We start from the raw sequence: 57671 nt of genomic DNA, 5'->3' as shown, positions 1-57671 counted from the left end.
TTGGACCTTTAGCTCAGCTGGTTAGAGCTCTCGGCTCATAACCGAGTGGTCGTAGGTTCAAGTCCTACAAGGTCCATTATATATTTTGGAGGATTACCCAAGTCTGGCTGAAGGGAACGGTCTTGAAAACCGTCAGGCGTGTAAAAGCGTGCGTGGGTTCGAATCCCACATCCTCCTTATTATTATTAACGCGGGATGGAGCAGCTCGGTAGCTCGTCGGGCTCATAACCCGAAGGTCGTAGGTTCAAATCCTGCTCCCGCAATTTGGCTCGGTAGCTCAGTTGGTAGAGCAATGGATTGAAGCTCCATGTGTCGGCGGTTCGATTCCGTCTCGCGCCATTTTATAATAGTTATGCGGGTGTAGTTTAGTGGTAAAACTACAGCCTTCCAAGCTGTTGTCGCGAGTTCGATTCTCGTCACCCGCTTTGAACTTTGTTCAAATTACCAAGTTTTTGACTTGGGCGCGTAGCTCAGGTGGTTAGAGCGCACGCCTGATAAGCGTGAGGTCGGTGGTTCGAGTCCACTCGTGCCCATTAAAGTAGGAGAATTACTCAAGAGGCTGAAGAGGACGGTTTGCTAAATCGTTAGGTCGGGTAACTGGCGCGGGGGTTCGAATCCCCCATTCTCCGTATACAGAGTGCTGTGACGTGAGTGTGGGGAGTTCGTATAAACTTATTAATTAATATTTTGGAGAATTACTCAAGAGGCTGAAGAGGACGGTTTGCTAAATCGTTAGGTCGGGTAACTGGCGCGGGGGTTCGAATCCCCCATTCTCCGTGATATAATTTGAGAATCTTTATCAACTCTAGTGGGTTGGTAAAAAGTCATATTCTGGAGAGAGCCACATTGGCACTCTCCTTTTTTTCGGCTCTTTGTCAACTGTAGTGGGTTGAAGTCAGCTAAGATCGAGAAAGGACGAAATTCGTCCTTTCTTTTTTGATGTTCAGAGCGATAAAAATCCGTTTTTTGAAGTTTTCAAAGTTTCGAAAGCCAAAGGCATTTCTTTTGATGAGTTTGATGAGATTATTAGTCGCTTCCAATTTTGCGTTGGAATAGAGTAATTGAAGGGCGTTGACGATTTTCTCTTTATCCTTGAGGAAGGTTTTTAAGACAATCTGAAAAAGAGGATGAACCTGCTTTAGATTGTCCTCAATGAGTCCGAAAAATTTCTCCGGCTCCTTATTCTGAAAGTAAAAAAGCAAGAGATGGTAGAGCTTATAGTGGTGTTTCAAGTCTTCTGAATAGCTCAAAAGCTTGTCTAGAATTTCTCTATTCGTTAAGTGCATACGAAAAGTAGGGCGATAAAATCTCTTATCGCTGAGTTTACGGCTATCTTGTTGAATGAGCTTCCAGTAACGTTTGATAGCCTTGTATTCATGGGATTTTCTATCGAATTGATTCATCATTTGGACTCGCACACGGCTCATAGCACGGCTAAGATGTTGTACAATGTGAAAGCGATCTAGAACGATTTTAGCACATGGAAAAAGCTGTTTAGCCAAGTCATAGTAGGGACTAAACATATCCATAGTAATGATTTTCACCTGACAACGAACAGCTCTATCGTATCGAAGAAAATGATTTTGGATGACAGCTTGTGTTCTTCCCTCAAGAACAGTGATGATATCGAGTTTTTCAAAGTCCTGAGCAATAAAGCTCATCTTTCCCTTGGTGAAGGCATACTCGTCCCAAGACATAATCTCAGGAAGTCGGTTAAAATCATGTTTAAAGTGAAAGTCATTGAGCTTGCGAATGACAGTTGAAGTTGAAATGGAAAGCTGGTGAGCGATATCGGTCATAGGAGTTTTTTCAACTAGTTTTTGAGCAATGATAGCACTTTAAACGGCGTTTTTTAAGGAGAATTCTAGTAGGCATGTTAGTCGTTTCAGGGTAAGGAATCTTAGACGGTTTTTGAAAGTCATATTTCTTCATTTGACTTGCAATCAGGACAAGATGGAGCCTCATAATCCAGTTTAGCGATAATCTCCTTGTGGGTATCCATATTGATAATATCTACACTCTTGATGTTAGGGTCTTTAATGTCTAGTAGGTTTGTGATAAAATGTAATTGTTCCATATGATTCTTTCTAATGATGGTTTGGTCGCTTTTCATTACAGATCTTATGGGACTTTTTTCTAGGCTACATAATTTCCATAGTGGTTTTACTCACTACAGAATTATAGAGCTCTATTATCTAATGCTGTTTCAGTAACTTTCATACTAGAAAAATCATAAATAGACTAGATTTAGTGATATACTAGGGTTAGGGACTTCAAGTGGCTGGGGGATAATCAATATGAAAAATGGAGTAAAATTTCATAGTATTTTTTATAGATTTATACTATTTATCTTTGTAGTATTTCTAACTGTGATTTCAATGATCTTAGATGCAAAAAAAGCGCAAATTCGCTTTTTTAACCTATCCTTGACTATCGGGCAAAAGGAGTTGAGGATTGTTACAGTTGTGGTTTTGCTCCTTACTTTTCTTTTATCTTTCATGTTCAAATGGAAATGTTCGATTCATAAAGAAGGGATTTATCTAAGAAAAATTGATTTATTTGTAGATTGGAATGCGATTAGAGGTCTTAGCCATATCTGGATCAATGAATATCATCGTGGACCTCATGGTTTCCCGTTCTATAATCGTAAGACGCTGGTTATTTATAGAGAAAATTATCAACCGATTTGCCTTTATAATATTCCAATATTGGCCTTATATGTGGCTAAATGTTATCATCCAAAATTAAAAACCAATATAGTTTCAGCAACGTTAGCAAGTCTCTTCAATATGGCTTTAAATGCATGGTTCTTGTATGAGATGTTTAGTAAAAATTTGGTGAATATAAAAGCTGAAGTCTTTATGTTTTGGCTGCTTTTATATGCTGTTAAAGTTTTTGCGCTGCCATTGATTATGCTTGGATATGAGAATCACTGCTATGGAGCTTCTTTGGCACATAGCACGGCATATAAAAAGAATGCCTCGAAAGCTATTCACCTGTAAAGTGTTGGTAGGAAGCCAGCTATTTATATATCTGTTACTTTCTACATTCAAAAAGCACTATATGCTTGCTAGATGAGGTTCTAGACATCATATAGTGCTGTTTGTTAAGTCCAGCTAGTGAGTGAGATTTCACCACTATTAAGCCAGATTTCTGTCTGGTCATCAAGCTGAATAAGGAGTTGTCCTTTGTCGGAGATGTCTTTGGCAACTCCTTTTTTTTCAGTCTGATCTTGGATAAAACTGACCTCTCTTCCTAGAACAAGAGAGTGTTCTTTATAAAGATAGAGTAGTTCTTCGGGTGCTGTTTGGTAGAAACAACGCCAAATTTCTGAGATTAGTTCGTTTCGTGTGATAGGAGCTGGTGGTGTAAAGATACTTCCAGCTTTTTCTTTTATCTCTTTGGGAAAATCCCTGATGGCAAAGTTGATTCCAACGCCGATAATGACGTCTGTTACTAGGCCTGTTTCCACGGATGTCATGGCTTCGGTGAGGATACCTGCTATTTTTTTATTTTTAAAGTAGATATCATTTACCCATTTGATACCCACGTCAATCAAGGTGAGGTTTTTAATAGCTTTGTAAATGGCACCTGCTGTAAGTAATGTGTAGGCAGGAAGCTGGTCATAGGCGAGATTTGGCTGAATATGTAATGACATATAAATACCTCCCTGAGCAGGAGAGTAGTAAGGGCGTTGAAAGCGACCACGACCTGCTGTTTGACATGTAGAAAGATAGAGACTATTTCCCTGGCTTCCACCTTCAATACCTTCTTTTGCATCTGTTTGAGTAGATTTTGTTTCAGGTTTGTAGAGAATGATTAAGTTGGTTTTATCTTGAATCAAATCAGGTAGGATCAAATCGCCTTGAATAAGTTTGTAACCTTTATTTTTAATACTGTCAATCACGAGCCCTTCTTGTTGGAGGCGTTGGATTGCTTTCCAGATGGATGTACGACTTAACGACAGTTCTTCTGCAATTTTTTCTCCGCTAACATAGTCGTTTTCTCTAGCTAATATTTGGTAGACTAGTTGGTGTGATTTCATTGATTTTCCTTTCTAGCTAAGAGGGAGTGAGAGAGTTCTTTTCGAGTTTGACTCGGTGTTTTATGAAAAAACTGTTTGTAGGCTTTTGAGAAATGTAATGGATCTGAAAAACCCACGGAGTATGCAATGACTTTGATCGTTTCGTTGGTATGTTCTAGTAACTGTTGCGCACGGTTCATTCGAACGAAAAGCAAATATTCTTTTGGAGAGAGTTGGTGAAATTCTTTAAACACACTAGTTAAGTAACTTCTATGAACTGATAGCTCTTTAGCTAAATCTTGAATGGTGAGCAATTGTGGATAGTGACTATCTATCAATCGTTTGCAGTCAAGATAGAGTTGGTGGGTTGATGAAATATTCTTTTTTTTCTGATTGGGAGCAATAGTTCCTAAATGAAACATTAATTCATGGAGTTGCCCCATGATATGGAGTTGAGCCAATTCATTTGATTTTGTTATCTGAGCGAAACGGACAATACTATCGATGAGGTTTGCAGTTGTCTGTGTATGACAGTTTTTTGATTGGATGAGGTAGGATTGATTAGAAATTTGAGACAGAGCAAAATAGTCAGGTGCTCTCCCTCCAGTAATCCCCAACCAGTAATAAGCCCAAGGATCCTGGCTATTTGCTTGATAGAAGGTTAATTCATCTGGTTTTAGTAAAAAGAAATCTCCTGCCTTTAAATCAACAATTTTACCCTTATAATGAAATTGACCTTTTCCTTTAGTAATGTAATGTAGTACATAGGTATCTCGAATAGCTGGGCCAAAAGAGTAGTTAGGCGTACATTCTTCATAACCGTAAAAGCTAAGAGAAAGATCAATTGTTCCAGTCTGGTATTCTGAAAAAACGAGCATGTGCCACCTCCTACCTAACATTTTACCATACTTTGTAGACATTTCTCTATTTTAGAAAGCGCTTTTATGTGATAAAATTTTATCAAGAAATCGAAGAGGTGAAATATATGGGAGTTCGAATAGAGAATAATCTATTTTACGTTGAGAGTAAAGGTCTAAGTTTGATTATTGAAAATAGGGATGGGTTCTTATTATTAAAACATTTAGGAAAGACCATTAAGAACTATAGAGGTGTCAATAGTGTTTATGAACGCGATCATGCTTTTTCAGCTAATCCTATAGCTACTAATCGAGCCTTTAGTTTGGATACGCAACGTCAGATTTTTGGACAACATGGTTTGGGTGACTTTAGAAAACCAACCTTACAGGTTCAGCATGATGCAACTGAAGTAACAGACTTTCGATTTGTAGAAGCAAAGATTTTAAAAGGTCAGAATGGTCCACAGGGATTACCTTCTCCACATAGCATGGACGATACAGAGACTCTTGCCTTGATTTTAAAAGATTCTAAGGCTCAACTTAGTCTTACTTTGTATTATACTGCTTTTGATAATGATGCGACAATTGCTAGCTACAGCAAATTGGAAAATAATAGTAATCAAGAAGTTGTCATCCACAAGGACTTTTCTTTTATGGCTGATTTTCCTGCCGCAGCTTACAAAATAGTGACTTTACAGGGAGCTTATGCTCGTGAAAAGACTGTCCGACGTCAACAGGTAGAACAAGGAATCTTTTCAATTAGTTCGAACCGTGGTGCTTCTGGGCATGCTCAAACACCAGCTCTTCTATTATGTGATCAAGGAGTCACAGAGGATGCTGGAAATGTGTTTGCCCTGCAACTACTGTATAGTGGAAACTTTGAAGCTTTTGTCCAAAAAAATCAACTGGATGAAGTTCGGGTGGCTATTGGCATTAACCCGGAAAACTTTTCTTGGAAGTTAAATCCTGAGGAAAATTTTGAAACACCGGTAGCTTTAGTGACCTTTTCAGATAAGGGATTAACTGGTATCAGTCATGAAAGTCAGAATTTTGTACTTAAGCACATTATGCCAAGTCAGTTTTCTAAAAAAGAACGTCCAATTCTAATCAATAACTGGGAAGCAACTTACTTTGACTTTCAGAGAGAAAAACTGTTAGAGTTGGCAGATGAGGCTAAGAAAGTTGGAATTGAACTTTTTGTATTAGATGATGGGTGGTTTGGCAATCGCTTTGATGATAATCGTGCTTTAGGTGATTGGGTTGTTAATGAGAAAAAACTGGGTGGAAGCCTAGAAAGTCTGATTTCAGCTATCCATGAAAGAGGTTTACAGTTTGGGCTCTGGTTAGAACCTGAAATGATTTCTGTTGATAGTGATTTGTATCGTAAACATCCTGACTGGGCTATTCAGGTTCCAGGATATGAGCATACCTATTCTAGAAATCAATTAGTACTTAATCTTGCCAATCCTCAGGTAGTAGAATATTTGAAAAATGTCTTAGATGAACTCCTCTCTCATCATAAGATTGACTACATCAAATGGGATATGAACCGCAATATCACTAACTTAGGGAATGGTTCAGCTTATCTGGAAACTCAGATGCAATCTCATCAGTACATGCTGGGACTTTATGAACTTGTTTCTTATCTAACAGAGAAGCACAGCCATATTCTCTTTGAGTCCTGCTCTGGTGGTGGTGGACGAAATGATCTTGGCATGATGCGCTATTTCCCACAAGTCTGGGCTAGTGATAATACTGATGCCATTGCACGTTTACCAATTCAATACGGCTCATCCTATCTCTATCCAACTATTTCCATGGGAGCTCATGTGTCAGCAGTACCAAATCATCAGATGGGACGAATGACACCATTGGAAACTCGTGGTCATGTGGCAATGATGGGAAATCTGGGCTATGAGCTTGATTTGACAAGTTTATCAGATGAAGAGAAGGCTGAGATTGCTAATCAGGTGAACTTGTATAAAGAATTGCGGCCAGTAATCCAGTTGGGAAACCAGTATAGGTTAATCAATCCCGATGCTGAATCCAATGAAGTAGCTGTACAATTTAACTATGGAAATCAAACGATTGTAACCTACGTCCGAGTCTTATCAGTTGTGGAAACAATAGAAACAACTTTAAAGTTAAAAGATTTGGATGAAGAGGGACGGTATGAATTACAGGAAAATGGTGTAGTTTACTCAGGTGCAGAACTCATGTATGCGGGTATTACTATGGAGCTTCCGCAGGGAGATTATCTCAGCAGGCAGTTACATTTCATTAGAAGATAAGGAGATAAAATCATGAGATGGTATAAAAAGATGAGCTTAATTGCTACTACAGGACTCTGCCTTTTGGGACTGTCAGCTTGCAGTAGCCAAGAGGAGTCAACTGATGGCAAGGTAACGATTGAGTTTTTTAACCAGAAGACCGAGATGGCGGATACCTTGCAAAGGATAGTGGATGATTTTGAGAAGGAACACCCTACTATTGATGTAAAACTGACGACTGTTCCCGCAGCTGGAATTGTTCTGAAGACTCGGATTTTATCAGGAGATGTTCCAGATATTATTAATATCTATCCTCAAAATATGGATTTTCAGGAGTGGGCGAAGGCAGGCTATTTTGCAGATATGACAGGGAAATCTTATCTTGAGAACATCAAGAACGACTATGCCGAAAAGTATGCAATCAATAACAAGGTTTATAGTGTGCCTTTAACGGCCAATCTTTATGGAATCTATTACAATAAAACAAAGTTTAAAGAATTAGGACTTGAGGAACCGAAGACTTTTAAAGAGTTTCAAGAGATTGTTAAAAAGATAAAAGATAGTGGGAATTCTCCATTTGCAGTTGCAGGCAATGAAGGCTGGACATTAAATGGTTACCACCAACTTTCTCTCATTACTATTACAGGTAGTGGAGATGCGGCTAATAACTACCTTCGCTTTTCAAAACCAAACGCTATCTCTGCAGATGATGCTATTTTAAAAGCCGATGCAGAACGACTAGATTTATTGGCAGATAATGCTCAAGATGGTTGGCGTGGTGCTTCTTATAATGATGCGGTGGTGGCTTTTTCAAGTGGAAATGCTCTCATGATGCCTCAAGGATCATGGGCATTAGCAGCAATTAATCAACAGGATCCTAAATTTGAGGTAGGCATGTTTGCATTCCCAGGAGAAGAAGTAGGAAAAGAAGTTACTGTTGGTGCAGGGGACATGGCATTATCAACTTCGGCTACTACTAAACATCCGAAAGAAATCGAAGAATTTATCAGCTATATGACTAGTCCAAAAGCTATGCAATCATATTATAATGTAGATGGTTCACCAGTTGCTGTAAAAGGTATACAGGAAAAAGAAGACTCAGCGCTTACAGAGATTTCTAAACTGGCATTTACGGATAAACATTATGTTTGGTTGGGCCAACACTGGAATTCTGAAGAAGATTTTTTTAATCTAAGCGCAGGTTATCTGATGGATAAAAATCTGAAAAATATGGCAAACAATCTCAATGCTTTCTTTAATCCAATGAAGGCAGATTTGGACTAGAATAGGAGTTAAGATGATATGGCTATTCGAAAATTTTTAAATAAATACTGGGGTTGGACTTTTTTGCTCATCCCGCTTGCTTTACAAGCGATCTTCTTTTACTTTCCGATGGTGCAAGGTGCTTTCTATAGTTTGACTAACTGGACTGGATTGACCTATAATTACAAATTTGTTGGTTTGAATAACTACAAATTGCTTATGATTGATGGGAAATTCTTCACAGCGATTGCTTTTACTTTGATTTTAACTCTGGCATTGATTATTGGAGAGATTACGATTGGGATGGTTGTGGCACGAGCCTTAAATTCTAAGATGAAGGGACAGACCTTCTTTAGAGCTTGGTTCTTTTTCCCGGCTGTTTTGTCTGGTTTGACAGTTTCCTTGATTTTTAAACAATTCTTCAACTATGGTCTTCCAACGATTGGAAGAATTTTAGGGATTGGTTTTTTACAAGAGAGTCTATTAGGAACACCTGTAGGAGCGGTAGTGGCAACTATTTTTGTTCTTCTGTGGCAAGGAGTAGCAATGCCAATTATTCTCTTTCTTGCTGGTCTTCAGAGTATTCCAACCGATATTTTAGAAGCAGCATCAATCGATGGTGCAACAAGCAAACAAACTTTTTGGAAGATTGAATTACCCTATTTGCTACCAACGATTTCTATGGTTTTTATTCTGGCTCTTAAGTCCGGTTTGACAGCCTTTGACCAAATTTTTGCCTTGACGAGTGGTGGTCCAAATAATGCTACAACGTCTCTTGGACTTTTAGTCTACAACTATGCTTTCAAGAGTAATCAATATGGATATGCGAATGCAATTGCCTTGATTTTATTCTTAATTATTGGAATTGTTTCTCTTATCCAAATCAAGCTATCAAAGAAATTTGAAATCTAATAGAGGAGTCCTACACATGAAAAAAGAAGAAAAATTGAATCAGTTTTGGAAATATGTCCTCTTGATAGTCGGTGGTATTCTTATACTTGTTCCTTTGTTGGTAACGGTTTTCAGTTCCTTCAAGACAACCAAGGATATCATGAATCATTTCTTTAGTTTGCCCAATCCTTTTACATTAAGTAACTATGAACGCTTGATTTCGGATGGGATTGGAGGCTATTTCTGGAATTCAGCTGTTATTACGGTGTTATCATTGATTGTAGTAGCTTTCTTTATACCAGCTGCAGCTTATTCCATTGCTCGAAATATGTCCAAGAAAAAAGCCTTTGCAATTATGTATTCGCTCTTGATTTTAGGTATATTTGTTCCATTTCAGGTGATTATGATTCCTATCACAGTTATGATGAGTAAACTCGGTCTAGCAAATATGTGGGGGCTAGTAATACTCTACCTAACTTATGCTATTCCACAGACTCTCTTCTTGTATGTTGGTTATATAAAAATCAGTGTACCAGATAGTTTGGATGAAGCTGCGGAAATCGATGGGGCTGATCGTTTTACAATTTATCGTCGAATCATTTTTCCAATGCTGAAGCCCATGCATGCGACAACTTTGATTATCAATGCACTATGGTTCTGGAATGACTTTATGTTGCCACTGTTGATTCTGAATAAGGATTCCAAGATGTGGACTTTGCCTCTCTTCCAATACAACTACCAAGGTCAGTACTTCAATGACTATGGCCCAAGTTTTGCATCTTATATTGTGGGAATTGTAACGATAACCATTGTCTACCTCATCTTCCAAAAACATATCATTTCAGGAATGAGTAACGGAGCAGTGAAGTAAGAAGTGCTTAGGGAATCTATAATTCCATACACAGATGAACGGTTTAGCTTATTGACAATTCTATGTAGAAAACAAGAAAGTTGTACTTAGTTGCTTGCGGTTTAGTACGAGTTCAATGTGAACAAAAATCTAAAAATATCTTTCATTTACGAAGCCAGGTCATATAAGACTTGGCTTTCATCAGAAAAAGGAGAACATCTATGACCATTCAAAATAAAACTATGTTGATTACTTACTCAGATAGTCTTGGAAATAACCTTAAAGACTTGTATGAGAATTTGGAAGAACATTTTGGCGATGCTATTGGGGGAGTTCACCTTCTACCATTTTTCCCGTCAACAGGAGATCGTGGATTTGCACCAGTTGACTATGATGAAGTGGATCCAGCGTTTGGTGATTGGGAGGATGTTAAGCGTTTAGGTGAGAAATATTATCTTATGTTTGACTTTATGATTAACCATATTTCTCGTCAATCTAAGTATTATAAGGACTATCAAGAAAAACATGAAGCTAGTGAATTTAAAGAGCTCTTTCTAAACTGGGACAAGTTTTGGCCGGAAAATCGTCCGACACAAGCTGACGTAGATTTAATCTACAAGCGTAAGGATCGTGCACCAAAGCAAGAGATTGTATTTGCAGATGGTTCAGTGGAACATTTGTGGAATACCTTTGGTGAGGAGCAGATTGATCTTGATGTGACCAAAGAAGTAACGATGAGATTCATCCGTAAGACGATTCAACATCTAGCAAGTAACGGGTGTGATTTGATTCGTCTAGATGCCTTTGCTTATGCAGTGAAGAAATTGGATACCAATGATTTCTTTGTGGAACCAGATATTTGGAATTTATTGGACAAAGTTCGAGATATCGCTGCTGAGTATGGGGCAGAGCTCTTACCTGAGATTCATGAACACTATTCGATTCAGTTTAAAATAGCGGACCATGATTACTATGTTTACGATTTTGCCCTTCCAATGGTAACCCTTTATACTCTTTACAGTTCCAGAACAGAGCGCTTGGCTAAGTGGTTAAAGATGAGCCCGATGAAGCAATTTACGACACTAGATACCCATGATGGGATTGGAGTGGTGGATGTCAAGGATATCCTGACCGATGAGGAAATTGACTATGCTTCAAATGAGCTCTATAAGGTTGGAGCGAATGTCAAACGTAAGTACTCTAGTGCAGAGTATAACAATCTAGATATCTACCAAATCAATTCAACCTATTATTCTGCGCTTGGAGATGATGATGTCAAGTACTTCCTCGCTCGTCTGATTCAAGCTTTTGCTCCAGGCATTCCTCAGGTTTACTATGTGGGTCTATTAGCAGGAAAAAATGACTTGAAATTATTAGAAGAAACTAAGGAAGGTCGAAATATTAATCGTCATTACTATAGCAATGAGGAAATAGCAGAAGAAGTTCAACGTCCTGTGGTGAAGGCTCTTCTCAATCTATTTTCTTTCCGTAATCGATCAGAGGCCTTTGATATAGAAGGAACTATAGAGGTGGAAACACCAACGGAATACAGCATTGTGATTAAACGTCAAAATAAAGACAAGTCCGTAACAGCAGTAGCAGAAATTGATTTGCAAAGTCAGACCTATCAAGTATTGGAAAACGGCAGAAAAATTCAGTTCTAGTGCCATATTAATGAAAGAGTTTTTTGTGGCGAAAACGTGTTCATTGTTCCCAAATGACGGAAAAAATGGTAGAATATAAAGATAGTTTAGCATTTATCTTCTGGAGAAATCCAGAACAGAAAGGATCCGTTTTGAAATCAATTGGATTACTGGATAAGATAAGAGGGCTTTCGAAAAAAGATTTCTTTTTGTATTTGATGATCATAAGTATCTTTTTACCTTTTTATTTATTCTTAGCGCTCTTTGCTTTATATTTGATAGGTTTACTTGTTACTGGGGAGATGAAGGGAATTATCAAAGGATTAGCCAAACATCCTGTACTTCTCTTTTTTATTGCCTACAGTAGTATCATCTCCATCGTCGCCAAGAACTGGCTTGGATTGGTTGCATCTTTACTGATGTTTCTCTTCCTCATTTTCTTTAGTTTTTATCAGAAACGTCTGACGCATGCTTTCTTTCGACTGATTCTGCAGACAATCTTGTTTGGTAGTGTGCTCTCTGCTGTTTTTGCTACTTTGGAGCATTTCCAAATTGTAAAGAAATTTAACTACGCCTTTCTTTCGCCCAATATGCAAGTATGGCACCAAAACCGTGCAGAGGTGACCTTCTTTAATCCTAACTACTATGGGATCATTTGTTGCTTCTGTATCATGATTGCCTTTTACCTCTTTACAACGACGAAGCTAAGATGGTTGAAAGTCTTTTGTGTGCTAGCAGGTTTTGTGAATCTATTTGGTTTGAATTTTACGCAAAATAGAACAGCCTTTCCTGCCATCATCGCTGGTGCCATCATTTATCTCTTTACAACCATTAAAAACTGGCGTGCCTTCTGGCTCAGTATTGGAGTTTTCGGGATTGGCCTTTGTTTCCTCTTCTCAAGCGATTTGGGTGTCCGTATGGGAACCCTAGATTCTTCAATGGAGGAACGTGTTTCAATCTGGAATGCGGGTATGACTTTGTTTAAGCAAAATCCGATCTGGGGTGAGGGTCCGCTGACCTATATGAATTCTTTCCCGAGAATCCATGCACCTTATCACGAACACGCGCATAGTCTTTACATCGATACTATTTTAAGTTATGGTTTGATTGGAACCATTCTCTTATCCATTTCTTCGGTTATCCCGGTTCACATGATGATGGATATGAGTCAGGAGTCTGGGAAACGACCAATTATCGGTCTTTATCTCTCCTTCCTTACAGTAGTCGCTGTACATGGAATTTTTGACTTGGCTCTCTTCTGGGTACAGTCAGGATTCATCTTCTTGCTGGTTATGTGCAGTTTACCACTGGAACACCGAACACTTGTGTCCGAAATGACAGATTAAGTTAATAAACAGTGAAGATCTTCTACTCTAGGCAGGAGGTCTTTTTTGTTGGTGGAAATTATTTCTAAATCGAAATAGTTGACAGATGGAATGAGAGGTGTTACAATGAAAACAATTCGATATAGAAACAAATTGGAGAGGTCGTGAAAGATAGTCATTTGGTAGCCCATCATATTCGTTTATTGAATGGGCGGATTTTTCAAAAGTTATTGAGTCAGGATCCTGAGGCTCTTTATCGGAGTGAACAGGGAAAGATTTTAGCGGTTTTATGGAATAGTGAGACAGGTTGTGCAACTGCGACAGATATTGCGCTGGCGACTGGTCTTGCTAACAATACGCTCACAACCATGATAAAGAATCTTGAGGAGCAAAACCTGGTCATCATTAGCCCATGTGGAATAGATAAGAGAAAGAAATATGTTAAGCTAACGGAGCAAGGTTGGTCCCAAAAAGAAGTTGGCCATCGCATCAGTCAAAAGTTGGATGCTATTTTTTATAAAGGATTCTCTGAGGAAGAAATTCGCCAGTTTGAAAGTTATCAGGAACGCATTTTGGACAATCTGAAAGAGAAAGCAAATGAGGAATAAAATAGATTAAATTAGTTAATAAGAGGTTGGTAACTTGACCAACCGAGGGAAGTTTTAAATTGAGGACAAAGAATGATTGAATATAAAAATGTAGCGCTACGCTATACAGAAAAAGATGTCTTGAGAGATGTCAATTTACGGATTGAGAATGGGGAGTTCATGGTTTTAGTTGGACCTTCTGGGTCCGGTAAGACGACCATGATTAAGATCATTAACCGTCTTTTGGAACCAACTGATGGAAATATTTATATGGATGGCAAGCGCATCAAAGACTATGATGAGCGTGAACTTCGTCTTTCTACTGGTTATGTTTTACAGGCCATTGCTCTGTTTCCCAATCTAACGGTTGCAGAAAATATTGCCCTCATTCCTGAGATGAAGGGCTGGAGTAAGGAAGAAATAGCGACGAAAACAGAAGAGCTTTTAGCTAAGGTTGGTTTACCGGTAGCTGACTATGGGAATCGACTTCCGAGTGAATTATCTGGTGGAGAACAGCAACGGGTTGGTATTGTCCGTGCTATGATTGGTCAGCCTAAGATTCTCCTCATGGATGAACCTTTTTCAGCCTTGGATGCTATTTCGAGAAAACAGCTACAGGTTCTGACGAAAGAATTGCATAAAGAGTTTGGAATGACAACGATTTTTGTGACCCATGATACGGATGAAGCTTTGAAATTGGCGGACCGTATTGCTGTTTTGCAGGACGGAGAGATTCGTCAGGTGGCGAATCCCGAGACCATTTTAAAAGCTCCTGCAACGGACTTTGTAGCAGACTTGTTTGGAGGTAGTGTTCATGACTAATTTGATATCAACTTTTCAGGAGCGTTTTGGTGATTGGGTAACAGCTCTATCTCAACATTTGCAGTTGTCGCTTTTGACTTTGTTACTAGCTATTTTTATTGCTATTCCCTTGGCTGTTTATCTTCGATATCATGAGAAGTTGGCGGACTGGGTCTTGCAGATTGCAGGGATTTTCCAGACCATCCCGTCTCTAGCCTTGTTGGGGCTCTTTATCCCTTTGATGGGAATTGGGACCTTGCCTGCTTTGACGGCTCTAGTGATCTATGCGATTTTCCCAATTTTGCAAAATACCATCACTGGGCTAAAGGGAATTGATCCAAGTCTACAAGAGGCTGGGATTGCCTTTGGTATGACCAGGTGGGAGCGTCTCAAGAAGTTTGAAATTCCACTTGCCATGCCTGTCATTATGTCTGGGATTCGGACGGCAGCGGTCTTGATTATCGGTACGGCAACCTTGGCTGCCTTGATTGGTGCAGGGGGACTGGGTTCCTTTATCCTTTTGGGAATTGACCGCAATAATACCAGTCTGATTTTGATTGGGGCCCTTTCTTCTGCAGTGCTGGCCATTGCCTTTAACTTCCTACTAAAAGTGATGGAAAAAGCAAAATTGAGAACGATTTTCTCTGGTTTTGCCTTGGTGACCTTATTGCTCGGTCTGTCTTATAGTCCAGCCCTCTTAGCTCAAAAAGAGAAAGAAAACTTGGTGATTGCTGGAAAATTGGGACCGGAACCAGAAATTTTGGCCAATATGTATAAGTTGCTGATTGAAGAGAATACCAGTATGACTGCGACTGTTAAACCAAATTTTGGGAAAACAAGCTTCCTCTATGAAGCTCTGAAAAAAGGCGATATTGACATCTATCCTGAATTTACTGGTACTGTGACTGAAAGTCTACTTCAACCATCACCGAAAGTAGGTCATGAGCCAGATCAGGTTTATCAAGTGGCGCGTGATGGCATTGCCAAACAGGATCATCTGGCCTATCTCAAACCTATGTCTTATCAAAATACCTACGCTGTAGCTGTTCCGAAAAAGATTGCTCAAGAATATGGCTTGAAGACCATTTCGGACTTGAAAAAAGTTGAAGGGCAGCTGAAGGCCGGTTTTACACTCGAATTTAATGATCGTGAGGATGGCAATAAGGGTTTGCAATCAATGTATGGTCTCAAGCTTAATGTAGCAACCATGGAGCCAGCTCTTCGCTATCAGGCGATTCAGTCAGGTGATATTCAAATCACGGATGCCTATTCGACCGATGCGGAATTGGCGCGTTATGATTTACAGGTCTTGGAAGATGACAAGCAACTCTTCCCACCTTATCAAGGGGCTCCTCTGATGAAAGAAGCTCTTCTTAAGAAACACCCAGAGTTGGAAACGGTGCTTAATAAACTGGCTGGTAAAATTTCTGAAAGCCAGATGAGCCAGCTCAACTATCAAGTCGGTGTTGAAGGCAAACCAGCAGAACAAGTAGCCAAAGAATTTCTACAAGAACAAGGTTTGTTGAAGAAATAAAAAGAGAGGAAAGTCAGTGGTAGCTACTAGCCACTTTCCTCAGCAGACAAAATCCCATCTCGTCTATAATTCGAGATGGGATTTTTAGTGTTAGAGTAAGATAAGCAAGAGCGTGATCAAAGCTGCTAGTGTGCCCCTTATAATGTGGTGCGATATATGTTGACTTTCTTGCTGTTGCCCATTCCAGTAAGCACCGTAGCAGATGATGCTAGAGCCCACTATCCATAAGACGACAGTTGCAAGCGGGACAAAGAAAAAGACAGCAAGAGCTAGTGAGGTGAGACAGCTCCCTACCAAGATACACATATTTCCCCGACAGTAATTTTTTTCTTTCATAGCTGCAAAAGCTGCCGCGAGATGAAGGAGGGAGAAAATAAGAGCCAATACAATCGTCAGTATTCCTAGGATAATAGAATTTAACATGGTTGATTCCTTTCTTCGTGACAGGATTAAATTTCGAGTGATTTTGTAGAAGTCATCTCAATCACATCTAAGTAAAATCTCACTACTTGGTCTTCTGTATAGGATTTTCCTTTTTTTAGCCACCAGGTCAGTGTTTCGATAAAGTTGGTTACTACAAAATGTTTGAGGTAGGAAGCCGGAATGTTTGGATAGGCCTCTTGCAAGTCATCCGCCACCATGGGATAGACGTGGTGTTCGAGTTCCTTGTGTAGTTGGCGGAGGAAGTAGTCGTTTTTGGAAAAAAGGAGACTGGTGACATGATCCTGGTTTTTCTGAAAATGTAAAAAGATATGAGCGAGGTAGTCCTCGGTAGTAAGGTGTTCTTCCCTTTCAAAGAGATGATGAAAGAGGTAGCGACAGAGCTCATCTAAAAGGAGTTCCTTACTTTCGTAATGACAGTAAAAAGTTGAACGTCCAACATCTGCTAGGTCAATGATATCCTGAACAGTAGTGGCATCATAGCCTTTGTCGTTCAAAAGTTGTAAAAAAGCTTGATAGATAGCTTTTTTAGTCTTGCTGACTCGACGGTCTCTTTTTGGCATATAGACACTTGAGACAAACTGTTCAGAACTGAACATGGCTGACAGTTTGTTTCTATCCTTTCTTTGAATTTTATTAGATAATACAAATGAAAGAAGTATGTATATACCCATTATACCAAAGGAGGGAGAGAAATGAGTTCTAAAACATCTATCTGGCTAGCCTTTTTCTTGAATCTATCATTTTCTGTTGTCGAATTTATTTTTGGGGGCATCTTCAATTCAAGTGCTGTATTAGCGGATGCGGTTCATGATTTGGGCGATGCTCTTGCCATAGGTTTATCAGCTTGTTTGGAAACTATTTCCAATCGTCAGGAAGACAAACGTTATACTCTTGGTTATAAACGCTTCAGTCTGCTAGGCGCCATGCTGACTGCCTTGATCCTTTTGACAGGATCTGTTATGATGCTCTTGGAGAATATTCCTCGCCTCCTATCGCCACAGCCTGTCAACTACCAAGGGATGCTGTGGTTGGGAGTTATTGCGATTCTTATCAATCTCTTGGCTAGTCTGATTGTTCGTAAGGGTCAGACCAAGAACGAAGCTATCCTGACCTTGCATTTTTTAGAAGATATTCTGGGTTGGCTAGCGGTTATTCTGGTTGCTGGTATTTTGTATGTGACAGACTGGTACTTTCTTGATCCGCTCTTATCACTCTTGATTTCTAGTTTTATCCTCTGGAAAGCCATTCCTCGCTTTTGGTCAACACTTAAGATTTTCTTAGATGCTGTGCCTGAAGGGGTCGAGACTGCCGAGCTAGAGAAAGAGTTAGCAGCGCTAGCTAATGTTAAAAGTGTTAATCAACTCAGTATTTGGTCTATGGATGGTTTAGAAAAAAATGCCATTGTTCATGTTTGTCTAGAAGAGATTGAACATATAGAGTATTGTAAAGAATCCATTCGTAATTTACTCAAAGATTATGGCTTTCAAAATGTTACCATTGAAATTGATGCAAACCTAGCAAGTCACCGAGCCCATAAGCGAAAAATTGAGGAGTTGGAAGTAGGTCAAAGTCATGGACATCATCATTCATAAGAAGTCGATTTTCCATTTGTTGATTATTTTTGATGAATTGTAAATGTAACATATTTACTCCAGTATGAAATTGTGATAGACTACATATATCACTGAAAGGGGATAGGCGATGTTACAGCTACAGCACATTTCAAAAGTCTATCATACGGGCGATCAAGAGTTCCACGCGCTAAAGGATATCTCGATTTGCTTCCGTGAGAGTGAGTTTGTCTCCATTCTCGGGCAATCGGGTTCTGGGAAAACCACCCTATTAAATATCATCGGGGGACTCGACCAATACACATCTGGTGATTTACTCATCCAAGGAAAATCAACAAAGCAATTTAAAGACCGCGATTGGGATAGCTACAGAAACCACACCATCGGTTTCGTCTTTCAGTCTTATAATCTCATCGGGCACCAAACTGCACTCTCTAACGTAGAAATTGCAATGACTCTTTCGGGCGTTTCAAAAACAGAACGTAAGAAACGTGCTATCGAAGTGCTCGAACGCGTAGGCCTAAAAGACCATTTATACAAGAAACCAAGTCAAATGTCTGGGGGACAAATGCAACGAATCGCGATTGCGCGTGCTCTTGTTAATGATCCAAAAGTCGTTTTAGCCGACGAACCGACAGGAGCGCTCGATTCTGAGACTTCTGTTCAAATCATGGATTTATTAAAAGACATCGCCAAGGAACGTTTGGTTATCATGGTGACGCATAACCCAGAGCTGGCACAGAAGTACTCCACACGTATCGTACAAGTATTAGATGGAAACATCTTGAGCGACTCAAACCCATGCAAACCAACAGAGGAGACAAAGCAAGTCGACATCCAGTTCACGAAGACGAAGATGAGCTTTATAACCGCTCTTGTACTTTCCTTTAATAACCTATTGACGAAGAAAGGTCGTACCTTACTAACAGCTTTTGCGGGTTCCATCGGGATTATCGGGATTGCCCTTATCTTAGCCCTTTCAAATGGTGTGAGTGACTACGTTAAAAAGGTGCAGGAAGATACTCTCGTCTCTCTCCCACTGACGATTAGCGAGCAGAACCAGAGCAACTTGTTGGCGACCTCTCCAGATTTGAGCGAGAAGCCTTACAAGGATAATCATGAGCTGGGTATCAATACGATTTTAACGAATTTATTGAAAAAACAAATCGGAAAGAACGACTTAGCTTCCTTCAAGACTTACTTGGAGGAACACGCTTCGAAGGTCGAATCTCTCACAAAAGACATTCGTTACCGATACAATTTACAACCGTTTATCTATGCAAGTGATACTTCCAACGGACCCAAAAGTATTCTGCCTTCAACCTTAGCTGATGAAGTAGAAACAGCGAATCAAACGATGAAGGGATACTTACAAAACCTCAACTACTGGAGTGAACTTTCTAGTGATTCTTCAATGCTAGAAAGCAAGTACGACGTGTTGGGAGGACGTTTCCCACAAGATAAGTCCGAGCTCGTCCTTATCGTAGATGAAAACAATCAAATTAGCGATTTGTTGCTCTATAGTTTACGTATCAAAGAACCTAGTGAATTGAACGATACGAAGAAGCTCGACGAACTCTCTTCTCAAACGTATCAATATAGTGATTTTATCGGAAAAACTTTCAAAGCAGTTGTCAATACAAAGCGCTTTGTGAAAGAAAATAACTTATGGGTCAATAAGATTGATAATGCTTCTTATATGAAAACTCAAATCGAGAATGGGCTCCAACTTAAAATTGTGGGTGTCCTTCGCCAAAAAGAAGGCACAAGTTCAGGCGTGAATGCTCCTTCAGGAGGAATCGCCTACACAAGCGCCCTTATTGATTACACTTCCGAACACATTCAAAATAGTGATATCGTTAAGGAACAGGAAGCCAATCAAAATCTAAATGTATTTACGGGTAAAGACTTTTCCAAAGATCCTAAACCATTCAGCTCGGAGAATTTAACCGAAGAAGAAAAAATTCAGTTGGCTAAAATGACGCCTGAAGAACAGGCGCAGTATATCCAACAATATAACGACAATTCAGCTTCAACTTATGAGGAAAACCTCGCAAAAATGGGCGTCATCAACAAATCCAAACCAGCTGCCATTGAGCTCTACACCTCTTCGTTCCAACAAAAACAAGACTTAAAAGAGTTCATAAACGCCTATAACACAGCGAAAAAAGAAGCTGGAGAAGACGATAAGGTACTCGCTTATTCAGATGATATCCAAACTATCATGTCTTCTATTACGACATTGGTTGGCGTAGTGACAACTGTGCTCGTTGGCTTTGTGGCCATCTCACTCATTGTATCTTCTATAATGATTTCGATTATCACGTATATTTCAGTTCTCGAACGTACAAAAGAAATCGGAATCCTACGTGCAATGGGGGCTTCGAAGAAAGATATTCGTCGTATCTTCACTGCTGAAACAGCCATCGAAGGATTGATCTCTGGGGCGCTCGGTATCGCGATTACCTTTCTTGCGACATTTCCAATCAATGCGATTGTTGCGAAAATGACAAATGTGGGAAATGTAGCGCAATTACCAATAGAAGTAGCTCTAATCCTTATCGGTATTTCGATTGTCCTTACCATGTTAGCCGGTCTAATCCCTTCACGCATCGCTGCTAAGAAAGACCCAGTCGAATCGCTTCGTAGCGAATAACAACTAAACCACAAAAAGGTGGATAAAGGAATATTTCTTTATTCACTTTTTCTATTCGTTCCTTGTACTTTCTCTCAAAGTCAGTCTAGTTCCCAGCATGGTCAGGCTAGGAATTTTCCGACCATGGAGAACTTCCTTATTAAGAATATCCATACCTGCTCGGCCCATTTCTTCGGTATAGACCGTGATGCTCGATAGGGGAGGATAGACCTGCTTGGTCAGGCTGGTGTCGTTAAAAGAAATGAGACTGACACGGTCTGGTAGGCTAATTCCAGCTTCTTGGAGGGCACGGAGGGCGCCGATGGCTAAACTATCGCTGGCGGCGAAAAAGGCTGGTGGGAGTTGTTCTCCCAACTTGTGAATGGCCTCCTTCATCAAGTCATAGCCAGACTGGGCAGTAAAGCTCCCCTGAAAGACCAGTTCTTCATGGTAGATACCTTTTGCTTGGGAAATGTCTTTGAAATTTTCAAGTCGCTTATCCTGAATGATCTCTTCTTGGTCGGTTGTTTCCTCAAGGCCTGTTAGAATGCCAATCCGATCCAGTCCCTGACTGAGGAAATGGTCTACAACTTGTTTCACAGCAGTGTAAAAGTCCGTGATAATGCAGGTGTGTCCCAACGAGAGGGTGTCACTGTCTATAAAGACTAAAGGCTTTTGGTATTCTTCAAAGGCAGAAATCTGTGATCGGCTGAACTTTCCAATACAGAGTATCCCGATCACTTCCTCGCTCAGAGTAAAAGGATGGTCGTTAAAATAGCGCAAGATATCATAGTCCAACTCTTGGGCTCTTTTTTCAATACCGAGACGAATTTGATAGTAGTAGAGATCGTCCAACTCCCCTTGTTCGCTGACCCATTGGATAATGGCAATCTTTTGCTTGGGTTTGTGGGATTCGCCTGTCTTGAGATGCTTAGTATAGCCCAGCTCTTCAGCGACAGTTAAAATACGGTGTCTGGTTTCTTCTGTAACAGATAGACTCTGGTCGCGATTGAGGACACGAGATACGGTCGCGATAGAGACAGAGGCTAGCTGTGCAATGTCTTTTAATGTAGCCATAAATCCTCCTTCTTTTAAGTTAGTATATCATATTTTTCTGCTTTTTACTGATAGTTTAGTAAAAGTTTAGTAAAAAGGATTGACCTTGGCAAATCCCTTGGATACAATAGAAGAAAACGATTACACGTTAAGGTGACTTAACGGACAGTCAAAGGAGAATTCATATGACACAACATCTTACTGCTGAAGCGCTTCGCAAAGACTTTCTTGCCGTTTTTGGTCAAGAAGCAGACCAAACTTTCTTTTCACCAGGCCGTATCAACTTGATTGGTGAACACACAGACTATAACGGTGGACACGTTTTTCCGGCTGCTATTTCCTTGGGGACATACGGGGCAGCACGCAAGCGTGATGACCAAGTTTTGCGTTTCTACTCAGCCAACTTTGAGGACAAGGGTATCATCGAAGTGTCTCTTGCTGACCTCAAGTTTGAAAAAGAGCACAGCTGGACCAACTATCCAAAAGGGGTTCTTCATTTCTTGCAAGAAGCTGGGCACGTGATTGACAAAGGGTTTGATTTTTATGTTTATGGGAATATCCCAAATGGTTCTGGCTTGTCTTCATCAGCATCCTTGGAACTCTTGACAGGGGTCGTGGCAGAGCATCTCTTTGACCTAAAACTAGACCGTTTGGATTTGGTTAAAATCGGAAAACAAACAGAAAATAACTTTATCGGAGTCAACTCTGGTATCATGGACCAGTTTGCTATCGGTATGGGGGCTGACCAACGTGCCATTTACCTAGATACCAATACCTTGGAGTATGACTTGGTGCCACTTGATTTGAAAGACAATGTTGTGGTCATCATGAACACCAACAAACGTCGTGAATTGGCAGATTCTAAATACAATGAGCGCCGTGCTGAGTGTGAAAAAGCAGTGGAAGAATTGCAAGCTGCCTTGGATATTCAGACCTTGGGTGAATTGGATGAATGGGCATTTGACCAATACAGCTACCTGATCAAAGACGAAAATCGTTTGAAACGTGCTCGTCATGCTGTGCTTGAAAACCAACGTACCCTTAAAGCTCAAGCAGCTCTTCAAGCAGGTGATTTGGAAACATTTGGTCGCTTGATGAATGCTTCTCACGTTTCTCTGGAGCATGATTATGAAGTAACTGGCTTGGAATTGGATACCCTCGTTCACACAGCTTGGGATCAAAAAGGTGTTCTGGGTGCTCGTATGACAGGGGCAGGTTTTGGTGGCTGTGCCATTGCCTTGGTGCAAAAAGACTCTGTTGAGGCCTTTAAGGCAGCTGTTGGCAAGCACTATGAGGAAGTAGTTGGATATGCTCCAAGCTTCTATATTGCTGAAGTTGCAGGTGGCACTCGCATCCTTGACTAGTCAAAAGGAGGCTCTATAGTGACCTTAGTAGATAAATTTGTAACACATGTTATTGCTGAAAGTTCATTTGAGGAAATGGATCGAATCTACCTGACCAATCGTGTTTTGGTTCGAGTGGGCGAAGGTGTTTTGGAAGTTGAGACTGATCTGGATAAATTGATTGACCTCAAGGACCAGCTAGTCGAGGAAGCGGTTCGATTAGAGACGATTGAGGATAGTCAGACTGCGCGTGAAATCCTTGGTGCTGAACTGATGAACTTGGTGACTCCTTGTCCGAGTCAGGTTAATCGTGACTTTTGGACAACCTATGCCCACTCTCCTGAGCAGGCGATAGGGGATTTTTACCAGCTCAGTCAGAAAAATGACTACATCAAACTCAAGGCCATTGCTAAAAATATTGCTTATCGTGTACCATCTGACTACGGAGAACTTGAGATCACCATCAACCTTTCTAAGCCTGAAAAGGATCCAAAGGAGATTGCTGCGGCCAAGTTGGTGCAAGCTAGCAATTATCCCCAGTGTCAGCTTTGTATAGAGAACGAAGGCTACCATGGTCGAGTTAACCATCCAGCTCGTAGCAACCACCGTATTATTCGTTTTGAAATGGCGGGTCAGGAATGGGGCTTCCAGTATTCGCCCTATGCTTACTTTAATGAGCACTGTATTTTCTTAGATGGACAGCATCGTCCCATGGCCATTAGTCGGCAGAGCTTTGAGCGTTTGTTGGCTATCGTAGAGCAGTTTCCTGATTACTTTGCAGGCTCAAATGCGGATCTGCCGATAGTGGGTGGTTCTATCCTGACCCATGACCACTATCAGGGGGGCCGTCACGTATTTCCTATGGAAATGGCTCCTTTGCAAAAGGTTTTCTGCTTTGCTGGATTTGAGCAGGTCAAGGCTGGGATTGTCAAGTGGCCTATGTCAGTGCTACGTTTGACTTCGGATTCCAAAGAGGATTTGATCAACTTGGCTGACAAGATTTTACAGGAATGGCGCCAGTATTCAGATCCTGCAGTACAGATTTTGGCAGAGACAGACGGGACACCGCATCACACCATCACACCGATTGCTCGTAAACGCGACGGTCAGTTTGAGTTGGACTTGGTCTTGCGGGACAATCAGACATCGCCAGAGCATCCTGACGGCATCTATCATCCCCACAAGGATGTCCAACATATCAAGAAGGAAAATATCGGCTTGATCGAGGTCATGGGCTTGGCTATCTTACCACCTCGCTTGAAAGCAGAAGTGGAGCAAGTTGCCAGCTATCTTGTAGGAGATGATGAAGCAGTTTCCGCTTATCATCAGGAATGGGCCGACCAACTCAAAGCCCAACATCCAGACCTAAAAGATAAAGAAAAAGCCCTTGAGACCGTCAAGGACTCTGTGGGTGCTATCTTTGCGCGTGTACTTGAGGATGCCGGAGTCTACAAGCAAACGGAGCAGGGACAGGCAGCCTTTATGCGCTTTGTTGAGCAGGTTGGAATTTTACCAGACTAGGAGCTTTCTCCTTGCACAGTCCTATAAAAAGTAGTATCATAGGGTCGTTTGAACTATCAGGAGGAAACGATGAAAGATTTTCATTTTGACGCTATATCTGCCTTTGAAAATTACGAAATTGAACAAATGAGAGATGGTCACGTTGAGGTGACGACGAAAGTAGTGGACTCGTCGCTCAACTACTATGGCAATGCCCATGGTGGCTATCTCTTTACCCTTTGTGATCAGATTAGTGGTTTGGTGGTCATTTCACTAGGGCTAGATGGAGTGACGCTTCAGTCCTCTATCAACTACCTCAAGGCAGGAAAACTCGACGATGTGCTGACCATTAAAGGAGAATGTGTCCACCAAGGTCGTACAACCTGTGTCGTGGATGTCGATATCACCAATCAAGAGGGCAGAAATGTCTGCAAAGCAACCTTTACCATGTTTGTCACAGGACAAAGGTCAGAAGAAAGACAGGTAAGGATATAAAGTACTGAGAGTTGACCTGCACTCTAAGGGTTAGATATTTTTTGTCGAACTTTTGGAGTGCAGGTTAGTTTTGATCCTCGCAGATGAACCAACCGCTTCACTAGACCCCAAAAACTCTGAAGAATTACTTTCTATCCTAGAATCTTTAAAAAATCCGAATCGAACTATTATTATTGCGACCCATAATCCTCTTATCTGGGAGCAAGTGGATCAAGTAATTCGAGTTACCGATTTATCTCATCGATGATAAGAGAGCATTAAGTTAGAAGAAAGAGTCACAAATACACTTTGTGGCTTTTTTATTTCCATAAAAATGGTAAAATAGTAGGAGTAGAAATGGAGTTTGAGACATGAAAGTAATCGATCAATTTAAAAATAAGAAAGTCCTTGTTTTAGGTTTGGCTAAGTCTGGTGAATCTGCGGCCCGTTTGCTAGACAAGCTGGGAGCTATTGTGACAGTAAATGACGGCAAGCCTTTCGAGGAAAATCCTGCTGCACAAAGTTTGCTGGAAGAAGGGATCAAGGTTGTCACTGGTGGGCATCCTTTGGAACTCTTGGATGAAGAGTTTGCCCTTATGGTGAAAAATCCAGGTATCCCCTACAGCAATCCCATGATTGAAAAGGCATTGGCAAAGGGAATTCCAGTCTTGACTGAGGTGGAGTTGGCTTACTTGATCTCAGAAGCGCCAATTATCGGTATCACAGGTTCAAATGGGAAAACAACCACAACGACTATGATTGGAGAAGTTTTAACTGCTGCTGGCCAACATGGTCTCTTGTCAGGGAACATCGGCTATCCTGCCAGTCAAGTGGCTCAAACTGCAACAGCCAAGGACACACTTGTCATGGAACTTTCTTCTTTCCAACTGATGGGTGTTCAAGAATTTCATCCCGAGATTGCGGTTATTACCAACCTCATGCCCACTCATATCGACTACCATGGTTCTTTTGAGTCCTATGTAGCAGCTAAGTGGAATATCCAGAACAAGATGACAGCAGCTGATTTCCTTGTCTTGAACTTTAACCAAGATTTGGCAAAAGAATTGGCTAGCAAAACACAAGCCACTGTTGTTCCATTTTCAACAAAGGAAAAGGTTTATGGAGCTTATCTAGAGAACGGTCTGCTCTACTTCCGTGGTGAAGAGGTCATGGCAGCTAGTGAAATCGGTGTTCCAGGTAGCCACAATGTAGAAAATGCCCTTGCAACGATCGCAGTAGCTAAACTTCGTGGAGTGGACAACCAAACCATCAAAGAAACTCTTTCAGCCTTTGGTGGTGTCAAACACCGTCTCCAGTTTGTGGATGAAATCAAGGGTGTGAAATTTTATAACGACAGTAAATCAACCAATATCTTGGCAACTCAAAAAGCCTTGTCAGGATTTGATAATAGTAAGGTTATCTTAATTGCAGGTGGTTTGGACCGCGGCAATGAGTTTGACGAGCTGGTGCCAGATATCACTGGACTCAAGAAAATGGTCATCCTTGGTCAGTCTGCAGAACGTGTCAAACGTGCAGCGGATAAGGCTGGTGTGGCTTATGTGGATGCGACCGATATTGCAGATGCGACTCGCAAGGCTTATGAACTTGCGACAGAAGGAGATGTGGTTCTCCTCAGTCCTGCAAATGCTAGTTGGGATATGTATGCTAACTTTGAAGTACGTGGCGACCTCTTTATCGACACAGTAGCGGAGTTAAAGGAATAATATGAAAAAAATTGTCTTTACAGGTGGGGGGACGGTTGGACATGTCACCCTTAACCTTTTGTTAATGCCCAAGTTTATCGAAGACGGCTGGGAAGTTCACTATATCGGTGATAAGCATGGAATCGAACACCAAGAAATCCTCAAGTCAGGTTTGAATGTGACCTTTCATTCCATTGCGACTGGGAAGTTGCGTCGCTATTTCTCTTGGCAAAATATGCTGGATGTCTTTAAAGTTGGTTGGGGAATTGTCCAATCCCTCTTTATCATGTTACGACTTCGTCCGCAAGCTCTTTTTTCTAAGGGGGGATTTGTCTCTGTACCGCCGGTTATCGCAGCGCGAGTGTCAGGAGTGCCAGTCTTTATTCACGAATCTGACCTGTCTATGGGCTTGGCCAATAAAATTGCCTATAAATTCGCAACCAAGATGTATTCAACATTTGAGCAGGCTGCTGGTCTCGTAAAGGTCGAGCATGTGGGAGCAGTGACCAAGGTTTTAGACCAAAAAACTCCTGAATCAGATGAATTGGTGAATATCCAAACCCACTTTAATCCTAAATTGCCTACAGTATTGTTTGTCGGTGGTTCTGCAGGAGCTCGTGTCTTTAACCAATTGGTGACAGATCATAAGCAAGAACTGACAGAGCGCTACAATATTATCAATCTCACTGGAGATTCAAGCCTCAATGAGTTGAGTCAAAATCTCTTTCGTGTTGACTATGTGACGGATCTCTATCAACCCTTGATGGAGATGGCAGATGTGGTGGTGACGCGTGGCGGTGCCAATACGATATTTGAGCTCTTGGCCATGGTGAAACTCCATCTCATCGTACCATTGGGTCGTGAAGCAAGTCGAGGAGACCAGATTGAAAATGCAGCCTACTTTGTTAAGAAAGGCTATGCAGAAGAACTTCAAGAAAGTGACTTGACCTTGGAAAGCTTGGAGGAGAAACTCAGTCACTTGCTTAGTCACAAGGATCAGTACCAAGCTAGCATGAAAGCTTCAACTGAATTGAAATCTCTTGATGATTTTTATGCCCTACTAAGAAAAGACCTATCATAAGGAAAATCAATGTCAAAGGATAAGAAAAAAGAATCAAACCAGAAGAAAGAATTGTCTGAATGGCAGAAACGGAACCAAGAATATCTGAAAAAGAAGGCTGAGGAGGAAGTTGCTCTAGCTGAAGAGAAGGAAAAGGAAAAACAAGCTCGAAAGGAAGCTAGCTCGAAACTACTGGAGGAATCCAAGAAATCATCGAGTGAGTCAGACGAGGAAGTCTCAAGTACAAGCAAGGAACCATCCGAAAAAGAAGAAAAATCTCAAAAGGATGACCTGAAAGTCAAAGAAGAAAAAGAGAAGAAGAAAAAAGAAAAACCAGAAAAACCTGCCAAGCCTAAAATTGCTCCTGTTCATATTTGGCGAGCTGTGAGTATCTTGGTACCGAGTGTTCTGGTTCTCCTCCTTTCTATCTATCTCTTGACCCCTCTTTCGACTATCAAGCATATCGAGGTAAAGGGCAATGTCCAGACCCAAGCGGATGACATCAAACAGGCTTCTGGAATTCAAGATAGCGACTATACTTTAGCTCTATTGTTGGATAAGGAAAGATACGCTGAGCGAATCAAGTACAACCATTGGATAGAGTCGGCGAAGATTAACTATCAATTTCCGACTAACTTTACGATTGAAGTTAAAGAGTTTGAGATTGTTGGCTACTATGTGACAGGTGAAGACCACTATCCAATCCTATCTAGTGGAACAATTGACTCAAGCCCTGTCAACCTTTTGAACCTGCCTGAGACCTACCTAACAGTCACCTTTAACGATGAGCAGCAGGTGAAAGAGCTGATAACTGGATTATCTACTATCAGTGAGGATATCAAGAGTCAGATCCAGAAGATCGAACTAGCTCCAAGTAAGGCAACTGCCGATCTTCTAAAAATTACTATGCAGGATACAGATGAAATAGTAGTTCCCTTGTCAGAGTTGAGTAAGAAATTACCTTATTACAGCAAAATTAAGCCACAACTAGCAGAACCGAGCTTTATTGATATGGAAGCTGGAATCTATAGTACCAGCCTAGCTGATAAACGTTTAGAAGAAGCTGAGGAAAAGGCTAAACAAGAAGCTAAGGAAGCGGAGAAGAAAAAACAGGAAGAAAAAAAAGCTGAAGAAAAGAAACAAGAATAAGAATCTTCAGTTTTTACTTGACAAGTGTTGTTATAAATAATAGAATAGTAGAAAACTTTTAAAGCAGTCCAGAGAGGCAGCTAAGGTTAGACAGTGAAAGGGTGGAAACTACCCGTTTTTCGTGGAACCTAGCTGCTAGCAGGTTCCTTTTTTTTGCAATGGACTGTTAACAAAGAATAGGAGAAAAGAATGCGTGAGAGTCGCCCAGTCATTGCTCTGGATTTTCCAAGTTTCGAGGAAGCCAAAGAATTTTTAGCCCTTTTTCCAGCAGAGGAAAAACTCTATGTCAAGGTAGGAATGGAAATCTACTATGCAGTAGGTCCCGAAGTTGTGCGTTATTTAAAATCATTGGGACATAGTGTTTTTTTGGATCTCAAGTTGCATGATATTCCAAATACGGTCAAGTCAACCATGAAAATCTTGTCAAGTCTGGGTGTCGATATGACCAATGTTCAGGCTGCAGGTGGACTTGAGATGATGCAGGCCGCGCGTGAAGGCCTCGGTGATCAAGGGATTCTTATCGCGGTGACCCAATTGACCTCAACATCCGAGGAACAGATGCAAGACTGTCAAAATATCCAAACTAGCCTGCAAGAATCAGTGATTCACTATGCTAAGAAAACAGCTGAAGCTGGATTGGATGGAGTGGTTTGCTCAGCCCAAGAAGCCCAACTCATCAAGGAGGCGACAAACGAAGATTTTATCTGCTTGACACCAGGTATTCGACCAGCAGGTGCTGAAGCAGCGGATCAAAAACGCGTAGTGACCCCTGGTCAAGCCTATCAAATCGGTAGTGACTACATTGTAGTAGGCCGTCCTATCACACAGGCAGCAGACCCTGTAGCAGCCTATCACGCTATCAAGGAAGAATGGACACGCGATTGGGTCTAAAGCGTATTTGATTATAGATTTAAGGATAAGAAGGAGTATACCATGACACTTGCTAGAGACATTGCTAGCCATCTATTGAAAATTCAAGCGGTTTATCTCAAACCAGAAGAGCCTTTCACTTGGGCATCTGGTATCAAGTCACCTATCTATACAGATAACCGCGTGACTCTGGCTTACCCAGAAACTAGAACCTTGATTGAAAATGGTTTTGTGAATGCTATCAAAGTAGCCTTTCCAGAGCTTGAAGTGATTGCAGGAACTGCGACAGCAGGGATTCCACACGGAGCTATCATCGCGGACAAGATGAACCTACCATTTGCCTATATCCGTAGCAAACCAAAAGACCATGGAGCCGGAAACCAAATCGAAGGCCGTGTAGCCCAGGGGCAAAAAATGGTAATTGTAGAAGACCTGATCTCAACTGGTGGTTCAGTTCTCGAAGCGGTAGCAGCTGCCAAACGCGAAGGAGCAGATGTTCTCGGTGTAGTAGCTATTTTTAGCTATCAACTAGCAAAAGCAGATAAGAACTTTGCAAACGCAGGCGTGAAACTGGTGACTCTCTCAAACTACAGCGAGCTCATCCACCTAGCTCAGGAGGAAGGCTACATCACACCAGAGGGATTGGATCTCTTAAAACGATTCAAAGAAGACCAAGAAAATTGGCAAAATGCCTAAAATATTGAAAATCAGGTAGTCACTAGGATTACCTGATTTTTTTGAAAGGTCCAAGTAATCAGTTTGAAATTTCCAGACAAAATTTTTGAAAGGATTCTGAAAAAGAGGTAATATAGTTTATGCAAGAAAAAGTAAACGCTTACTTAATAAGGAGGACACTTTATGTCATATAAAACAAGCAATGCAGAAGGACCTGTAGATTTTATTAACACTTATGATTTGGAGCCAATGGCGCAACAAGTTATTCCTAAAACTGCCTTTGGTTATATCGCTAGTGGAGCAGAAGATACTTTCACTTTACGCGAGAATATCCGTGCCTTTAACCACAAACTCATCGTTCCACATACGCTTTGTGACGTTGAAAATCCAAGTACAGAGATTGAATTTGCAGGTGAAAAATTATCTTCACCAATTATTATGGCGCCTGTTGCGGCTCATAAATTGGCAAATGAGCAGGGGGAAGTAGCTACTGCGCGTGGTGTGCATGAATTTGGTTCTCTATATACAACTAGTTCCTACTCTACCGTTGACCTTCCAGAAATTACGGAAGCTCTTCAAGGGACACCTCATTGGTTCCAATTTTACTTTAGTAAGGATGACGGGATTAACCGCCATATCATGGACCGTGTGAAGGCTGAGGGCTACAAAGCGATTGTCTTGACGGCAGATGCAACTGTAGGGGGGAATCGTGAGGTCGACAAGCGCAATGGTTTTGTCTTCCCAGTTGGCATGCCGATTGTTGAGGAATACCTGCCAGAAGGTGCTGGAAAATCAATGGACTTTGTTTACAAGTCAGCCAAACAACGCTTGTCTCCACGCGATGTAGAATTTATCGCTGAATATTCTGGTCTTCCTGTGTATGTTAAGGGACCACAATGCCGTGAGGATGTTGAACGATCGCTTGCTTCGGGTGCCTCAGGTATCTGGGTAACCAACCACGGTGGCCGCCAAATCGACGGTGGACCAGCATCCTTTGACTCGCTTCAAGAAGTGGCTGAAGCAGTTGATAAACGTGTGCCAATTGTCTTTGACTCTGGTGTTCGTCGCGGTCAGCACGTCTTTAAAGCCTTGGCTTCAGGAGCAGACTTGGTAGCTATTGGCCGCCCTGTTATCTATGGTTTGGCCCTTGGTGGTAGTGTTGGTGTGCGTCAAGTCTTTGAGCACTTGAATGCAGAATTGAAAACAGTCATGCAGTTATCTGGAACTCAGACTATTGAGGATGTCAAACACTTCAAACTCCGTCACAATCCATATAACCCAACCTTCCCAGTTGACCCTTGTGACTTGAAATTGTATTGATAAAGATGACGGCCTCCACTAAATGTGGAGGCTTTTGATGTCTTAGAATATATTTAACATTTCTAGTGTTATATAAAAATCAATTTTTATAGTTGACAAATGTAGATTTTCGGAGTATACTAATAAATGTAATCGACAAATGTAGATTTAGGAGGTGTGATTATGCAGATTTCAGATGCAGAATGGCAGGTTATGAAGATCATTTGGATGCAGGGCGAGCAGACCAGTAGCGATTTGATCAGGGTTTTAGCGGAACGGTTCGACTGGTCCAAGTCGACCATTCAAACTCTTTTGGCTCGTTTGGTTGAGAAAGAGTGTTTGACTCGGGAAAAAGAGGGCAAGTCCTTTATTTATTCAGCCCTTTTAACTCTAGACCAAAGTCGAGATTTACTTGTCCAAGATATCAAGGACAAGGTTTGTTCTCGTAGGATGAAGAACTTGTTGGCTGATTTGATTGCTGAATGTGATTTTACTCAGGCTGACTTGGAAGACTTAGAAGCTGTGATTTCTAAGAAGAAATCAAGCGCTGTAACAGAAGTAAGATGTAATTGTATGTAAAGGAGACGTCATGTTAAATAGTATTGTAACCATTATTTGTATTGCCCTTATCGCGTTTATCTTGTTTTGGTTTTTCAAAAAGCCTGAAAAATCTGAACAAAAGGCCCAGCAAAAAAAGGGCTACCAAGAGATTCGAGTGGAAGTCAAAGGGGGCTATACGCCTGAGTTGATTATTCTTAAGAAATCAGTGCCAGCCCGTATCGTCTTTGACCGCAAGGACCCTTCACCCTGCCTAGATCAGATTGTTTTCCCAGATTTTGGAGTGCATGCGGACTTGCCTATGGGTGAAGAGTATGTAGTGGAAATCACACCTGAACAGGCTGGAGAGTATGGTTTCTCTTGTGGCATGAATATGATGCACGGTAAGATGATTGTAGAATAGGAGAATGATATGACTGAAATCGTAAAAGCAAGTCTTGAAAATGGTGTTCAAAAAATCCGTATCACGGCAGACAAAGGCTACCATCCAGACCACATTCAACTGCAAAAAGGGATTCCTGCTGAGATTACCTTTCATCGAGCAACTCCTTCAAACTGTTACAAGGAAATTCTGTTTGAAGAAGAAGGCATTTTGGAACCAATCGGCGTAGATGAGGAGAAAGTCATTCGTTTTACACCTCAAGAATTAGGTCAACATGAATTTTCTTGTGGTATGAAGATGCAAAAGGGGAGTTATACCGTAGTTGAGAAGACTCGAAAATCTCTATCACTTTTACAGCGTTTTTGGATTACTAGTATCTTTACTGTGCCTCTTGTGATTCTCATGATTGGTATGTCGACAGGAGGAATTAGTCACCAAGTCATGCGTTGGGGAACCTTTTTAGCCACAACACCGATTATGCTAGTAGCAGGTGGTCCTTATATCCAAAGTGCTTGGGCTAGTTTTAAAAAGCACAATGCCAACATGGATACCTTGGTTGCTCTGGGAACCCTAGTGGCCTATTTCTATAGCTTAGTTGCCCTCTTCGCTGGTCTCCCCGTTTACTTTGAAAGTGCTGCATTTATCTTCTTCTTCGTTCTTATGGGAGCCGTTTTTGAGGAGAAAATGCGGAAAAATACTTCCCAAGCTGTGGAGAAATTACTTGACTTGCAGGCTAAAACTGCAGAAGTCTTGCGTGAGGATAACTATGTTCAAGTCCCCTTGGAGCAAGTCAAGGTAGGTGACCTGATTCGAGTGCGTCCCGGTGAAAAGATTGCGGTTGATGGTATCGTAGTGGAAGGTGTCTCTAGTATTGATGAGTCTATGGTGACAGGTGAGAGTCTGCCTGTGGACAAGACAGTTGGAGATACCGTCATTGGTTCAACCATCAATAATAGTGGAACACTTGTTTTTAGAGCAGAAAAAGTTGGTTCAGAGACTGTTTTGGCTCAGATTGTGGATTTTGTGAAGAAAGCTCAGACAAGTCGTGCGCCGATTCAGGACTTGACGGATAAAATTTCAGGGATTTTTGTCCCAGCAGTTGTCATTTTAGGGATTGTGACCTTTTGGGTTTGGTTCGTCTTGCTCAGGGATAGTGTAGTTGTGCTTGGAGCGAGCTTTGTGTCTTCGCTTCTCTATGGAGTAGCAGTTCTGATTATTGCCTGCCCTTGTGCATTGGGACTTGCAACACCGACAGCCCTTATGGTGGGGACAGGTCGCAGTGCCAAGATGGGAGTTCTCCTCAAAAATGGAACGGTTCTACAGGAAATCCAGAAAGTCCAAACTATTGTTTTTGATAAGACAGGAACTTTGACGGAAGGGAAACCTGTGGTCACAGATATCATCGGCGACGAAGTAGAAGTGCTTGGATTGGCAGCTTCCTTGGAAGAAGCTTCTCAACACCCACTGGCTGAGGCCATTGTCAAGCGAGCGACTGAAACTGGACTTGAGCTTCACACTGTGGAAAATTTCCAAGCCTTGCACGGAAAAGGTGTTTCAGGGCAAATCAATGGAAAACAAGTTTTGCTTGGAAATGCTAAAATGCTGGATGGCATGGATATTTCTAGCATTTATCAAGAAAAACTAGAAGAACTAGAAAAAGAAGCTAAGACAGTTGTGTTCTTGGCTGTTGACAATGAAATCAAAGGCTTGCTTGCTCTGCAAGATATTCCTAAGGAAAATGCTAAGCTTGCCATCAGTCAGTTGAAAAAACGAGGTCTTAAAACAGTCATGCTGACAGGGGATAATGCTGGCGTGGCGCGTGCTATTGCCGATCAGATTGGAATCGAAGAGGTCATTGCAGGTGTCTTGCCAGAAGAAAAAGCCCATGAAATCCATAAACTACAATCAGCTGGAAAAGTAGCCTTTGTTGGTGATGGTATCAATGACGCTCCTGCCCTCAGTGTAGCAGATGTGGGGATTGCTATGGGAGCTGGAACAGATATTGCCATCGAGTCAGCAGATTTGGTGTTGACAACTAATAACCTCCTAGGAGTGGTTCGTGCCTTTGACATGAGCAAGAAAACCTTCAATCGAATTCTGCTCAACCTCTTTTGGGCCTTTATCTACAATGTCGCCGGAATTCCGATTGCAGCTGGTGTCTTTTCAGGGATTGGTCTGGTGCTCAATCCAGAACTGGCAGGTCTTGCTATGGCCTTTAGTTCTGTATCTGTTTTGACCAGTTCACTCATGCTAAACTTTAGTAAAATAGACTAAAAGCGAGCTTGCTCGCTTTTTTATTATAAAACAGTTTTCTGAAGCGTTTTCAATCTGTGCTGTAATAGAGAATGCAAACTTCTGAGCACATTCTTAGGATACTCAAAGTAAATGTGGTAAATTAGGATTGTAAATTTACTGAATCGCTTTCAAACAACATATAAAAGCGCTTTTTGTAAATGTATGAAATTATTTTGAAGGAGAGTTATCATTATGACTCAAGGGAAAATTACTGCATCTGCAGCAATGCTCAACGTATTGAAGACATGGGGCGTAGATACTATCTACGGTATCCCATCAGGAACACTCAGCTCATTGATGGACGCTTTGGCTGAAGACAAAGATATCCGCTTCTTGCAAGTTCGCCACGAAGAAACAGGTGCTCTTGCAGCGGTCATGCAAGCTAAATTCGGCGGCTCAATCGGGGTTGCAGTTGGTTCAGGTGGTCCAGGTGCGACTCACTTGATTAACGGTGTTTACGATGCAGCTATGGATAACACTCCATTCCTTGCTATCCTTGGATCACGTCCAGTTAACGAATTGAACATGGATGCCTTCCAAGAATTGAACCAAAACCCAATGTACAACGGTATCGCTGTTTACAACAAACGTGTCGCTTACGCTGAGCAATTGCCAAAAGTAATCGACGAAGCTTGCCGTGCTGCAGTTTCTAAAAAAGGTCCAGCTGTTGTTGAAATCCCAGTAAACTTCGGTTTCCAAGAAATTGACGAAAACTCATACTACGGTTCAGGTTCATACGAGCGTTCATTCATCGCTCCTGCCTTGAACGAAGTTGAAATCGACAAAGCGGTTGAAATCTTGAACAATGCTGAACGTCCAGTTATTTACGCTGGTTACGGTGGTGTTAAAGCTGGTGAAGTGATTACAGAATTGTCACGTAAAATCAAAGCACCAATCATCACAACTGGTAAAAACTTTGAAGCCTTTGAATGGAACTACGAAGGTTTGACAGGTTCTGCTTACCGTGTTGGTTGGAAACCAGCCAACGAAGTGGTCTTTGAAGCAGACACTGTTCTTTTCCTTGGATCAAACTTCCCATTTGCTGAAGTTTACGAAGCCTTCAAGAACACTGAAAAATTCATCCAAGTCGATATCGACCCATACAAACTTGGTAAACGCCATGCCCTTGACGCTTCTATCCTTGGTGATGCAGGTCAAGCAGCGAAAGCCATCCTTGACAAAGTAAACCCAGTAGAATCTACTCCATGGTGGCGTGCAAACGTTAAGAATAACCAAAACTGGCGTGATTACATGAACAAACTTGAAGGTAAAACTGAGGGTGAATTGCAATTGTACCAAGTTTACAATGCAATCAACAAACATGCTGATCAAGACGCTATCTACTCAATCGACGTAGGTGACACTACTCAAACATCTACTCGTCACCTTCACATGACACCTAAGAACATGTGGCGTACATCTCCACTCTTTGCGACAATGGGTATTGCCCTTCCTGGTGGTATCGCTGCTAAGAAAGACAATCCAGATCGCCAAGTATGGAACATCATGGGTGACGGTGCATTCAACATGTGCTACCCAGACGTTATCACAAACGTTCAATACGACCTTCCAGTTATCAACGTTGTCTTCTCAAATGGTAAATATGCCTTCATCAAGGACAAATACGAAGACACAAACAAACACTTGTTTGGTTGTGACTTCCCTAACGCGGACTACGCGAAAATCGCTGAAGCTCAAGGAGCTGTTGGATTTACAGTTGACCGTATCGAAGATATCGATGCAGTTGTTGCAGAAGCTGTTAAATTGAACAAAGAAGGTAAAACTGTTGTGATCGATGCTCGCATTACTCAACACCGTCCACTTCCAGTAGAAGTACTTGAGTTGGATCCAAAACAACACTCAGAAGAAGCAATCAAAGCCTTCAAGGAAAAATACGAAGCAGAAGAACTCGTACCATTCCGCCTCTTCTTGGAAGAAGAAGGATTGCAATCACGCGCAATCAAATAATTCCTCTCATCGAAAATCAAATGTAAACGTTGTAGATTTTATTCTTTGATTTTCTTAGAGTAGAACTTGAAAAGATCGGAGCAATCCGGTCTTTTTCTGGAGGATAGTAAATGAATTTAAATCAATTAGATATCATCGTTTCAGATGTTCCTCAAGTCTGTGCTGACCTGGAGCGTATTTTGGATAAAAAGGCAGACTATGTTGATGACAGTTTTGCTCAGTTTACGATTGGTAGTCACTGTCTCATGTTGTCACAAAATCATTTGATTCCTTTGAAAAACTTTCAGTCAGGCATCATTCTTCATATTGAGGTTGAGGATGTAGACCAGAACTATCAACGGTTGAAAGAGCTTGGTGCGGACATTTTACACGGCCCAGCTATAACTGATTGGGGAACGGAATCGCTACTAGTTAAAGGCCCTGCTGGTCTAGTGATTGATTTTTATCGTATGAAATAGGGCGCTTAATCATTTGAAGCTAACCATAATTATTCTTAATACAGAATGTGAGAATATGCACTATTGAAAGATCGGAGAAATCCGGTCTTTTTCTGTTTCCTCTTTCTTATCACAAGATTGTGATAGTTTACATCTTCATAACAAAAGCTTCAAAGTCTTGATTGTTTTGAAAAAAGATTATAAAATATGATTCATAAAAATGAAAGAGGTTTTGAAAATGTCTGAGAAACAAATGAGAATTTTGGGTTGGGTAGCGACCTTCATGTCCGTTATGATGTATGTGTCTTACTTCCCACAAATTATGAACAACCTGGCTGGTCAAAAAGGGAACTTTATCCAGCCCTTGGTTGCAGCCATTAACTGTAGTCTTTGGGTTTATTACGGCTTGTTCAAAAAGGAAAGAGATATCCCCCTTGCGGCTGCTAATGCGCCAGGTATCGTTTTTGGCCTAGTGACGGCTATCACGGCTTTGATTTAAAAGGAGACTGGTTTCAGTCTGTTTTCTAGCAAAGTATAGTCTTAAGTGAAAATTTTATGGTGAGTTGAGGAAAACAGCCTATTGACAGCGAGCTTTCTGAGTGTTGCTTTAGAGGTTCCTCCATCAAGTAAAAGATTATTTCGTTACTATTTTTATAAAATCTTCTCCCTACTTTATAAGATGTGAAAAAGAGTTCAATTAGATCGAGCTTTTTGCTATAATGAGGGGAGAAAAACAGACAGGAGAATAAGATGTCAGAACCATTATTTTTACAATCAGTTATGCAAGAAAAAATCTGGGGCGGAACCAAGCTACGTGATGAGTTTGGCTACGACATCCCAAGTGAAAAAATTGGCGAATACTGGGCTATCTCAGCCCACCCAAATGGTGTTTCCAAGGTAGCAAATGGTCGTTTTGAGGGAACAGACCTAGCTACTTTGTATGCGGAACACCGTGAATTATTTGGTAACCGTCCAGAGCCTGTATTTCCACTCTTGACCAAGATTCTCGATGCCAACGACTGGCTCAGTGTCCAAGTTCACCCAGACGATGCCTATGGACTAGAACACGAAGGCGAGCTCGGAAAAACAGAGTGCTGGTATATCATCGCAGCAGACGAAGGTTCAGAGATTATCTATGGTCACAATGCCAAATCAAAAGAAGAACTCCGCCAGCAAATCGAAGATAAAAACTGGGATGCGCTGTTGACAAAAGTGCCAGTTAAAGCAGGAGATTTCTTCTACGTACCAAGTGGTACTATGCACGCTATTGGAGCAGGTATCTTGATTCTTGAAACCCAGCAGTCTAGCGATACCACCTACCGTGTCTATGACTTTGACCGCAAGGATGATAATGGTAACTTGCGTGAGCTTCATCTTGAAAAATCCATCGATGTTCTAAATATTGGTGAGCCTGCTAATAGCCGACCTGTAACAGTTAAAGCAGATGATTTGCGTTCTACTTTACTTGTTTCGAATGATTTCTTTGCGGTTTACAAATGGGAAATTACTGGAAAAGTTGATTTTGAAAAGACAGCCGACTACAGCTTGTTCAGCGTCTTAGCTGGTCAAGGTCAACTGACTGTTGACGGAAAAAACTATCCAATCCAAAAAGGTAGCCACTTTATCCTACCAAGTGATGTTGAAGCTTGGACCTTGGAAGGGCAAGGTTTGGAATTGATTGTTAGCCATCCATAAAAAGAAAGGGCCTGAGTTTACTACTCAAGTCCTTTTTGATTACATAAATTGGGCGATAAAGACCACAATGATGATGATAGGAATGATAAAACGAAGGAGGAAGAGCCAGACTTGGAAAAGTCCCTGTTTCCATGGTGTTTCATCAAGATGAAGTTCCTCCATGGCTAAGGCCTTCTTGAAAATATATCCTGTAAAGAGGGATAAGCAGAGGGCGCCAAAAGGCATGAGGAGATTGGAAACCAAGAAATCCATGGCATCAAAGAAAGTCTTCCCAAAGATGTGAACATCCGCCATAACACCGTAAGAAAGGGCTGAAGGAATTCCAAAAACAAAGGTCAAGATTCCTAAAATAGCACTCCACTTGGCACGCTTGCTGTTGTCCTGGTTGGTGATATTGCCCACATTGATTTCCAGCATCACGACAGAGGAAGTGACCGTCGCAAAGAGGAAGAGCAAGAGGAAAAGGATGTAGAAAATGGTTCCAAAAGGCATCTTGTCAAAGAGTTGAGGCAAGACGATAAAGAGCAGGCTTGGTCCCCCTTCAGACTGGATATTGAAGGCTGACATGGCTGGGAAAATGGCTAGTCCCGCCATGATGGATACCGAGATGTTCATGGCTACGATGGAAATCCCTGACTGGACCAGATTGGTTTTCTTGTCCAAGTAGGAAGCATAGGTCAGCATGGCTGTCACCCCTAGTGAGAGGGCAAAGAAAGATTGTCCCAGAGCGTAGAGAAGGCCAGCGCTAGTTAGTTTTGAAAAGTCTGGTTTGAGAAAGTAGAGAACCCCTTCCATGGCGTTTGGCAAGCTGAGAGAGCGCCCAATGATCACGACAAAGATGATAAAGAGCAGGGGCATCATGACTTTCGAGGCTCTTTCAATCCCTTTTTGAACCCCGCGTGATACAATAAAGATATTCAATAAGATAAAGGCTGCTTGAGCTCCTAGGGCAATGGCTGGATTTGAAATGATTGAAGTAAATAACTGAGCATAATCACCCGTTCCGCCAAGTTGGAACAATTTCCCAAACTCAATGCCCAAATAGACTAGAATCCAACCTCCAATAACACTGTAAAAGGAGAGAAGGATAAAGAGGGCAAAGGCACCAATCCAACCGATAAAGTTGTACTTGTTATTCTTGCCCAGTTTTCCAAAGGTTTTGATAGCGGAAACGCCAGCACTACGGCCAAGGGCAAATTCAGCAAGCAGGAGCGGGAAACCGATTAAAATGGTAGAAATGAGAAAGACCAGTAAAAAGCCTCCACCGCCATTAGCAGCAGTCATGTAGGGGAACTTCCAAACGGCACCAAGTCCGATGGCTGAACCAGCAGATGCTAGGATAAAGCCCAGTTTCGATCCCCATTGCGATTTTTCTGACATAGTTGAAACTCCAATCTTGTTTTTTAAAATAAGAAAAGGCTACTTGAGTTGTCAAATAGCCCTCTCTCAATGGCTCTCTATGAGCCTTCTGTTTGATTGATAGACTTGACTATCCTATCATGTTTTCTAAGGTCTGTCAAGAAAACCATTTTCAAGTTTTCACACCTTTCTCAAAAAGTTAAAAATGTTCGCAAAAACGCTTGACTCTGACCTAAGGGGAGGGGATATACTATGATTGTAAGGAGGAAATCATGTACCATATAAAAGAAGCTGCGCAGCTTTCGGGCGTATCAGTCAAGACTCTACACCACTATGACAAGATAGGACTCTTGGTTCCGTTAAAGTCGGAAAACGGCTATCGAATCTACAGTCAGGAGGATTTGGAACGACTTCAGGTTATTCTTTACTACAAATATCTAGGATTTTCTTTAGAAAAAATAGCAGAGCTGTTAAAGGAAGAAAGGACAGATTTATTGCCCCATTTGACCAGGCAGTTGGACTATTTGACTCGAGAAAGGCAACATCTGGATACTTTGATTTCCACCTTGCAAAAAACCATTCAAGAACAAAAAGGAGAAAGAAAAATGACGATTGAGGAAAAATTCACTGGATTTAGCTATCAAGACAATCAAAAATACCACCAAGAGGCGGTAGAGAAATATGGTCAAGAAGTCATGGGACAAGCGCTTGAACGCCAAAAAGGTCGCGAAGACGAGGCCACAGCCGCCTTCAACCAAGTTTTTCAAGCCTTGGCACAAAACCTTCAAGCTGGTCTGCCTGAAACAGCCGCCGAAAATCAAGAAGAGGCAGCTAAGCTCTTGCAAGCCATTCGTACTTATGGATTTGACTGCCCTATTGAAGTCTTCGGTCATATCGGTAAAGGTTACGTCTACAACCCAGAGTTTAAGGAAAACATTGACAAGTTTGGTTCTGGAACAGCCCAGTACACGTCAGATGTCATTGCGGCTTACGTTCAGACAAATGCAGAATAAATAGGCTAGGAATTTCCTATTTCTCATACCATTTGCGAAAGACCCGAAGAAGCAAACAAGCGGGCTAGGATCGGTGATTGGGAAGCAGATACGGTTGCAGGGAAAACTGGAAAAGCTTGTTTAGTGACTCTAACGGATCGCTATTCTCGTTTTCTAAAAATCCAGAAGATAGCTGTCAAGAAAAGCAAGTTGGTGATAGAAGCTATGGTAAAAATGTTGGCGCTCTTGCCGGAAGAAACTGTCACTCCAGATAGAGGAAAAGAATTCACGAAGCATCAGGACTTGACCGACAAATTAAAGGTAGAAGTCTATTTTCCCGATCCTCATGCGCCTTGGCAACGAGGAACAAATGAGAATACCAATGGATTACTACGAGAATATTTTCCCAAAGGGAGCGACTTAACATTCATTGACGAGCACACCATTCAGCTGTGGGAGAATAAACTAAATAATAGGCCACGAAAGTGTCTCAACTGGAAAACACCTTATGAAGTTTTCTATGAAGAAAATGTGCACTTAATTTGACAATTCAGGATTAAAGAAAACCCAGAGCAAGTGATAGGAGATATCAGCATCGTTGAGATGGATGAGGACGATTCTTCTTGTGAAATTGGCTATGTTTTAGGAAAAGATTATTGGGGTCGTGGTATGATGACGGAGGCCTTGAAAGCTGTTTTAGACTTCTGTTTTACCCAAGCAGTTTTTCAAAGAGTTAGAGCTCGCTATGCCAGTTTCAATCCAGCTTCAGGTCGCGTTATGGAAAAAGTGGGAATGTCCTATCTAAAAACTATTGCCAATGGTGTGGAGAGAAAAGACTAGGTTGCGGACCTTATTTATTACCAGATAAGCAGAGAAGAGTAGTGAATTTTCTTTTCCGTTTCTATCAAAGTCAGACCTTGTCTGGCTTTTTTTGTGCCAGATTTCTGAATAAGCTGATTAAATTCCTATTTTTCCCTATCATTGTCCCTGTTTTTTCTTAGACTTGGGAATTATAATAGACTTATCAAAAGAAAGAAGAGTAAAAAGATATGGACAGTGTATTCTTTTTTATCAGTGTTTTTCTTGCTGGAATTCTTTCCTTCTTTTCTCCTTGTATTTTACCCTTGTTGCCAGTATATGCAGGGGTCTTGCTGGATGACAAAGATGGTGCTCAGGCTTCTAGCGAAAAATTGTCAATCTCACTTGTTAGTTTATTGCGAACTCTGGCCTTTATAGCGGGGATTTCTTTTATCTTTATCTTACTGGGCTATGGAGCTGGTTTTTTAGGCAATTTGCTGTATGCTTCTTGGTTTCAGTATGTGACGGGTGCGGTTATTATTCTCTTGGGCTTACACCAGATGGAAGTTTTACATTTGCAGGGGCTCTACAAGGAAAGAAGGCTACAATTAAAGAGACAGGGTCAAAACGCTAACGGCTATAGTCAGGCATTTTTACTGGGGTTGACCTTTAGTTTTGCTTGGACGCCATGTGTAGGGCCGGTTCTGGGGTCTGTTTTAGCCTTGGCGGCTTCAGGTGGTTCAGGAGCTTGGCAGGGGGCTGCTCTCATGTTGGTTTACACGTTAGGTTTGGCGCTACCATTTTTGCTTCTAGCCCTTGCCTCCAGCTATATTTTGAAACATTTTCGAAAACTCCATCCTTACCTCGGGATCCTCAAAAAAGTGGGTGGTTTCCTCATTATCGTGATGGGAATCTTGGTGCTTTTGGGAAATGCTTCCATTTTGACAAGATTATTTGAATAGAGAGGAAAAAGAAATGAAAAAATGGCAAACATGTCTCCTTGGAGTAGGCTCAATCTGTTGCTTGGCAGCTTGTTCGGCTAAAAACATGTCAGACGAATCAACTATGAAGGAGCAAACCAAAACAGAACAAGTCGGTGCGCAAACTGCGACTAAAGGTCAAGCAGTCGCTGATTTTGAACTAACAGGAGTAGATGGTAAGACTTATCGTTTATCTGACTACAAAGGCAAGAAAGTCTATCTTAAATTCTGGGCTTCTTGGTGTTCTATCTGTCTAGCTAGCCTTCCGGATACGGATGAAATTGCTAAAGAAGCTGGTGATGACTATGTGGTCTTGACAGTGGTGTCTCCTGGACACAAGGGGGAACAAGCAGAGTCGGCCTTTAAGAACTGATACAAGGGCTTGGATTATAAAAATTTTCCAGTTCTAATTGATTCGTCAGGTAAACTCTTGGAAAGTTATGGTGTCCGTTCTTACCCAACTCAAGCCTTTATAGACAAGGAAGGCAAGCTGGTCAAAACGCAACCAGGTTTTATGGATAAGGATATGATTTTAAAAACATTGAAAGAAATGGGGTAGAGAAAGGCTATGAATGATAAAGTAAAATTGTTTGTCTTGGCAGGGATCATTCTCCTAGTCCTAACCGGTTTCTATTTTCTATTGATGCGAAATGCAGGGCAGACAGATAGCTCGCAAATTGAGAAAGCATCAGTTAGCCAAGGAGGAAAAACAGTGAAAAAAACAGAAATTAGTAAAGACGCAGACTTGCACGAAATTTATCTAGCTGGGGGATGTTTCTGGGGAGTTGAGGAATACTTCTCACGCGTTTCCGGAGTGACAGATGCCGTTTCAGGCTATGCAAATGGTAGAGGGGAAACAACCAAGTACGAATTGATTAACCAAACAGGACATGCGGAAACCGTCCATGTCACCTATGATGCTAACCAAATTTCCCTCAAGGAAATCCTGCTTCATTACTTCCGCATTATCAACCCAACCAGCAAAAATAAACAAGGAAATGATGTGGGGACCCAGTATCGTACAGGTGTTTATTACACAGATGACAAGGATTTGGAAGTAATCAACCAAGTCTTTGATGAGGTAGCTAAGAAATATGACCAACCTTTGGCAGTTGAAAAGGAGCCCTTGAAGAATTTTGTGGTTGCTGAGGACTATCACCAAGACTACCTCAAGAAAAATCCAAATGGCTACTGTCATATCAATGTCAATCAGGCTGCCTATCCCGTCATCGATGCCAGCAAATATCCCAAACCAAGCGATGAGGAATTGAAAAAGACCTTGTCGCCTGAGGAGTATGCAGTTACCCAGAAAAATCAAACAGAACGAGCTTTTTCAAACCGTTATTGGGACAAATTTGAATCTGGTATCTATGTGGATGTGGCAACTGGTGAACCCCTCTTTTCATCAAAGGATAAGTTTGAGTCTGGTTGTGGCTGGCCTAGTTTTACGCAACCAATCAGCCCGGATGTTGCCACCTACAAAGAAGATAAGTCCTACAATATGACACGCATGGAAGTAAGAAGCCGAGTTGGAGATTCTCACCTTGGTCATGTCTTTACGGATGGACCAAAGGACAAGGGTGGCTTGCGCTACTGTATCAATAGTCTTTCTATCCGCTTTATTCCCAAAGACCAAATGGCAGAAAAAGGCTATGCCTATTTACTAGATTATGTTGATTGAAAGGGCTTTCCTAAGCAGTTAGAGGAGAATTTTGCTATACTGATACTAGTAAGTGGTAAAGGAGCAGAGCATGACCTACACAATCTTAATCGTAGAAGATGAATTTCTGGTTAGACAAGGCTTGACCAAACTGGTTAATGTAGCAGCCTACGATATGGAAATCATCGGTCAGGCTGAAAATGGAAGACAGGCTTGGGAATTGATTCAAAAGCAGGTTCCGGATATCATTTTAACCGATATCAACATGCCTCAGCTAAATGGCATCCAGTTGGCTAGTCTGGTCCGAGAAACCTATCCTCAGGTGCATTTGGTCTTTTTGACGGGCTACGATGATTTTGATTATGCCTTATCTGCTGTCAAACTAGGTGTGGATGACTACCTGCTCAAGCCCTTTTCTCGTCAGGATATTGAGGAAATGTTGGGTAAAATCAAGCAAAAACTAGACAAGGAAGAAAAGGAAGAGCAGTTACAAGATTTACTGACCGATAAGTTTGAAGGAAACATAGCCCAGAAGATCCAGTCCCATCTAGCTGATAGCCAATTCAGTTTAAAGAGCTTGGCCAGTGACTTGGGTTTTAGTTCGACATATCTGAGCTCCTTGATTAAGAAAGAGTTGGGCCTACCTTTTCAGGATTATCTGGTGAGAGAACGTGTCAAACAAGCCAAGCTCTTGCTCTTGACAACGGATTTAAAGATTTATGAGATCGCAGAGAAGGTTGGTTTTGAAGATATGAACTACTTTACCCAACGCTTTAAACAGATTGCAGGTGTGACGCCTCGTCAGTTTAAGAAGGGGGAAGGTCAATGAAGCGTTCTTCTCTCCTAGTCAGAATGGTTATTTCCATCTTTCTGGTCTTTCTCATTCTCCTAGCTCTGGTTGGGACTTTCTACTATCAATCTAGTTCATCAGCCATTGAAGCTACCATTGAAGGCAATAGCCAAACGACCATTAGCCAGACTAGCCACTTTATTCAGTCTTATATCAAAAAATTAGAAACCACCTCGACCAGTTTGACCCAGCAGAAGGATGTGTTAGCCTATGCTGAGAATCCCAGTCAAGACAAGGTCGAGGGAATCCGAGATTTATTTTTGACCATCTTAAAGGCAGACCAGGACTTGAAGACTGTGGTTTTGGTAACCAAATCTGGTCAGGTTATTTCTACAGATGACAGTGTGCAGATGAAAACTTCCTCAGATATGATGGCTGAGGATTGGTACCAAAAGGCCATTCATCAGGGAGCCATGCCCGTTTTGACTCCAGCTCGTAAATCAGATAGCCAGTGGGTCATTTCTGTTACTCAGGAACTTGTTGATGCAAAGGGAGCTAATTTGGGCGTGCTTCGTTTGGATATTTCTTATGAAACTCTGGAAGCCTATCTCAACCAACTCCAGTTGGGCCAGCAGGGTTTTGCCTTTATCATCAATGAAAATCATGAATTTGTTTACCATCCTAAACACACAGTTTATAGTTCGTCTAGTGAAATGGAGGCTATGAAACCCTACATCGAGACGGGACAGGGCTATACGCTGGACCATCAATCCTACGTTAGTCAGGAAAAGATTGCAGGAACAGATTGGACGGTTATAGGCGTGTCTTCGTTGGAGAAGTTAGACCAGGTTCGTAGTCAACTCATGTGGACCTTGTTTGGGGCAAGTTTCACGTCTCTATTTGCCTGTCTCTGCTTGGTGTGGTTCAGCCTCAAACGCTGGATTGCCCCTTTGAAGGATTTGAGAGAAACCATGCTGGAAATTGCTTCTGGTACACAAAATCTGCGTGCTAAGGAAGCTGGCGCCTATGAACTGAGAGAAGTGACTCGCCAGTTTAATGCCATGTTGGATCAGATTGATCAGTTGATGGCAGATGTTCGCAGGCAGGAAGAAACGACCCGTCAGTATGAACTTCGAGCCCTATCAAGTCAGATCAATCCGCATTTTCTCTATAATACCCTAGATACTATCATCTGGATGGCTGAATTTCAGGATAGTCAGCGAGTGGTTCAGGTGACTAAGTCCTTGGCAACCTATTTCCGCTTGGCGCTCAATCAAGGAAAAGATTTGATTTCGCTTTCCGATGAAATCAATCATGTCCGCCAGTACCTCTTTATCCAGAAACAACGCTATGGTGATAAGTTGGAGTATGAGATTGCTGAAGATTCTGCTTTTGATAACCTAGCCTTGCCCAAGTTGGTGTTGCAACCTCTTGTAGAAAATGCTCTTTATCACGGCATCAAGGAGAAAGATGGACAGGGACATATTAAAGTTTCCGTCCAGAAAAAGGATTCAGGGCTTGTCATCTGCATAGAGGATGATGGTGTTGGTTTCCAAGCTGCTGGCGATAGTAGTCAAAGTCAGCTCAAACGTGGGGGAGTTGGTCTTCAAAATGTCGACCAACGATTCAAACTTCATTTTGGAGACAATTACCAGATGAAGATCGATTCTGCCCCCGAAAAAGGGACGACGGTTGAAATATACATAAATATAGAATAGAAACTAGCTAACTCCCAGTTCATTCTGGGAGTTTTACTTTTAAAAATCAGAATGATTAGTCCGCCTTGATAAAATCAGTAAAAAAAGATATGATAGTAGGAGAAAAATGAGGTTAAGAGTGATGGACAAAAGTAGAATTAAAACAGAAACACAGCAGGTAATTGAAGATGTTTTGGAAAAGGCTGGATTGCGTGAAGGAAGCCTCTTTGTCCTAGGTCTATCCTCTAGCGAAGTTTTAGGCGGCCATATAGGCAAGGAATCAAGCCAAGAAATTGGCGAAATCATTGTGAAGACCATTTTGGATATCCTGAAAGTGAAAGGAATCCATCTAGCCGTTCAAGGATGCGAGCATGTCAATCGGGCTCTGGTCGTTGAACGTCAAGTAGCGGAGCAGTTTAGTCTGGAAATCGTTAGCGTCCTTCCTACTCTCCATGCAGGAGGTTCGGGTCAACTGGCAGCCTTCAAGTTTATGAAGGACCCTGTTGAAGTGGAGTTTATCAAGGCTCATGCAGGAATTGATATCGGAGATACCGCAATCGGTATGCATGTCAAGCATGTGCAGGTTCCGATTCGACCAGTTTTGCGTGAGATTGGGCACGCCCATGTAACGGCTCTAGCTAGCCGTCCAAAACTCATCGGGGGTGCGCGTGCGCAGTATCCACAAGATTCTATTAGAAAGATATGAGAATGAAAAAGAGAAAAGAACAGTTTCAAAAAAACCTAAAGTATTCTATTCGTAAATTGACTGTTGGAGTTGGTCCTGTAGCAATCGGGGCCTTTCTTGTTGGTGCCAGCTTGTTATTAACTGGTAAAGTCCAAGCAGATGAATTAGCTGAAGTGAATTCAGTCCATTATCGATATTTGACAGAGCAAGAATTAACCGAGTCTGAAAAAGCCTTGATTCATCATGAAGTTCCTACAGAATTTCAAGATGAAGATATTATTTATGTAGTTTATCGCAAGAAGGCAACTAACAGTCAACAACTTCCCTATACAGGAAGTAAAGAATTTGCTTTAGCAGGTTTTGGTCTTGCAACAGCATCTTTAGCTGTTTTTTTGGTGTCTAAAAAACAGCGTCAGAAAGTTCTTGGAGTGCTTTTGATTGCTTCTCTTGGTGTCAGCAACTTCATTCCTTTTGCTACTTTTGCCTTTGAGAATAAAGAATTACTTTCTTACAATCAAACGATCTCGGCCTTCTCAAATGAAGAACTAACGAAAGGTGTGATCGATATTGGAGGATATGAGTATATTGGTTATTTTAAAGGAACTGACATAAAAGTAGCTAGTTTTTCTAAAAAAGAGAAGCTCCTCGATCAAGATAGTTTGTCAGCGTACACTGAAAAGCTTGAACGTAAAGGCACTCAGGGACCAGGCCAAGAGGGCGAATCACTTGTTCAAGACAATTCCTCAGCGTATACTGGAAAACTTGAAAGCAAGGGCACACAAGAACCCGGCAAGGGAGGTGACTCCCTTGTTCAAGAGCCTCGGACAGAATATACTGGAAAGGTTGAGGCAAAAGGCACTCAAGAGTCTGGTAAAGAAGGTGACTCCCTTGTTCAAGACAATTCCCCAGCGTATACTGGAAAACTTGAAAGCAAAGGCACTCAGGAACCTGGTAAAGAAGGTCAATCACTTATTCAAGATAGTTTGCCAGCGTATACCGAGAAACTTGAAAGTAAGGGTACTCAGGAATCCGGCAAAGAGGGTGAATCCTTAGTTCAAGAGCCTCGGGCAGAATATACTGGAAAGGTTGAGGCAAAAGGCACTCAAGAGTCTGGTAAAGAAGGCGAATCCCTCGTTCAAGAGCCTCGGGCAGAATATACTGGAAAACTTGAAAGCAAAGGCGCTCAGGAACCTGGTAAAGAAGGTCAATCACTTATTCAAGATAGTTTGCCAGCGTATACCGAGAAACTTGAAAGTAAGGGTACTCAGGAATCCGGCAAAGAGGGTGAATCCTTAGTTCAAGAGCCTCGGGCAGAATATACTGGAAAGGTTGAGGCAAAAGGCACTCAAGAGTCTGGTAAAGAAGGCGAATCTCTCGTTCAAGGCAATTCCCCAGCGTATACTGGAAAACTTGAAAGCAAAGGCACTCAGGAAACTGGTAAGGAAGGTCACTCCCTTGTTCAAGAGGACCTTCCAGAATATACAGTAACTGAAGGAACAATTACTAAAGACACAATCGCAGAGATTGACTACCAGACGGAAATCGATGATGATCCTACAAAATACACTGACGAAGAAACAGTGGTTCAAAACGGTGAAAAAGGGATCCAAGTTACCAAAACGACCTATAAAGCTGTCGAAGGTGTTGAGACTGACCAAGTTTTAAATACAACAACCACTGTCATCAAAAAACCAGTCACTAAAAAAATAAGTCGTGGTACGAAACCAATAGAAGGAACTCTTGCAGAAGAAAGTCTTGAAAAAATTCCGTTTAAAGAGATAGTCGAAGAAGACGCGCAATTGAAAAAGGGCGATAAAGTTACGATCCAAGAAGGAAAAGACGGTCAGAAAAAGGTTATCAAAACCTACAAGACCATCAAAGGAATCAAGACGCAGGAAGCGCCTGAAATTCTTGAACAGGTCATCGAGTTAGCCCAAGACCGTATTGTTAAACTAGGTACCAAAAACTTCGAAAAGCCAGTGTTGACTTTTTCAAAGGTTGATATTCAGGATTTGAAACGCTCATCTCAGATTCACTATAATCTGGAAAATCCAAGTAAGGCAGCGATTAAATCGATCACTTTAACCCTGAAAAAAGGCGACGAAGTCGTCAAAACTATGACGGTTTCACCGGATAACTTGACTGCAACTCTAACAGATTTGCAATATTACAAAGATTATAAACTCGAAACAAAAATGGTTTATGATCGTGGCGAAGGAAGCGAGGAAGAAATTCTCAAAGAAGAATCACTGAGAATTGATTTAAAAAAGGTCGAAGTTAAAAATATAAAAGAAACAAGCCTCATAAGTGTTGACGACAATGGCATGGAAACGGATAATAGTTTCTTAACTTCTGTTCCAAGTGATGTAAGGTCTTACTATCTAAAAATTGCTACACGTGATAATAAGATGACGCGTCTTGCGATTGACAAAATTAAAGAAGTGACAGTCGATGGAAAAACGCTTTATAAGGTCACTGCCAAAGCGCCTGACCTCGTTCAGCATACGGATGGTAACCAGCTCAGTGAGGAATACGTCCATTATTTTGCCAAACCAAAAACTCATGAGGAGAATGTATACTACGATTTCAATGAACTTGTAAAAGCTATGCAGGCCAATCCATCTGGTGAATTTAAAATTGGTGCGGACTTGAATGCGGTCAATGTTCCTGCAGCTGGTAAATCATATGTAACGACGAAGTTCCGAGGCAAGTTATCAAGTGTGGACGGTCAACGATATACGATTCATAACTTGGAACGTCCACTATTAGGCGATACTGAAGGCGCCCATATCCATGACCTTAACCTCGGTAAGGTAAACATTCATATGCCATGGGCAAATAGAGTTGCTCCCTTGGCTGCTGTTGTAAAAAACACAACGATCAATAATGTGAAAGTAACGGGTACAGTTGTTGGAAATAATGACGTATCAGGTTTGATCAATAAAATTGATAATAACGGCAGATTAACAAATGTGGCATTCATTGGTAAGCTTCATGCTGGTGGGAATCAAGGCGCCTTTCTTGCTGGAATTGTTGGAGAAAACTGGAAAGGTTCTGTTGAGAAGGCCTATGTTGATGCACAAATAACAGGTAATAAAGCGAAAGTTGCGGGCATTGCCTATTGGTCACAAAATGGTGGGGATAACCATGCAGTTTATCGGGACGGAGCCATAAAAGAATCTGTAGCTAAAGGTACTATCGATGTGAGAGAACCGATTAGCGCGGGTGGTGTTGTAGGCAGTACAAATGCCTTGGGCTCCGTTGAAGATACTGTTTCAATGATGAAAGTTAAGAACGGTGAGATTTTCTATGGCTCATCTGATATTGATGATGATCCTTATTGGACAGGTGACCGCTTAAATCGAAACTTTGTTGTTACTGGTGTGAGTGAAGGAAAATCTTCATATAGATATTCTAAACAACAGCATCGTATTAAGCCTATTTCGCAAGAAGAAGCAGACAAGAAAATTGCTGCTCTGGGAATCACAGCGCATGAGTATGAAATCAATGATCCTGTTGTAGATAAATTAAACCGTTTGACAGAGCGTGAAGACGAGTACAAGGCTATTCAAGACTACAGAGCTGACCGCGAACTTGCCTATCGCAATATTGAAAAATTACAACCATTCTATAATAAGGAGTGGATTGTCAATCAGGCTAATAAACTAGATGCAAGCTCAAACTTGGTGACCAAAGAAGTTCTTTCTGTAACTGGTTTGAAGAATGGACAGTTTGTAACAGACTTGTCAGCTATTGATCAGATCATGATTCACTATGCTGATGGTATCAAAGAAGAATTGGCCATTACTGTCAAAGCTGACTCTAATGTAAAACAAGTCAAAGAGTACGAAGTGACCAACCAGAATATCGTTTATACGCCAAATATGCTAGTGAAAGATCGTGCTGGTTTGATTGCAAAGGCAAAAGAAACATTATCCAGTGTAGAATTGATTTCTCCTGAAGTGCGCGCTCTTATGGACAAGCGGAACAAACCGCAAGAAAACACGGATGAACGAAAAAATGGTTACATTCGCGATTTATTCTTAGAAGAAAGTTTTGATGAAGTAAAACAAAATCTTGGAAACTTGGTGAAACAAATTGTTGAAAATGAAGATCATCAACTAAATGATGATGAAGCAGCTCAACGTGCTTTCATTAAGAAAGTTGAAGACAATAAGGCCAACATTATGATGGGGCTTGCTTATTTGAACCAATACTATGGCATTAAATATGATGAATTGTCGATCAAAGATATTATGATGTTTAAACCAGATTTTTATGGTAAGAACGTGAATGTCTTAGATCGCTTGATCACTATCGGCTCAAAAGAGAACAATCTTAAGGGCGACCAATCCCAAGATGCGTATAGTCGAGTGATTGCAGGTGCTACAGGTAAAGGAAGCCTTCATGAGTTTCTAACATATAACATGAAATTGTTTACAAATGAAACCGATATGAATGTTTGGTTTAAAAAGGCAATTGAAAAGAATGCTTATGTGGTAGAACAGCCATCATTGAACCCCGATTTTGCTCATAAGAAGTATCGTCTGTATGAAGGGATTAATAATGGCGTGCATGGTCGGATGATTTTGCCTCTATTAAACTTGAAGAACTCGCATCTCTTCATGATTTCGACCTATAATACAATTTCTTTTAGTGCTTTTGAAAAATATGGTAAAAATACTGAGGAGGCTCGTGAAGCCTTCAAGAGTGAAATCAATAAGAGAGCAAAAGAGCAGGTGAACTACTTAGACTTTTGGTCAAAATTAGCTGCTGATAATGTACGTAATAAGCTCCTCAAGAGTGAAAATAGTGTTCCAACACCTGTTTGGGACAATCATGATGCGCCTGGTATCGGTTGGGCAAACCGATATGGTCACAAGGATGGGAAACCAGATTATGCTCCGATTCGAGAGTTCTTTGGACGGATTCATAAATACCATGGCTATCAGTATGGATATGGTGCTTACGCATATATCTTTGCAGCTCCAAATCAGCAAGATGCTGTCTACTTTGTTATGACAGAGTTGATAAGTGATTTTGGTACATCGGCCTTTACACATGAAACGACTCATGTGAATGATCGTATGGCTTACTATGGCGGTTGGTATCATCGTGAAGGGACGGACTTAGAGTCCTTTGCGCAAGGTATGCTCCAGTCACCATCGTTGACAAATCCAAATGGTGAATACGGCGCCTTAGGTTTGAACATGGCTTATGAACGTCAGAATGATGGCAATCAAATCTACAATTATGATCCAAATAAGTTAAAGAACCGTGAAGAAATTGATCACTATATGAAGAACTATAACGAGGCTCTGATGATGCTGGACCATCTAGAAGCAGATGCAGTTATTGGAAAACACTTGGACGACAACAGTAAGTGGTTCAAGAAGATGGACCGAGAATGGCGTACGAACGCTGAGCGAAACAATCTGAAAGGCGAGCCACATCAATGGGATAAATTACGTGATTTAACGGATAATGAGAAGAAATTGACGATTACGAGCATTGATCAATTGGTTGATCATAACTTCGTTACAAAACATGGTATGCCAGGGAATGGACGTTATCGTTCGGAAGGTTTTGACAGTGCTTACCAAACCGTAAATATGATGTCGGGTATCTTTGGTGGTAATACTAGCAAGAGTACAGTTGGTTCGATTTCATTCAAACATAATGCTTTCCGTATGTGGGGATACTATGGTTATCTTAACGGATTTATTGGTTACGCTTCAAACAAATATAAGGCGGAAGCTAACAAGGAAAACAAAGGGTTGTTGGGTGATGACTTCATTATCAAGAAAATCTCTAATGGCCAATTTGATACTCTTGAAGCATGGAAGAAACATTGGTATAAAGAAGTCTATGACAAAGCTCAAAACGGCTTCACTACAATCGAAATCAATGACAGATCTATCTCTACTTATGCTGAGTTGAAGTCCTTATTTGATGAAGCTGTTCAAAAAGACCTAGATAGCATGGAAAATCCAAATATAAAGAATCATTATAAAAATACTGAAGATCTTAAATGGAAGGTTTACAAACAGCTCCTTCAAAAATCAGATGGATTCTCTGGAAATTTATTTGCCAAAGCATCGTTATAAAGTCGAAATGACTAAAAAGGTGGATCAGCTTAAGCTGCATCTGCCTTTTTGTGCTATACTTAAGATATGCATAGAAAAACAGTGATTGATTTTAGGGCTTTGGGGGAGAGATACACCTTTACCCAGCCGATTAAAGAGTTAAAAACGAGAGATTTATCAGAAGTGGCAGACTTGCTGGCACAAGTGGAAAACTACCAAGAGCAAGGCTATTATGTCGTGGGCTATGTCAGCTATGAGGCTGCACCTGCTTTTGAGGAAAAATTAGCAGTTCACAAGCTTCCTCTACTGGGCGAGTATTTGCTTTACTTTACCGTTCACGATAGGGTGGAAACATCCCCTATTCCTCTGACTTATGAAGAAGTAGATCTTCCTTCAAAGTGGCGGGAACAAACATCTGCAGAGAACTATGAAAAGGCTATTGCCCAGATTCACCATCATTTGCGTCAAGGTGACACCTATCAGGTCAATTACACTGTCCAACTCAAGCAAGATTTAAGTGCCAATCCTTTTGCCATCTACAATCGCATGGTGGTAGAGCAGGAGGCGGGCTACAATGCCTATGTGGAACACGATGAGATGGCAGTGATTTCCATGAGCCCAGAGCTCTTTTTTGAGCAAAATGACCGTGAGTTGATAACGCGACCAATGAAGGGAACAACCCAGCGGGGAGTGACTGACCAAGAAGACCTTGCCCAAGCTACTTGGCTAGAACAGGATCCTAAAAATCGCTCTGAAAATATGATGATTGTGGACCTCTTACGCAACGATATGAACCGTATTTCTGAAGTGGGCAGTGAGCGTGTAGAACGTCTTTGTCAAGTGGAGCAGTATTCGACTGTTTGGCAGATGACTTCGACCATCAAGAGTCAGTTGCGACCAGATGTGGACTTGGTTGCCGTTTTTCGGTCTCTCTTTCCTTGTGGTTCCATAACGGGAGCTCCGAAAATTGCGACCATGGAAATCATCAAGAACTTGGAGCCACAACCCAGAGGAGTTTACTGCGGAACGATTGGTATCTTGCTTCCAAATGGGCGACGAATTTTCAATGTCGCCATTCGAACCATTCAATTGCATCAAGGGAAAGCCATCTATGGAGTGGGTGGCGGCATTACATGGGATAGTACTTGGGAATCTGAATACCGAGAAGTTCATCAAAAGGCGGCTGTTCTCTATCGTAAACAAGCACGTTTCCAATTGATTACAACTGGGAAAATCAGCCAGAAGAGCTTGTTGTTTGAAGAACAACATTTAGAAAGAATGACAAAGGCGAGTCGATATTTTGCCTTTCCTTTTGATTCAGAATACTTTAGACAAAAGATAGAGGAAGAGTGTCAAGCTTGTGCTTCCTACCAAGACTACCGTTTGCGAATCAGCCTCAGCAAATCTGGAGAGATAGAACTCAGTCGCCAAATCTTAACACCTCTTAGTCCAAGTTTCTGCAAAGCCAAACTTTGTCTGCAAGAAGCAGATTTGAATCAATCCTTTACCTACTTTAAAACAACTCATAGACCACATTTAAGCCTAGGAGAGCAAGAGAAGATTTACCACAATAAGTCAGGAGAACTACTTGAGACCTCTATTGGAAATCTGGTTCTGAAAATTGCCGGGAAGCTCTACACACCACCTATCAGTCTAGGGATTTTACCAGGAATCTATCGTCAGCATTTGCTGGAAACAGGACAGATAGAGGAAAAAGTTCTGACTTTGGCAGACTTGAACCAAGCGGAGGCTGTCTATGGCTGTAATGCGGTCAGAGGCTTGTATGAGTTGGAAGTGATATAACTATGGATTTTTCAATTAAGTTTTAGATTTATTTCTGAATATTTAATATTTGATTTTAAAGTAAAATAAAGTATATGGTATACTATAGGTATAAATCGTTAAAATAATGGAGATTTTTATGAAAAAATCAAAAAAAATTTTAGTAACCAGCTTAGCAACTGCAACACTGGGACTTATTTCATTTGCAGATACAACTGAAGCCTTTCCTTTTTCGGCTCAGCATGTTTCTGCTCAAGAAAAGGATGCACCTAAAAATGGTAAGGTTGTAAAAGAGAATACAACTTCGGCGCCAAATCAAGCTGAGAAATCGAAAACACCAGCGCAAAATCCTGCTGAGAAACCGAAAACACCAGCACAAAAACCTGCTGAGAAACCGAAAACACCAGCACCAAAACCCGCGCCGAAGCCGGCACCAAAACCCGCTGAGAAACCAAAAACACCAGCGCAAAATCCTGCTGAGAAACCGAAAACACCAGCGCAAAAGCCTGCTGAGAAATCGAAAACACCAGCGCAAAAGCCTGCTGAGAAACCAAAAACACCAGCGCCGAAACCAGCACCAAAACCTGCGCCGAAACCAGCGCCGAAGCCGGCACCGAAACCAGCACCAAAACCCGCGCCGAAGCCAGCACCAAAACCCGCGCCGAAGCCAGCACCAAAACCCGCGCCGAAGCCAGCACCAAAACCCGCGCCGAAGCCGGCACCGAAACCCGCGCCGAAGCCGGCACCAAAACCCGCACCGAAGCCAACACCAAAACCGACTGAAAAACCTAAAGAAACAACTCCTAAACAGGATAAATCACAATCTAAAGTTCAGTCTGGCTGGGTAGGGTCTTCGTACTATGAAAATGGTGTTAAAGTTACTAATAAGTGGATTTTTGATAAAAAGGTTAACTCCTACTTCTATTTAAATGCATCGGGAAATTATGTCCAAAATGCCTGGGTCGGTAGTTACTATCTAAAATCAGACGGTAAGAGAGCTAAAAATGAATGGATTTATGATAAAAACTCTGGTTCCTATTTTTATCTAACAGCTGAAGGAAGTTCTGCACGAAATACTTGGGTAGGAAATTACTATCTAAAATCAGACGGTAAGAGAGCTAAAAATGAATGGATTTATGATAAAAACTCTGGTTCCTATTTTTATCTAACAGCTGAAGGAAGTTCTGCACGAAATACTTGGGTAGGAAATTACTATCTAAAATCAGATGGTAAGAGGGCAAAAAGCGATTGGATCTATGATAAAAATTCTGGTTCTTATTACTATTTAACAGCTGAAGGAAGTTATGCCCGTAATAAATGGATAGGATATTACTATCTTAAATCAGACGGTAAGATGGCCAAGAATGAATGGGTAGATGGTGGCCGTTACTATGTTGATTCTGAAGGCAAAATGGTAAGGGGCAAATGGGTAGATGGTGGCCGTCACTATGTAGGATACGATGGTGTGCGGCAACCAAAACTAGATGGGAAGCAGAACAATGCTGCTTTAAAGACAGCACAAGATTATAATAGGATTCATTTGTCAAAAAAAAGAATTTATGAGATGTTAATTTATGAGGGTTTTAATAGTGCCACTGCACAATATGCTATTAATCATTTGCAAGCAGACTATAAGGCGAATGCCTTAGCTCAAGCAAGAGAATACCTAAAATATAACAATCT

43 protein-coding genes, 8 tRNA genes and 5 pseudogenes are annotated in these 57671 nt (G+C 41.4%); 49 read left to right on the top strand and 7 right to left on the bottom strand.

All coding sequences use genetic code 11. The annotated features are described in order from the left end of the window. Window positions 1-2 precede the first annotated feature (2 nt). The 8 genes from BLS46_RS08745 (at window position 3) to BLS46_RS08710 (ending at window position 777) form a co-directional block, all read left to right on the top strand. A tRNA-Ile gene (locus tag BLS46_RS08745) sits at window positions 3-76 on the top strand. Window positions 77-87: 11 nt separating this feature from the next. Further along, window positions 88-177 (top strand) — tRNA-Ser (locus BLS46_RS08740). A gap of 12 nt (window positions 178-189) precedes the next feature. Further along, window positions 190-263: transfer RNA gene (locus BLS46_RS08735), tRNA-Met, on the top strand. 3 nt (window positions 264-266) lie between these two features. Continuing rightward, a tRNA-Phe gene (locus tag BLS46_RS08730) sits at window positions 267-339 on the top strand. 15 nt (window positions 340-354) lie between these two features. Continuing rightward, window positions 355-425 (top strand) — tRNA-Gly (locus tag BLS46_RS08725). A gap of 34 nt (window positions 426-459) precedes the next feature. After that, a tRNA-Ile gene (locus BLS46_RS08720) sits at window positions 460-533 on the top strand. A gap of 8 nt (window positions 534-541) precedes the next feature. Beyond that, window positions 542-629 (top strand) — tRNA-Ser (locus BLS46_RS08715). A gap of 60 nt (window positions 630-689) precedes the next feature. Further along, window positions 690-777 (top strand) — tRNA-Ser (locus tag BLS46_RS08710). 122 nt (window positions 778-899) lie between these two features. Here the strand turns inward: BLS46_RS08710 and BLS46_RS08705 are convergent. Beyond that, window positions 900-2077 (bottom strand): annotated as a pseudogene (locus tag BLS46_RS08705) (ISL3 family transposase). Between the two features lie 220 nt (window positions 2078-2297). Here BLS46_RS08705 and BLS46_RS08700 point away from each other — a divergent pair. Next, window positions 2298-3002, top strand: coding sequence for a hypothetical protein (locus tag BLS46_RS08700; RefSeq protein WP_093587015.1), 705 nt, complete (start codon window positions 2298-2300; stop codon window positions 3000-3002). 104 nt (window positions 3003-3106) lie between these two features. Here BLS46_RS08700 and birA read toward each other — a convergent pair whose 3' ends face one another. Then, entirely contained in the window at window positions 3107-4045 is a 939-nt protein-coding gene (birA, locus tag BLS46_RS08695; protein WP_093587013.1) for a bifunctional biotin--[acetyl-CoA-carboxylase] ligase/biotin operon repressor BirA, read from the bottom strand. After that, window positions 4042-4902 (bottom strand): AraC family transcriptional regulator, encoded by an 861-nt coding sequence (locus BLS46_RS08690; protein WP_093587011.1) that lies wholly within the window; start codon window positions 4900-4902, stop codon window positions 4042-4044. The genes birA and BLS46_RS08690 overlap by 4 nt, the downstream gene beginning before the upstream one ends. Before the next feature lie 107 nt (window positions 4903-5009). Here BLS46_RS08690 and BLS46_RS08685 point away from each other — a divergent pair, with 107 nt between their 5' ends. The 9 genes from BLS46_RS08685 (at window position 5010) to BLS46_RS08645 (ending at window position 16045) form a co-directional block, all read left to right on the top strand. Next, complete coding sequence (locus tag BLS46_RS08685) at window positions 5010-7172, top strand: alpha-galactosidase (RefSeq protein ID WP_093587009.1); 2163 nt, start codon at window positions 5010-5012, stop codon at window positions 7170-7172. A gap of 12 nt (window positions 7173-7184) precedes the next feature. Beyond that, complete coding sequence (locus tag BLS46_RS08680) at window positions 7185-8435, top strand: extracellular solute-binding protein (protein WP_093587007.1); 1251 nt, start codon at window positions 7185-7187, stop codon at window positions 8433-8435. Between the two features lie 18 nt (window positions 8436-8453). Next, window positions 8454-9326, top strand: coding sequence for a carbohydrate ABC transporter permease (locus tag BLS46_RS08675; RefSeq protein ID WP_045616733.1), 873 nt, complete (start codon window positions 8454-8456; stop codon window positions 9324-9326). Window positions 9327-9342: 16 nt separating this feature from the next. Then, window positions 9343-10176 (top strand): carbohydrate ABC transporter permease, encoded by an 834-nt coding sequence (locus tag BLS46_RS08670; RefSeq protein WP_000711270.1) that lies wholly within the window; start codon window positions 9343-9345, stop codon window positions 10174-10176. A gap of 200 nt (window positions 10177-10376) precedes the next feature. Continuing rightward, window positions 10377-11819, top strand: a complete 1443-nt coding sequence (gene gtfA, locus BLS46_RS08665; protein WP_093587005.1) for a sucrose phosphorylase — start codon at window positions 10377-10379, stop codon at window positions 11817-11819. Window positions 11820-11950: 131 nt separating this feature from the next. Further along, the gene (locus tag BLS46_RS08660; protein ID WP_025170970.1) at window positions 11951-13144 is read left to right on the top strand and encodes an O-antigen ligase family protein; all 1194 of its coding nucleotides are present in this window, start codon (window positions 11951-11953) and stop codon (window positions 13142-13144) included. Between the two features lie 143 nt (window positions 13145-13287). Continuing rightward, window positions 13288-13731 (top strand): MarR family winged helix-turn-helix transcriptional regulator, encoded by a 444-nt coding sequence (locus BLS46_RS08655; protein ID WP_093587003.1) that lies wholly within the window; start codon window positions 13288-13290, stop codon window positions 13729-13731. Between the two features lie 72 nt (window positions 13732-13803). Further along, window positions 13804-14532: an ATP-binding cassette domain-containing protein gene (locus BLS46_RS08650; protein WP_093587001.1), complete on the top strand. Its 729-nt coding sequence runs from the start codon at window positions 13804-13806 to the stop codon at window positions 14530-14532. After that, window positions 14525-16045 carry an ABC transporter permease/substrate-binding protein gene (locus BLS46_RS08645; RefSeq protein WP_093586999.1) on the top strand — a complete coding sequence of 507 codons (1521 nt, stop codon included), beginning with the start codon at window positions 14525-14527 and terminating at the stop codon, window positions 16043-16045. The genes BLS46_RS08650 and BLS46_RS08645 overlap by 8 nt, the downstream gene beginning before the upstream one ends. Window positions 16046-16135: 90 nt before the next feature. Here the strand turns inward: BLS46_RS08645 and BLS46_RS08640 are convergent, their stop codons facing one another. Beyond that, a complete protein-coding gene (locus tag BLS46_RS08640; RefSeq protein ID WP_093586997.1) occupies window positions 16136-16468 on the bottom strand; it encodes a glucuronide permease in 333 nt (110 codons plus the stop codon). Between the two features lie 26 nt (window positions 16469-16494). Then, window positions 16495-17049: a TetR/AcrR family transcriptional regulator gene (locus BLS46_RS08635; RefSeq protein WP_093587017.1), complete on the bottom strand. Its 555-nt coding sequence runs from the start codon at window positions 17047-17049 to the stop codon at window positions 16495-16497. A gap of 132 nt (window positions 17050-17181) precedes the next feature. Between BLS46_RS08635 and BLS46_RS08630 the strand changes: the two genes are divergently transcribed. Both BLS46_RS08630 and BLS46_RS08625 read left to right on the top strand, forming a co-directional pair. After that, complete coding sequence (locus BLS46_RS08630; RefSeq protein ID WP_093586995.1) at window positions 17182-18081, top strand: cation diffusion facilitator family transporter; 900 nt, start codon at window positions 17182-17184, stop codon at window positions 18079-18081. Between the two features lie 109 nt (window positions 18082-18190). Continuing rightward, a complete protein-coding gene (locus BLS46_RS08625; protein WP_093586993.1) occupies window positions 18191-20716 on the top strand; it encodes an ABC transporter ATP-binding protein/permease in 2526 nt (841 codons plus the stop codon). 51 nt (window positions 20717-20767) lie between these two features. Here the strand turns inward: BLS46_RS08625 and galR are convergent, their stop codons facing one another. Then, the gene (gene galR / locus BLS46_RS08620; protein WP_093586991.1) at window positions 20768-21772 is read right to left on the bottom strand and encodes a DNA-binding transcriptional regulator GalR; all 1005 of its coding nucleotides are present in this window, start codon (window positions 21770-21772) and stop codon (window positions 20768-20770) included. 164 nt (window positions 21773-21936) lie between these two features. On the opposite strand from galR, the gene BLS46_RS08615 reads away from it, so the two are divergent. The 17 genes and pseudogenes from BLS46_RS08615 (at window position 21937) to manA (ending at window position 39159) form a co-directional block, all read left to right on the top strand. Further along, window positions 21937-23115, top strand: a complete 1179-nt coding sequence (locus BLS46_RS08615) for a galactokinase (protein WP_093586989.1) — start codon at window positions 21937-21939, stop codon at window positions 23113-23115. 18 nt (window positions 23116-23133) lie between these two features. Then, a complete protein-coding gene (locus BLS46_RS08610) occupies window positions 23134-24615 on the top strand; it encodes a UDP-glucose--hexose-1-phosphate uridylyltransferase (RefSeq protein ID WP_093586987.1) in 1482 nt (493 codons plus the stop codon). A gap of 69 nt (window positions 24616-24684) precedes the next feature. Beyond that, complete coding sequence (locus BLS46_RS08605; RefSeq protein ID WP_000651219.1) at window positions 24685-25089, top strand: PaaI family thioesterase; 405 nt, start codon at window positions 24685-24687, stop codon at window positions 25087-25089. Window positions 25090-25159: 70 nt separating this feature from the next. Beyond that, window positions 25160-25336 (top strand): annotated as a pseudogene (locus BLS46_RS08600) (AAA family ATPase); the annotation flags it as partial. Between the two features lie 103 nt (window positions 25337-25439). Further along, window positions 25440-26792: a UDP-N-acetylmuramoyl-L-alanine--D-glutamate ligase gene (murD, locus tag BLS46_RS08595; protein ID WP_093586985.1), complete on the top strand. Its 1353-nt coding sequence runs from the start codon at window positions 25440-25442 to the stop codon at window positions 26790-26792. A gap of 1 nt (window position 26793) precedes the next feature. After that, window positions 26794-27852 (top strand): UDP-N-acetylglucosamine--N-acetylmuramyl-(pentapeptide) pyrophosphoryl-undecaprenol N-acetylglucosamine transferase, encoded by a 1059-nt coding sequence (locus BLS46_RS08590; RefSeq protein WP_093586983.1) that lies wholly within the window; start codon window positions 26794-26796, stop codon window positions 27850-27852. Window positions 27853-27861: 9 nt separating this feature from the next. Then, window positions 27862-28980, top strand: coding sequence for a cell division protein FtsQ/DivIB (locus tag BLS46_RS08585; RefSeq protein WP_093586981.1), 1119 nt, complete (start codon window positions 27862-27864; stop codon window positions 28978-28980). A gap of 189 nt (window positions 28981-29169) precedes the next feature. Continuing rightward, window positions 29170-29871, top strand: a complete 702-nt coding sequence (gene pyrF / locus BLS46_RS08580; RefSeq protein WP_093586979.1) for an orotidine-5'-phosphate decarboxylase — start codon at window positions 29170-29172, stop codon at window positions 29869-29871. 42 nt (window positions 29872-29913) lie between these two features. Beyond that, complete coding sequence (pyrE, locus tag BLS46_RS08575; RefSeq protein ID WP_093586977.1) at window positions 29914-30546, top strand: orotate phosphoribosyltransferase; 633 nt, start codon at window positions 29914-29916, stop codon at window positions 30544-30546. A 162-nt stretch (window positions 30547-30708) separates the two neighbouring features. Further along, window positions 30709-31845, top strand: a complete 1137-nt coding sequence (gene lctO / locus BLS46_RS08570) for an L-lactate oxidase (protein WP_093586975.1) — start codon at window positions 30709-30711, stop codon at window positions 31843-31845. 162 nt (window positions 31846-32007) lie between these two features. After that, on the top strand, window positions 32008-32403 hold the full coding sequence (locus BLS46_RS08565; RefSeq protein ID WP_093586973.1) for a CopY/TcrY family copper transport repressor: 396 nt from the start codon (window positions 32008-32010) through the stop codon (window positions 32401-32403). A gap of 10 nt (window positions 32404-32413) precedes the next feature. Further along, window positions 32414-32785 (top strand): cupredoxin domain-containing protein, encoded by a 372-nt coding sequence (locus BLS46_RS08560; protein WP_038804415.1) that lies wholly within the window; start codon window positions 32414-32416, stop codon window positions 32783-32785. A gap of 9 nt (window positions 32786-32794) precedes the next feature. Further along, window positions 32795-35038, top strand: a complete 2244-nt coding sequence (locus BLS46_RS08555) for a heavy metal translocating P-type ATPase (RefSeq protein WP_093586971.1) — start codon at window positions 32795-32797, stop codon at window positions 35036-35038. 213 nt (window positions 35039-35251) lie between these two features. After that, complete coding sequence (gene spxB, locus BLS46_RS08550) at window positions 35252-37027, top strand: pyruvate oxidase (RefSeq protein WP_000191810.1); 1776 nt, start codon at window positions 35252-35254, stop codon at window positions 37025-37027. Between the two features lie 110 nt (window positions 37028-37137). Next, window positions 37138-37485: a VOC family protein gene (locus BLS46_RS08545; RefSeq protein ID WP_093586969.1), complete on the top strand. Its 348-nt coding sequence runs from the start codon at window positions 37138-37140 to the stop codon at window positions 37483-37485. A gap of 217 nt (window positions 37486-37702) precedes the next feature. Then, on the top strand, window positions 37703-37963 hold the full coding sequence (locus tag BLS46_RS08540) for a SemiSWEET family transporter (RefSeq protein ID WP_093586967.1): 261 nt from the start codon (window positions 37703-37705) through the stop codon (window positions 37961-37963). Between the two features lie 251 nt (window positions 37964-38214). Further along, a complete protein-coding gene (gene manA, locus BLS46_RS08535; protein ID WP_024057017.1) occupies window positions 38215-39159 on the top strand; it encodes a mannose-6-phosphate isomerase, class I in 945 nt (314 codons plus the stop codon). 39 nt (window positions 39160-39198) lie between these two features. Here manA and BLS46_RS08530 read toward each other — a convergent pair whose 3' ends face one another. Continuing rightward, the gene (locus BLS46_RS08530) at window positions 39199-40539 is read right to left on the bottom strand and encodes a sodium-dependent transporter (RefSeq protein WP_093586965.1); all 1341 of its coding nucleotides are present in this window, start codon (window positions 40537-40539) and stop codon (window positions 39199-39201) included. Between the two features lie 251 nt (window positions 40540-40790). On the opposite strand from BLS46_RS08530, the gene BLS46_RS08525 reads away from it, so the two are divergent. The 12 genes and pseudogenes from BLS46_RS08525 to BLS46_RS08470 form a co-directional block, all read left to right on the top strand. Beyond that, window positions 40791-41531 (top strand): MerR family transcriptional regulator, encoded by a 741-nt coding sequence (locus BLS46_RS08525; RefSeq protein ID WP_093586963.1) that lies wholly within the window; start codon window positions 40791-40793, stop codon window positions 41529-41531. Window positions 41532-41549: 18 nt separating this feature from the next. After that, the gene (locus BLS46_RS08520; protein ID WP_306806751.1) at window positions 41550-42056 is read left to right on the top strand and encodes an IS30 family transposase; all 507 of its coding nucleotides are present in this window, start codon (window positions 41550-41552) and stop codon (window positions 42054-42056) included. A gap of 9 nt (window positions 42057-42065) precedes the next feature. Beyond that, window positions 42066-42350, top strand: a pseudogene (locus BLS46_RS08515) (GNAT family N-acetyltransferase); the annotation flags it as partial. A gap of 209 nt (window positions 42351-42559) precedes the next feature. Next, window positions 42560-43270 (top strand): thiol-disulfide oxidoreductase-associated membrane protein CcdA2, encoded by a 711-nt coding sequence (ccdA2, locus tag BLS46_RS08510; RefSeq protein ID WP_093586961.1) that lies wholly within the window; start codon window positions 42560-42562, stop codon window positions 43268-43270. Window positions 43271-43283: 13 nt separating this feature from the next. Further along, a pseudogene (locus tag BLS46_RS08505) lies at window positions 43284-43847 on the top strand (redoxin family protein). A 9-nt stretch (window positions 43848-43856) separates the two neighbouring features. Further along, the gene (gene msrB, locus BLS46_RS08500; RefSeq protein ID WP_093586959.1) at window positions 43857-44969 is read left to right on the top strand and encodes a peptide-methionine (R)-S-oxide reductase MsrB; all 1113 of its coding nucleotides are present in this window, start codon (window positions 43857-43859) and stop codon (window positions 44967-44969) included. Window positions 44970-45039: 70 nt separating this feature from the next. Next, window positions 45040-45777: a response regulator transcription factor gene (locus tag BLS46_RS08495; RefSeq protein WP_093586958.1), complete on the top strand. Its 738-nt coding sequence runs from the start codon at window positions 45040-45042 to the stop codon at window positions 45775-45777. After that, window positions 45774-47467, top strand: a pseudogene (locus tag BLS46_RS08490) (sensor histidine kinase). Before BLS46_RS08495 ends, BLS46_RS08490 begins: the two are co-directional and overlap by 4 nt. 110 nt (window positions 47468-47577) lie before the next feature. Continuing rightward, window positions 47578-48141, top strand: coding sequence for a TIGR01440 family protein (locus tag BLS46_RS08485; RefSeq protein WP_093586954.1), 564 nt, complete (start codon window positions 47578-47580; stop codon window positions 48139-48141). A 2-nt stretch (window positions 48142-48143) separates the two neighbouring features. Further along, window positions 48144-54227, top strand: coding sequence for a ZmpA/ZmpB/ZmpC family metallo-endopeptidase (locus BLS46_RS08480; protein ID WP_093586952.1), 6084 nt, complete (start codon window positions 48144-48146; stop codon window positions 54225-54227). A 66-nt stretch (window positions 54228-54293) separates the two neighbouring features. Then, window positions 54294-56009, top strand: a complete 1716-nt coding sequence (pabB, locus tag BLS46_RS08475; protein ID WP_093586950.1) for an aminodeoxychorismate synthase component I — start codon at window positions 54294-54296, stop codon at window positions 56007-56009. A gap of 118 nt (window positions 56010-56127) precedes the next feature. Further along, window positions 56128-57671: Ltp family lipoprotein (locus tag BLS46_RS08470; RefSeq protein ID WP_180364077.1), on the top strand; the 1544-nt coding region annotated here is incomplete at its 3' end.

Source organism: Streptococcus sp. NLAE-zl-C503 (genome assembly GCF_900104285.1).
GTDB lineage: Bacteria > Bacillota > Bacilli > Lactobacillales > Streptococcaceae > Streptococcus.
This window is presented reverse-complemented; position numbering and strand designations above follow the sequence as displayed.

Excerpts from the sequence above, each read along its gene's own strand:
- BLS46_RS08700 (WP_093587015.1), top strand. The coding sequence starts at position 2,298 with ATGAAAAATGGAGTAAAATTTCATAGTATTTTTTATAGATTTATACTA.
- BLS46_RS08625 (WP_093586993.1), top strand. The coding sequence starts at position 18,191 with ATGTTACAGCTACAGCACATTTCAAAAGTCTATCATACGGGCGATCAA.
- pyrE (WP_093586977.1), top strand. The coding sequence starts at position 29,914 with ATGACACTTGCTAGAGACATTGCTAGCCATCTATTGAAAATTCAAGCG.
- ccdA2 (WP_093586961.1), top strand. The coding sequence starts at position 42,560 with ATGGACAGTGTATTCTTTTTTATCAGTGTTTTTCTTGCTGGAATTCTT.
- BLS46_RS08670 (WP_000711270.1), top strand. The coding sequence starts at position 9,343 with ATGAAAAAAGAAGAAAAATTGAATCAGTTTTGGAAATATGTCCTCTTG.
- BLS46_RS08630 (WP_093586995.1), top strand. The coding sequence starts at position 17,182 with ATGAGTTCTAAAACATCTATCTGGCTAGCCTTTTTCTTGAATCTATCA.
- BLS46_RS08555 (WP_093586971.1), top strand. The coding sequence starts at position 32,795 with ATGACTGAAATCGTAAAAGCAAGTCTTGAAAATGGTGTTCAAAAAATC.
- BLS46_RS08565 (WP_093586973.1), top strand. The coding sequence starts at position 32,008 with ATGCAGATTTCAGATGCAGAATGGCAGGTTATGAAGATCATTTGGATG.
- BLS46_RS08560 (WP_038804415.1), top strand. The coding sequence starts at position 32,414 with ATGTTAAATAGTATTGTAACCATTATTTGTATTGCCCTTATCGCGTTT.
- BLS46_RS08530 (WP_093586965.1), bottom strand. The coding sequence starts at position 40,539 with ATGTCAGAAAAATCGCAATGGGGATCGAAACTGGGCTTTATCCTAGCA.
- BLS46_RS08545 (WP_093586969.1), top strand. The coding sequence starts at position 37,138 with ATGAATTTAAATCAATTAGATATCATCGTTTCAGATGTTCCTCAAGTC.
- murD (WP_093586985.1), top strand. The coding sequence starts at position 25,440 with ATGAAAGTAATCGATCAATTTAAAAATAAGAAAGTCCTTGTTTTAGGT.
- BLS46_RS08640 (WP_093586997.1), bottom strand. The coding sequence starts at position 16,468 with ATGTTAAATTCTATTATCCTAGGAATACTGACGATTGTATTGGCTCTT.
- pabB (WP_093586950.1), top strand. The coding sequence starts at position 54,294 with ATGCATAGAAAAACAGTGATTGATTTTAGGGCTTTGGGGGAGAGATAC.
- BLS46_RS08690 (WP_093587011.1), bottom strand. The coding sequence starts at position 4,902 with ATGCTCGTTTTTTCAGAATACCAGACTGGAACAATTGATCTTTCTCTT.
- BLS46_RS08685 (WP_093587009.1), top strand. The coding sequence starts at position 5,010 with ATGGGAGTTCGAATAGAGAATAATCTATTTTACGTTGAGAGTAAAGGT.
- galR (WP_093586991.1), bottom strand. The coding sequence starts at position 21,772 with ATGGCTACATTAAAAGACATTGCACAGCTAGCCTCTGTCTCTATCGCG.
- gtfA (WP_093587005.1), top strand. The coding sequence starts at position 10,377 with ATGACCATTCAAAATAAAACTATGTTGATTACTTACTCAGATAGTCTT.
- lctO (WP_093586975.1), top strand. The coding sequence starts at position 30,709 with ATGTCATATAAAACAAGCAATGCAGAAGGACCTGTAGATTTTATTAAC.
- msrB (WP_093586959.1), top strand. The coding sequence starts at position 43,857 with ATGAATGATAAAGTAAAATTGTTTGTCTTGGCAGGGATCATTCTCCTA.
- BLS46_RS08635 (WP_093587017.1), bottom strand. The coding sequence starts at position 17,049 with ATGCCAAAAAGAGACCGTCGAGTCAGCAAGACTAAAAAAGCTATCTAT.
- BLS46_RS08485 (WP_093586954.1), top strand. The coding sequence starts at position 47,578 with ATGGACAAAAGTAGAATTAAAACAGAAACACAGCAGGTAATTGAAGAT.
- BLS46_RS08680 (WP_093587007.1), top strand. The coding sequence starts at position 7,185 with ATGAGATGGTATAAAAAGATGAGCTTAATTGCTACTACAGGACTCTGC.
- BLS46_RS08540 (WP_093586967.1), top strand. The coding sequence starts at position 37,703 with ATGTCTGAGAAACAAATGAGAATTTTGGGTTGGGTAGCGACCTTCATG.
- BLS46_RS08650 (WP_093587001.1), top strand. The coding sequence starts at position 13,804 with ATGATTGAATATAAAAATGTAGCGCTACGCTATACAGAAAAAGATGTC.
- BLS46_RS08525 (WP_093586963.1), top strand. The coding sequence starts at position 40,791 with ATGTACCATATAAAAGAAGCTGCGCAGCTTTCGGGCGTATCAGTCAAG.
- manA (WP_024057017.1), top strand. The coding sequence starts at position 38,215 with ATGTCAGAACCATTATTTTTACAATCAGTTATGCAAGAAAAAATCTGG.
- BLS46_RS08480 (WP_093586952.1), top strand. The coding sequence starts at position 48,144 with ATGAAAAAGAGAAAAGAACAGTTTCAAAAAAACCTAAAGTATTCTATT.
- BLS46_RS08615 (WP_093586989.1), top strand. The coding sequence starts at position 21,937 with ATGACACAACATCTTACTGCTGAAGCGCTTCGCAAAGACTTTCTTGCC.
- spxB (WP_000191810.1), top strand. The coding sequence starts at position 35,252 with ATGACTCAAGGGAAAATTACTGCATCTGCAGCAATGCTCAACGTATTG.
- BLS46_RS08495 (WP_093586958.1), top strand. The coding sequence starts at position 45,040 with ATGACCTACACAATCTTAATCGTAGAAGATGAATTTCTGGTTAGACAA.
- pyrF (WP_093586979.1), top strand. The coding sequence starts at position 29,170 with ATGCGTGAGAGTCGCCCAGTCATTGCTCTGGATTTTCCAAGTTTCGAG.
- BLS46_RS08590 (WP_093586983.1), top strand. The coding sequence starts at position 26,794 with ATGAAAAAAATTGTCTTTACAGGTGGGGGGACGGTTGGACATGTCACC.
- BLS46_RS08675 (WP_045616733.1), top strand. The coding sequence starts at position 8,454 with ATGGCTATTCGAAAATTTTTAAATAAATACTGGGGTTGGACTTTTTTG.
- BLS46_RS08605 (WP_000651219.1), top strand. The coding sequence starts at position 24,685 with ATGAAAGATTTTCATTTTGACGCTATATCTGCCTTTGAAAATTACGAA.
- birA (WP_093587013.1), bottom strand. The coding sequence starts at position 4,045 with ATGAAATCACACCAACTAGTCTACCAAATATTAGCTAGAGAAAACGAC.
- BLS46_RS08585 (WP_093586981.1), top strand. The coding sequence starts at position 27,862 with ATGTCAAAGGATAAGAAAAAAGAATCAAACCAGAAGAAAGAATTGTCT.
- BLS46_RS08645 (WP_093586999.1), top strand. The coding sequence starts at position 14,525 with ATGACTAATTTGATATCAACTTTTCAGGAGCGTTTTGGTGATTGGGTA.